General features: G+C 32.9%; 44 protein-coding genes, 2 tRNA genes and 2 pseudogenes (2 of these 48 only partly in view). 29 read left to right on the top strand and 19 right to left on the bottom strand.

What is annotated here, in order from left to right:
* Positions 1 to 330: the 5' portion of a YqgE/AlgH family protein gene (locus tag ACFEL2_RS07565; protein WP_341751635.1), read on the bottom strand. 243 nt of this gene lie to the left of the window's left edge; 330 of the gene's 573 nt are visible here — the first part of the coding sequence; it begins with the start codon at positions 328 to 330; its stop codon lies off the left edge, out of view.
* Between the two features lie 181 nt (positions 331 to 511).
* Between ACFEL2_RS07565 and ACFEL2_RS07560 the strand changes: the two genes are divergently transcribed.
* The 4 genes from ACFEL2_RS07560 to ACFEL2_RS07545 all read left to right on the top strand — a co-directional run bounded on the left by ACFEL2_RS07560 (position 512) and on the right by ACFEL2_RS07545 (position 9,299).
* Positions 512 to 1,204: a CvpA family protein gene (locus ACFEL2_RS07560; protein ID WP_341751636.1), complete on the top strand. Its 693-nt coding sequence runs from the start codon at positions 512 to 514 to the stop codon at positions 1,202 to 1,204.
* Positions 1,197 to 1,319 (top strand): hypothetical protein, encoded by a 123-nt coding sequence (locus ACFEL2_RS07555; RefSeq protein ID WP_375331927.1) that lies wholly within the window; start codon positions 1,197 to 1,199, stop codon positions 1,317 to 1,319. Before ACFEL2_RS07560 ends, ACFEL2_RS07555 begins: the two co-directional genes overlap by 8 nt.
* Before the next feature lie 249 nt (positions 1,320 to 1,568).
* Positions 1,569 to 3,968 carry a hypothetical protein gene (locus ACFEL2_RS07550; protein ID WP_375331926.1) on the top strand — a complete coding sequence of 800 codons (2,400 nt, stop codon included), beginning with the start codon at positions 1,569 to 1,571 and terminating at the stop codon, positions 3,966 to 3,968.
* A 546-nt stretch (positions 3,969 to 4,514) separates the two neighbouring features.
* Positions 4,515 to 9,299: an autotransporter domain-containing protein gene (locus ACFEL2_RS07545; RefSeq protein ID WP_375331925.1), complete on the top strand. Its 4,785-nt coding sequence runs from the start codon at positions 4,515 to 4,517 to the stop codon at positions 9,297 to 9,299.
* Positions 9,300 to 9,964: 665 nt separating this feature from the next.
* Here the strand turns inward: ACFEL2_RS07545 and pheT are convergent.
* Together pheT and pheS are read right to left on the bottom strand one after the other, a co-directional pair.
* Positions 9,965 to 12,346 carry a phenylalanine--tRNA ligase subunit beta gene (gene pheT, locus ACFEL2_RS07540; protein ID WP_375331924.1) on the bottom strand — a complete coding sequence of 794 codons (2,382 nt, stop codon included), beginning with the start codon at positions 12,344 to 12,346 and terminating at the stop codon, positions 9,965 to 9,967.
* Complete coding sequence (gene pheS, locus ACFEL2_RS07535) at positions 12,343 to 13,392, bottom strand: phenylalanine--tRNA ligase subunit alpha (protein ID WP_375331923.1); 1,050 nt, start codon at positions 13,390 to 13,392, stop codon at positions 12,343 to 12,345. The genes pheT and pheS overlap by 4 nt, the downstream gene beginning before the upstream one ends.
* Positions 13,393 to 13,625: 233 nt before the next feature.
* Here pheS and ACFEL2_RS07530 point away from each other — a divergent pair, with 233 nt between their 5' ends.
* The 5 genes from ACFEL2_RS07530 to ACFEL2_RS07510 all read left to right on the top strand — a co-directional run bounded on the left by ACFEL2_RS07530 (position 13,626) and on the right by ACFEL2_RS07510 (position 17,846).
* On the top strand, positions 13,626 to 14,714 hold the full coding sequence (locus ACFEL2_RS07530) for an LptF/LptG family permease (RefSeq protein WP_341747837.1): 1,089 nt from the start codon (positions 13,626 to 13,628) through the stop codon (positions 14,712 to 14,714).
* Between the two features lie 34 nt (positions 14,715 to 14,748).
* Positions 14,749 to 15,789 (top strand): rod shape-determining protein, encoded by a 1,041-nt coding sequence (locus ACFEL2_RS07525; RefSeq protein WP_341751642.1) that lies wholly within the window; start codon positions 14,749 to 14,751, stop codon positions 15,787 to 15,789.
* A 3-nt stretch (positions 15,790 to 15,792) separates the two neighbouring features.
* Positions 15,793 to 16,629 (top strand): rod shape-determining protein MreC, encoded by an 837-nt coding sequence (mreC, locus tag ACFEL2_RS07520; protein ID WP_341751643.1) that lies wholly within the window; start codon positions 15,793 to 15,795, stop codon positions 16,627 to 16,629.
* A 175-nt stretch (positions 16,630 to 16,804) separates the two neighbouring features.
* On the top strand, positions 16,805 to 17,611 hold the full coding sequence (locus ACFEL2_RS07515) for a radical SAM protein (protein WP_375331922.1): 807 nt from the start codon (positions 16,805 to 16,807) through the stop codon (positions 17,609 to 17,611).
* Positions 17,604 to 17,846 carry a palindromic element RPE1 domain-containing protein gene (locus tag ACFEL2_RS07510; RefSeq protein WP_341751645.1) on the top strand — a complete coding sequence of 81 codons (243 nt, stop codon included), beginning with the start codon at positions 17,604 to 17,606 and terminating at the stop codon, positions 17,844 to 17,846. Before ACFEL2_RS07515 ends, ACFEL2_RS07510 begins: the two co-directional genes overlap by 8 nt.
* 20 nt (positions 17,847 to 17,866) lie before the next feature.
* Here ACFEL2_RS07510 and ACFEL2_RS07505 read toward each other — a convergent pair whose 3' ends face one another.
* The 3 genes and pseudogenes from ACFEL2_RS07505 to ACFEL2_RS07495 all read right to left on the bottom strand — a co-directional run bounded on the left by ACFEL2_RS07505 (position 17,867) and on the right by ACFEL2_RS07495 (position 19,257).
* Positions 17,867 to 18,484: a PDDEXK nuclease domain-containing protein gene (locus ACFEL2_RS07505; RefSeq protein WP_375332402.1), complete on the bottom strand. Its 618-nt coding sequence runs from the start codon at positions 18,482 to 18,484 to the stop codon at positions 17,867 to 17,869.
* A pseudogene (locus tag ACFEL2_RS07500) lies at positions 18,482 to 18,922 on the bottom strand (DUF1016 N-terminal domain-containing protein); the annotation flags it as partial. The gene ACFEL2_RS07505 and the pseudogene ACFEL2_RS07500, both read right to left, overlap by 3 nt.
* Before the next feature lie 83 nt (positions 18,923 to 19,005).
* Positions 19,006 to 19,257 carry a PH domain-containing protein gene (locus ACFEL2_RS07495; protein WP_375331921.1) on the bottom strand — a complete coding sequence of 84 codons (252 nt, stop codon included), beginning with the start codon at positions 19,255 to 19,257 and terminating at the stop codon, positions 19,006 to 19,008.
* Between the two features lie 89 nt (positions 19,258 to 19,346).
* Here ACFEL2_RS07495 and ACFEL2_RS07490 point away from each other — a divergent pair.
* Positions 19,347 to 19,739 (top strand): annotated as a pseudogene (locus ACFEL2_RS07490) (transposase family protein); the annotation flags it as partial.
* Between the two features lie 196 nt (positions 19,740 to 19,935).
* Here the strand turns inward: ACFEL2_RS07490 and ACFEL2_RS07485 are convergent.
* Positions 19,936 to 20,025: transfer RNA gene (locus ACFEL2_RS07485), tRNA-Ser, on the bottom strand.
* A gap of 217 nt (positions 20,026 to 20,242) precedes the next feature.
* Here ACFEL2_RS07485 and ACFEL2_RS07480 point away from each other — a divergent pair.
* The gene (locus ACFEL2_RS07480; RefSeq protein ID WP_341751650.1) at positions 20,243 to 20,656 is read left to right on the top strand and encodes a helix-turn-helix domain-containing protein; all 414 of its coding nucleotides are present in this window, start codon (positions 20,243 to 20,245) and stop codon (positions 20,654 to 20,656) included.
* Here ACFEL2_RS07480 and ACFEL2_RS07475 read toward each other — a convergent pair.
* The 6 genes from ACFEL2_RS07475 to ACFEL2_RS07450 all read right to left on the bottom strand — a co-directional run bounded on the left by ACFEL2_RS07475 (position 20,653) and on the right by ACFEL2_RS07450 (position 31,087).
* Positions 20,653 to 21,756: a tetratricopeptide repeat protein gene (locus ACFEL2_RS07475; protein ID WP_375331920.1), complete on the bottom strand. Its 1,104-nt coding sequence runs from the start codon at positions 21,754 to 21,756 to the stop codon at positions 20,653 to 20,655. The two genes, ACFEL2_RS07480 and ACFEL2_RS07475, sit on opposite strands and share 4 nt — an antisense overlap.
* The gene (locus tag ACFEL2_RS07470; RefSeq protein WP_375331919.1) at positions 21,756 to 22,889 is read right to left on the bottom strand and encodes a hypothetical protein; all 1,134 of its coding nucleotides are present in this window, start codon (positions 22,887 to 22,889) and stop codon (positions 21,756 to 21,758) included. Before ACFEL2_RS07470 ends, ACFEL2_RS07475 begins: the two co-directional genes overlap by 1 nt.
* Positions 22,882 to 24,186 (bottom strand): hypothetical protein, encoded by a 1,305-nt coding sequence (locus ACFEL2_RS07465; protein ID WP_341751653.1) that lies wholly within the window; start codon positions 24,184 to 24,186, stop codon positions 22,882 to 22,884. Before ACFEL2_RS07465 ends, ACFEL2_RS07470 begins: the two co-directional genes overlap by 8 nt.
* 682 nt (positions 24,187 to 24,868) lie before the next feature.
* Positions 24,869 to 25,417 (bottom strand): CDP-diacylglycerol--glycerol-3-phosphate 3-phosphatidyltransferase, encoded by a 549-nt coding sequence (gene pgsA / locus ACFEL2_RS07460; protein ID WP_341754986.1) that lies wholly within the window; start codon positions 25,415 to 25,417, stop codon positions 24,869 to 24,871.
* Between the two features lie 139 nt (positions 25,418 to 25,556).
* Positions 25,557 to 28,286 carry an ankyrin repeat domain-containing protein gene (locus tag ACFEL2_RS07455; protein ID WP_375331918.1) on the bottom strand — a complete coding sequence of 910 codons (2,730 nt, stop codon included), beginning with the start codon at positions 28,284 to 28,286 and terminating at the stop codon, positions 25,557 to 25,559.
* Between the two features lie 404 nt (positions 28,287 to 28,690).
* On the bottom strand, positions 28,691 to 31,087 hold the full coding sequence (locus tag ACFEL2_RS07450; RefSeq protein WP_375331917.1) for an AsmA family protein: 2,397 nt from the start codon (positions 31,085 to 31,087) through the stop codon (positions 28,691 to 28,693).
* Positions 31,088 to 31,318: 231 nt separating this feature from the next.
* On the opposite strand from ACFEL2_RS07450, the gene ACFEL2_RS07445 reads away from it, so the two are divergent.
* Complete coding sequence (locus tag ACFEL2_RS07445) at positions 31,319 to 33,016, top strand: ABC transporter ATP-binding protein (protein WP_375331916.1); 1,698 nt, start codon at positions 31,319 to 31,321, stop codon at positions 33,014 to 33,016.
* A 100-nt stretch (positions 33,017 to 33,116) separates the two neighbouring features.
* On the opposite strand, the gene ACFEL2_RS07440 is transcribed toward ACFEL2_RS07445, so the two are convergent.
* Positions 33,117 to 34,046 carry a peptidoglycan DD-metalloendopeptidase family protein gene (locus tag ACFEL2_RS07440; RefSeq protein WP_375331915.1) on the bottom strand — a complete coding sequence of 310 codons (930 nt, stop codon included), beginning with the start codon at positions 34,044 to 34,046 and terminating at the stop codon, positions 33,117 to 33,119.
* A 91-nt stretch (positions 34,047 to 34,137) separates the two neighbouring features.
* Here ACFEL2_RS07440 and rpiB point away from each other — a divergent pair, with 91 nt between their 5' ends.
* Positions 34,138 to 34,572 (top strand): ribose 5-phosphate isomerase B, encoded by a 435-nt coding sequence (gene rpiB / locus ACFEL2_RS07435; protein WP_341747329.1) that lies wholly within the window; start codon positions 34,138 to 34,140, stop codon positions 34,570 to 34,572.
* 254 nt (positions 34,573 to 34,826) lie between these two features.
* Here the strand turns inward: rpiB and ACFEL2_RS07430 are convergent, their stop codons facing one another.
* The 3 genes from ACFEL2_RS07430 to ACFEL2_RS07420 all read right to left on the bottom strand — a co-directional run bounded on the left by ACFEL2_RS07430 (position 34,827) and on the right by ACFEL2_RS07420 (position 38,493).
* Positions 34,827 to 36,260 (bottom strand): ankyrin repeat domain-containing protein, encoded by a 1,434-nt coding sequence (locus tag ACFEL2_RS07430; RefSeq protein WP_375331914.1) that lies wholly within the window; start codon positions 36,258 to 36,260, stop codon positions 34,827 to 34,829.
* Between the two features lie 353 nt (positions 36,261 to 36,613).
* The gene (locus tag ACFEL2_RS07425) at positions 36,614 to 37,144 is read right to left on the bottom strand and encodes a DUF2497 domain-containing protein (RefSeq protein WP_375331913.1); all 531 of its coding nucleotides are present in this window, start codon (positions 37,142 to 37,144) and stop codon (positions 36,614 to 36,616) included.
* Positions 37,144 to 38,493: a TolC family outer membrane protein gene (locus tag ACFEL2_RS07420; RefSeq protein WP_375331912.1), complete on the bottom strand. Its 1,350-nt coding sequence runs from the start codon at positions 38,491 to 38,493 to the stop codon at positions 37,144 to 37,146. The genes ACFEL2_RS07425 and ACFEL2_RS07420 overlap by 1 nt, the downstream gene beginning before the upstream one ends.
* Before the next feature lie 317 nt (positions 38,494 to 38,810).
* On the opposite strand from ACFEL2_RS07420, the gene ACFEL2_RS07415 reads away from it, so the two are divergent.
* The 3 genes from ACFEL2_RS07415 to ACFEL2_RS07405 all read left to right on the top strand — a co-directional run bounded on the left by ACFEL2_RS07415 (position 38,811) and on the right by ACFEL2_RS07405 (position 43,813).
* Positions 38,811 to 40,064 (top strand): hypothetical protein, encoded by a 1,254-nt coding sequence (locus ACFEL2_RS07415; RefSeq protein WP_375331911.1) that lies wholly within the window; start codon positions 38,811 to 38,813, stop codon positions 40,062 to 40,064.
* Between the two features lie 169 nt (positions 40,065 to 40,233).
* Positions 40,234 to 42,663, top strand: coding sequence for a DNA topoisomerase (ATP-hydrolyzing) subunit B (gene gyrB / locus ACFEL2_RS07410; RefSeq protein WP_375331910.1), 2,430 nt, complete (start codon positions 40,234 to 40,236; stop codon positions 42,661 to 42,663).
* Between the two features lie 133 nt (positions 42,664 to 42,796).
* A complete protein-coding gene (locus ACFEL2_RS07405; protein ID WP_375331909.1) occupies positions 42,797 to 43,813 on the top strand; it encodes a DUF2608 domain-containing protein in 1,017 nt (338 codons plus the stop codon).
* A 191-nt stretch (positions 43,814 to 44,004) separates the two neighbouring features.
* Here the strand turns inward: ACFEL2_RS07405 and ACFEL2_RS07400 are convergent, their stop codons facing one another.
* Positions 44,005 to 44,841: a DUF2608 domain-containing protein gene (locus ACFEL2_RS07400; protein ID WP_375331908.1), complete on the bottom strand. Its 837-nt coding sequence runs from the start codon at positions 44,839 to 44,841 to the stop codon at positions 44,005 to 44,007.
* 148 nt (positions 44,842 to 44,989) lie between these two features.
* On the opposite strand from ACFEL2_RS07400, the gene ACFEL2_RS07395 reads away from it, so the two are divergent.
* From ACFEL2_RS07395 to fabG, 3 genes are all read left to right on the top strand, one after another.
* Complete coding sequence (locus tag ACFEL2_RS07395) at positions 44,990 to 47,239, top strand: tetratricopeptide repeat protein (RefSeq protein WP_375331907.1); 2,250 nt, start codon at positions 44,990 to 44,992, stop codon at positions 47,237 to 47,239.
* A 168-nt stretch (positions 47,240 to 47,407) separates the two neighbouring features.
* A complete protein-coding gene (gene recA, locus ACFEL2_RS07390) occupies positions 47,408 to 48,448 on the top strand; it encodes a recombinase RecA (protein WP_341751667.1) in 1,041 nt (346 codons plus the stop codon).
* Positions 48,449 to 48,450: 2 nt separating this feature from the next.
* Entirely contained in the window at positions 48,451 to 49,176 is a 726-nt protein-coding gene (gene fabG, locus ACFEL2_RS07385; protein WP_341747245.1) for a 3-oxoacyl-ACP reductase FabG, read from the top strand.
* A 369-nt stretch (positions 49,177 to 49,545) separates the two neighbouring features.
* Here fabG and ACFEL2_RS07380 read toward each other — a convergent pair whose 3' ends face one another.
* Positions 49,546 to 50,343, bottom strand: coding sequence for a YihY/virulence factor BrkB family protein (locus ACFEL2_RS07380; protein ID WP_375331906.1), 798 nt, complete (start codon positions 50,341 to 50,343; stop codon positions 49,546 to 49,548).
* Between the two features lie 529 nt (positions 50,344 to 50,872).
* Between ACFEL2_RS07380 and ACFEL2_RS07375 the strand changes: the two genes are divergently transcribed.
* From ACFEL2_RS07375 to rplA, 10 genes are all read left to right on the top strand, one after another.
* A complete protein-coding gene (locus ACFEL2_RS07375; RefSeq protein ID WP_341747243.1) occupies positions 50,873 to 51,247 on the top strand; it encodes a helix-turn-helix domain-containing protein in 375 nt (124 codons plus the stop codon).
* A 139-nt stretch (positions 51,248 to 51,386) separates the two neighbouring features.
* Positions 51,387 to 52,076, top strand: a complete 690-nt coding sequence (locus tag ACFEL2_RS07370) for an RNA methyltransferase (RefSeq protein WP_341751669.1) — start codon at positions 51,387 to 51,389, stop codon at positions 52,074 to 52,076.
* 167 nt (positions 52,077 to 52,243) lie between these two features.
* Complete coding sequence (gene rpsL, locus ACFEL2_RS07365) at positions 52,244 to 52,627, top strand: 30S ribosomal protein S12 (protein WP_341747241.1); 384 nt, start codon at positions 52,244 to 52,246, stop codon at positions 52,625 to 52,627.
* A 19-nt stretch (positions 52,628 to 52,646) separates the two neighbouring features.
* The gene (gene rpsG, locus ACFEL2_RS07360) at positions 52,647 to 53,135 is read left to right on the top strand and encodes a 30S ribosomal protein S7 (protein ID WP_341747240.1); all 489 of its coding nucleotides are present in this window, start codon (positions 52,647 to 52,649) and stop codon (positions 53,133 to 53,135) included.
* Positions 53,136 to 53,144: 9 nt separating this feature from the next.
* Entirely contained in the window at positions 53,145 to 55,220 is a 2,076-nt protein-coding gene (gene fusA, locus ACFEL2_RS07355; protein WP_375331905.1) for an elongation factor G, read from the top strand.
* Between the two features lie 162 nt (positions 55,221 to 55,382).
* Positions 55,383 to 55,458: transfer RNA gene (locus ACFEL2_RS07350), tRNA-Trp, on the top strand.
* 21 nt (positions 55,459 to 55,479) lie between these two features.
* Positions 55,480 to 55,680 carry a preprotein translocase subunit SecE gene (gene secE / locus ACFEL2_RS07345; RefSeq protein WP_341748453.1) on the top strand — a complete coding sequence of 67 codons (201 nt, stop codon included), beginning with the start codon at positions 55,480 to 55,482 and terminating at the stop codon, positions 55,678 to 55,680.
* A 19-nt stretch (positions 55,681 to 55,699) separates the two neighbouring features.
* Positions 55,700 to 56,233: a transcription termination/antitermination protein NusG gene (nusG, locus tag ACFEL2_RS07340; protein WP_375332401.1), complete on the top strand. Its 534-nt coding sequence runs from the start codon at positions 55,700 to 55,702 to the stop codon at positions 56,231 to 56,233.
* A gap of 707 nt (positions 56,234 to 56,940) precedes the next feature.
* Positions 56,941 to 57,375, top strand: coding sequence for a 50S ribosomal protein L11 (gene rplK, locus ACFEL2_RS07335; protein WP_341751671.1), 435 nt, complete (start codon positions 56,941 to 56,943; stop codon positions 57,373 to 57,375).
* A gap of 3 nt (positions 57,376 to 57,378) precedes the next feature.
* Positions 57,379 to 57,671, top strand: partial view of a 50S ribosomal protein L1 gene (gene rplA, locus ACFEL2_RS07330; RefSeq protein WP_341751672.1) — the beginning only. It continues 415 nt past the right edge of the window; 293 of the gene's 708 nt are visible here — the first part of the coding sequence; the start codon lies at positions 57,379 to 57,381; the stop codon falls past the right edge of the window.

Here is a 57,671-nt window from a genome sequence, read left to right as displayed (position 1 = left end):
AGAGCTAACTGCTAAATGATTCTGAAACTTCAATAGTAGATTTTCATCATAATCATCAGAATGTAGGAAGAATCCGCGTTCATGCTCAACTGGTCCTCCTAGATATATAGGCATCATAATATTACTATCTACTTGATCATCAGATATTTTAAAAAACGATTTTACCTCTATATGATTCACCAAATTATTGAAAATTAAACCCATTGCTCCTTCTGCTGTATGAGACAGCATATAAATAAGTGATTTATTAAATATACCATCAAGCATGTAAGGAGTAGCGATCAGAACCTTACCAGATAAATTATCAAAAATCTTATCGTTTACACTCATAATGTTTATTGTATTTTAAAATTTATTAACATACTAGCTTTTAGATACATATAATGTTAAATTACTGCTATTCAATAGACCTCTTTTGAAACTTCATCTGAGAGGTTTAAAAAATTTTGAACATGATAGTAAATATAATCAACTTCTGTTCTAAACTTAAAGTAATTTTTTAAAAAGTCTAATGTTTACTTGGTTTGATATAATAATATTGGCAATTATTACTACTTCATCGATGCTCGGGGCATATGGAGGAATAATAAAGCTTACTATTAGCTTACTTGGCTTTATAGTCTCAATTCTTTTTGCCTATTACCTATCTCCATATACTATTTCCATTATTACTCGATATTTTAATAACCACATTGCATTGGTAGTTACCTCTGGGATTATTTCCTATATTATCTCTCTAATCATATGCTCTTTTGTAACCCGTAAATTTCTTTTGATGATCTCTGTTATAAGTGGTGGGGTCATTGACAGATCTCTAGGCTTAGTCGCCGGCATGCTTAGAGGTATGATTATTTGTTTAGGTATCTTCCTAGTCCTAACAATTTTCTTTTCTGACAGTTACTTACAAGCAGAAACCCTAAAAGACGTTATGCAAAATACCACTATTGATAAATATCCAAAATGGCTTAAGGAATCTGTGACTACATCGTATCTAGATAATTTAAGTAAAAATCTTATAAGAACTCTACCACAAGATAGTTTGGAGTTCATTAAATTACCTAAAAAATCAAAGATTATTGGTACTACAAATGTGTTAGAAAAATCACAATCTCAAGAATCTCCCAATAAAGTAAAACAACTCCCTGAAGATCTTATGCAAGAACTTGATGAAGTATTATCAAAAAAAGTAGAGAATCATGACTAGGCTATTAAATAACTATAATAAAAAGAGTTATATTATTGGTAGACATATTCAAGATATAGCTAATCATGAGTTTATTCAAGAGCAAAAATTTGTTGTCAAATATAAGGTAATTTAACCTAAGTTCGATGTAACAAATTATCAGTATTATCTCTGTTAGAGGTGACATCGGGGCTATTAAACCGATGTCTTACATCGAACTCAGATTACATGAATGCTATCTAGACTAAGTTATTTTACAAAAAAGTTCCTAAATATTAAAGACATTGTTATTATTTGCTTGACATTAGTTAACAGATATTATTCTAATAGTATCCTATAGTAAATAAATTTTTAATAATCTGTAATATAACTGGAGAGAAAAAATATGGGACGTATTAATAAGCATAGTAATGGAAATTGGGTTAATCAGCATCGGAAGAGTCAGGGGAAGTTTCTAGAAGAACAAGATATTGAAGCACTCTTATTTAGTAAAAATGGGAATAACATACAAGAAAAGAATACACCAAACATAGATGACTTACCTAATTATGCACTTAATCTTCTAGAGCAGAATAGTATAGACCCTATTAATAGTATAGAGCCTATTAATGGAGCTATACCACATACTCCTATTGGAGCTTTATTGCCTATTCTTACCGCCCTTACCGCCCTTTCTAGCGTCTCTCCTACTACCGTTCCCTTTCAAAAAGCTATCTCGACAGGTACTCCAAATGGCTTATTGAGTGGAGTAACAAGTGCCATTGGGAAGATGCCTATTCTTTTTGATGCTACTCCTGCAACTAGCAAAAACCATGCCCAATCAAAAAAGCTGACAAAACATAGTGATGACTCATCTCTTAGTAGGGGAAAACGTGCAGTAGGTGATGGTCTTATACTACATAATACTGATGGTAATATTATACTAGGTAATAATGGTCAAAAGTTAACTTTCAGCCATCATCTAGACATAGACATACTCAAAGAACAACTCGAAAATAGTAATATTACTGAATTATGTCTATGGGAGGTTCCGACTGTTCGTCAAAAAGCACAAGAGATTGGAAAAATTCTTAGAGGTAGTAATGTTAAAGTATTAAGTATACTACATGGTAGTATAAAAGGAATAGACTTTGGAACAATGCTTACAGGTACTGAAGTTACTAGATTAAATCTAGCATATAATGGAATAGGCGATGAAAAAGCAATAGGTTTTATAGAATCACTTAAAAAAGGCAGCACTAAGGTTAAAGCACTAGATATATCATCTAACAATATGAGTGATGAAGGGGTAAATGATATTATACCAAAACTTGTAGGTACTCAGATTATTGAAATGGACGTAGACAGAGGTATAAAACGTAAGATATTAAAAAAACTCTTAAAGGTACTAAAAGAAAATAGACAAGTTAATAAAGAGTCCACCTCTACAATAAAGTCTAGTACTACTGAGAAAGAGTCTAGTACTGAGGAAGACCATACTACCAACAACAAGCGAGAGAAGCGTGATATTCATACTACTGATGAGACTCTTCCTAAGCAAGAGACTACTGTTCCTACTACAGAGAAGTCTAGTACTAGTACGACAGAGTCTACTACTCCTACTACCGTGAGTACTAGTACGACAGAGTCTACTACTCCTACTACCGTGAGTACTAGTACGACAGAGTCTACTACTCCTACTACCGTGAGTACTAGTACGACAGAGTCTACTACTCCTACTACCGTGAGTACTAGTACGACAGAGTCTACTACTCCTACTACCGTGAGTACTAGTACGACAGAGTCTACTACTCCTACTACCGTGAGTACTAGTACGACAGAGTCTACTACTCCTACTACCGTGAGTACTAGTACGACAGAGTCTACTACCCCTACTACCGTGAGTACTAGTACGACAGAGTCTACTACTCCTACTACCGTGAGTACTAGTACGACAGAGTCTACTACTCCTACTACCGTGAGTACTAGTACGACAGAGTCTACTACTCCTACTACCGTGAGTACTAGTACGACAGAGTCTACTACCCCTACTACCGTGAGTACTAGTACGACAGAGTCTACTACTCCTACTACCGTGAGTACTAGTACGACAGAGTCTACTACTCCTACTACCGTGAGTACTAGTACGACAGAGTCTACTACTCCTACTACCGTGAGTACTAGTACGACAGAGTCTACTACCCCTACTACCGTGAGTACTAGTACGACAGAGTCTACTACTCCTACTACCGTGAGTACTAGTACGACAGAGTCTACTACCCCTACTACCGTGAGTACTAGTACGACAGAGTCTACTACTCCTACTACCGTGAGTACTAGTACGACAGAGTCTACTACCCCTACTACCGTGAGTACTAGTACGACAGAGCCTACTACTAACGTGAAGTCTAGTACTACTACGACAAAGTCTACTGCTTTCTCTGCTGGAAAAACTACTACTCCTAAGAAAAATCTTACTGAGAAACCAGAACCAATCGCTGCTGATGTAGTTGTTGATTCTATTACAGAAAAGCATACTCCTAAGGAATCAAATCCTAATAATCCTGCTAGTAGCACAATGTCAATAGGAGAAATCTCAGGTCTGATATCTTCTATTGTAACTATTATAGGTGTTGGTGGAGGTGTTGCTATATATACTATCAAGAAGTTGTGTGGTGGAGTAAGCCGTTTGGGTCATAACGCATTAGCATTAGCTGACTTAGCAGAATCAGACGATCGTTTAGACAATAATGAAGAGACATCATCTTTAACAGGTGTAATAGTTGAAGATAACGCGGATATCTAAAACTAGGGTAATTTAACCTGAATTCGATGTAACTTGTTACATCGAATTCAGTATTATATGGTTTAAAGAAGGATTCATTTTAGCCTATGCCTTAAGATTGATAAATCACCGCAACAGTTTGTTTATGTTATCACAAATGCACAGCGGTTTGTTTGGTGCTTGGAAGAAAGTTTGGGAGTCAAGTAAGTCAAACTATCATGTATAACAAATTTCTATAGCTGTTTCAAATATAACACAGTTGATAGAAATTTATCAAAAAAATAGTCAAGTAGCTTGTAATTAATTATTTTTACATATATAGTAGCTGCGTGTTTAGATATTTCTAAAAAGGTTTTAAGGTATTATGATTGCGTAGGATCATCCCTGTGCATTCGATGGTTACCCTTGCGAAAGTATGGGTCTAGAAAAGTTTAATATAGTCTGCTAGGCTGTTTTTTTAGATTTCTCTACCTGCACGGGAATGACATCGAGCAGAAATAACTTTTGAAACTAATTGCTCTAAAAAACTGTATTTAGAAAATGAATTAACTTAAATAGGAAAAAATTATGAATAATAAAAGTAAAAAAAGCAGTTTTTTGAAAAACTTGCTAGCGACTGCTTCTATTGCTTCAGTTATAGTCGGTGGAAGTAATACTGCATTTGCTGGTGCTGTTGTTGCACCAATGGGTAGGATTACTAACGATGCTGCTCTCCCTAATAATGCCCCTGTTAGTGCTGCTGCTGCTGCTGATAAATGGCATCAGATAAATAATGATACTACTGCTCGTGTTGATCTTGCTGCTGGACCAACTGATGGTATGGCAATTACGTTTGGGGCTAATAATCATATAGTTAATGTTGATGCTGCTCGGAGTATTCAAGCAATTAATGTTAATGACAAGACTGGTACTCTTGTAACGATCAATGCAGATCTCACTGTTGGTTCTATCGTTGATACTGGTGCTAATGCTAGGGCGGTAAATTTTACTTTTGTTGCTCCTGGTAGTACTCTTACCTTAAACGGTGCAGCTGCCACTGCTAATCAGCATGGTTTTGTTGCTGCTGCTAACACTTATACTGCTTTAGGTAAGGTCGATTTTGCAGTTGCTGGTGCTACCTTGAATATTAGTCCTACTGCTCATACTGACATCGTATTTACGAATTTTAAAGTTCATAACGGTGCAAATGCAACATTGAATATTAACAATGCTGGTGCTAATACAAAATTTCTTCACTCGGAAGTTGCCACAGCCCAGACAATTAACATTTTTGATGGTAGCACTGTTGAATTCAACTCTACTGTAACTGCTGGTGGTGTTGCTGGTACGTTGGACTTACAACAAGGAGCAAATAGTAGAATCAACTTTGGTGCTAATGGTGATGGTACATTGTTGCTTACTTCTAATGGTGCTGCTCATAGTTTTAGAGTTATGAATGGATATCTTGGTGGTAATAATAAAGATGGAGATGGTATAATTCATTTCAATACTACTGGGGAAGCTGGAACTCTTAGTCATACAGTTGCAGGTAAGGCCGTAGTTGGTATAAATAAGGAGAATAGAGCTAAAAAATTCATAGTTACTGCTACTGATGTTCGTGCTGCAACAATTGCAGGAAAAGTATATACTAAAGAGCTTGAATTACGCGGTGGGATTATCAATTTACAAGGTGAAGTTGATGTAGGAGTTCAGGGTAAGACAAACATGATAACAGCAAAGTCAGCTGTAACTCTAAACGAACATAGTAATCTTGGTACAACAGATTTCCATAATATACCTGATAGTACAATTACTGTGGCAGCTGGTAAAAAACTTGAAGGAAACTTTCATGCTGACGTAAACAATAGTGCAGCTCAAGTTGGAACGATAATTTTTACAGGTAATGGTGTATTAAAAGCTGATGTAATAAACAAATTAGTTGCAATTGAAAATACACAACCTGGTCTTCTAGAATTGTCAGGACAGCATACTGTCACTGAACTACGAGGAACTGTGGCTAATACACATTTTAAATTTGCTAAGGATTATAAACTGATCGGTAATATTAATCACACTGCTGCTAAGGTTCATGTTAATGCTGCTTCAAATTTAACGTTTGATGGTGATGCTGAAATTACTGGTGACATTGGTGCTGCTGGTGTTCCAACAATTGGTAATATTATCATCCCTAAGGATAGCACAGTAAAAGTTGGTGGTGCTACGATTAATGCTGCTAGTATCTTTGATAATGCTGATAGTGGAACATTGAAATTAACTAATAACGCAGGTGATGTAACCATTACATCTAAAATGAGTGCTAATAATAGTGGTGGTACTATTGATGCAACTGAAATGAAAAAGGAGAGTACTTTAAATATTACTGGCATTATTGGTACGGATCCTGCTGGTAATGATTCTAAGGCTTTAAAGAAATTATTACTGAACGGACAAAAACCTGCCTTTAACTTGGTACCTGGCAATGAATGGGTTAATATTGCTGGAATTGATTTTGGTGGTGGAGTTTCAACAGTTAAGATGGATGTTGATGCTGCTAAATATGCCTTTGGAGCTTTGACAAATGCAGGGGAAGCTACATTTGAAGTTAGTGAGAATGTTACCTTATATAATACAACAACCTCTAAGGACGAGAGAGTAAAGGAAATCAAGTTTACAGCAAACGATAAGACTCTTACTCTTCATAAAGGTAATGATATTACTGCTAATAGTATAACTGCTTCTGGTGGAAGTGATCTAGTTTTTGCTGGGGATGCTGCTCTAAAAGGCGACATAGGAACATCAACCAGGAAATTTAAAGGTCTCAAAGTAAATGCTGGTGTTAAGGCAACTACATCGGGTCAAGGCTTTTTCAGCGAAAATATAGAATTAGCAGATGACGGATCTACATTAGTTGTAGATGGTGATTATACTACTAAAGCAGTTGTTGGTAATGTTGCTGGTAAGGGAACACTGAAATTTGTTAATGATGCTGGTGTTGGTACTGGTGTAAAATTCACTACTACAGCAGCTGCTAATGCTGGTGCTATTAACGGTATATCTACCTTAGAATTGCATGGTGGTAATGTTGAATTAGTAGGTGATAACGGTCTAAAATTTAGCAATATTAAGTTTGCAACTGCTGCAAGCTTAACTTTAGCTTCAAATATGGAACTTAAAGATATAAATGTTGATAGTACTCTTGATAGTGCGAATTCTAAAGGTGCTAGACCTACAGTTATATTATCAGCTATTGATCACACTATTCGTAAACCTAACCATATTGGTGATAAGGAGCATTTGGTTAATCTACAATTTGCTGGAGATAATACCTTAAATGTTACTACTACAGACTTCTTTACTAGTGTAACAACTACAACTGATAATCAAGGTGCTGTTAACTTTAAGGATGGTTCTGATAAGGTTTATGGTTTAGGTTCTAGCGGACTCAACTTAAAAGCTGTAACTTTTGAAGTAAATACCGAAAACTTTGGTGATACTTATGTCAGTAATGCTATTATTAATGACATATTGAAGTACACAGCTGGTGGAACAGTAGCTGGTGGACTACAAGTTGGTAGTGATAAAGGTGGTTCTGTAGCTGAGTTTAAAGATGGTGTTAAGTTGACAGCTGCTGTAACCAGTAAGGGAGCAGATAATAAGATTAACTTCACAGATAATGCTGGTATTGGTACTAAGCTTGGTACAGAGAATGCTCGTTTTAAGGCTATAACATTTAATGGCAATAAAAAAGTAGGCTTGAAGAATGCTGCTATGTATGCAGAAGTAGTTAACTTCGGTACTGAAAGGATCGTAATTGCTGATAACAACATAATTAGTGGTACTTCACATGTTAATGCCAATATTAATTTGAACTCTGGTAAGTTAATCTTCCAAGATAACAAAAATGACGTAAATTCTACATGGGGTCCTAAGACTTCTATTTCAACTACCTTAACTGCAGATGGAAAACTTGGTTCTATAGAAGTTAATACTCCTATAGAGGTGGCTGCTAGTGTACCAGTTAATCTTATAGTCGTGAAGGATGAAGCTCAATTAGGGGCGGATCAAGAGTACAAGTTGATTAGCAATGGTAAATATCTAATTCTAGGTAATGATGCACGATTTGGTCCTCTAACAGTAGCAAAATCAACAAATCAAGCATATGTAAAGTGGACTGTTTCTACTAAAGATGATAAAGATGTTTACTTGTTGCGTTCAAATGATGCTGCAACTATAGCTCCAGCTGATATGAAACTTGCTGGTGGTGATGATAAAGATCAGGAAAATGCTGCTTTGCTTGGTCGTGAGGCATTAGCTGCTATGACTGATATTGGTACGTTATCACAAGACCCAAAAGTACGTGGTGAAGCACTAAAAAGAATTGTAAACGCTGAGAATTCATTAGTGACTGATGCTGTCGAACATACTAATGCTGGGATTGCTAGTTTAGTGGGAGCAAGACTTGCTCAAGTTGATGAACAACAAAAACCTATAGGTAGTGGTTCTGATGATGTAGCTGGTGAATCAATGGGTGCATGGGTTATGCCATACTATAATCAAGCTGTTCAGAAGGGTGAAGGTAGTGTTGTTGGCTATAAAACGAAATCTGCTGGTGGAATCCTTGGTTTCGATGCTTTAGCAAACGAAAATCTAATGATCGGTGCTGCTGTTAGTATTGTTAGAACTGATATGAAATACAAAGATTATAAAATTGGAGAGAAAACAAACATTAATACTGTGATGCTCTCTATTTATGGATCACAACAACTTGATAAAAATTTCTTTGTACAAGGTTTGGTTTCTCTTGGTTCAAATAAAATTAAGAATAGCGATCCTAGAAAAGTGCCTACTTCTCGTAATGCTAGTGGTCAGCAAATTGCTAAAGCTAGTTATGATTCTCTGTCTTACGGTGGTCAAGTATTATTTGGTTACAATGCTAAAATGTCTGACACAATGTCATTAATACCGATGGCTGGAATTCGTTATACAGGATCTAGCGATGAAGGTTATAAAGAAACTGGTACAGACAACGTAAATAAGGTCGTTGCTAAGAAGACTAACAATAAAGTTGAAGCTGTGCTTGGTACTAGATTTGCAGTTTCTGTAGATACTAGTGGTATTACAGTGATGCCTGAAGCCCATGCTTTTGTTTCTCAAAAGTTATTTGGTAATTTAGGGAAAGTTAGTGCTAAATTAGATGGTATGACTAGTTCGTTTGCTACTAGATCTGACAAAGAGGCAAAAACATTATTTAACCTTGGTTTAGGCGTTACTGCTAAAGCTGGTAATATGGAGTATGGAGCTGGTTACGATGCATATTTAGCTAGTAAATATGTTGGTCACCAAGGTACTTTAAAAGTTCGTGTAAACTTCTAAACTAATCTTTTAAGTTTACTTATCTATTACTTCAAACAAAAGGGTTTTCTTTTAAAAAAGAAAGCCCTTTTTGTTTAATAAGAGTGCTTACGAATTGATTCTTCCTGATAAGCTTATCGTCAGAATTTGCTTTCTCTTCTTGTATAATGGGCTAAAAAATTTAGACAAAAAAGCATGTAGTTTTGTTTCGTAATAAGATAGAATAAAAAATTATACTTAGGATAAACGAATGACAAAGAAACAAAGTAGAAATTTTAGTGCAGAAGCAAAAAACTAAGATATAGTCAATTTACCCCAATTCGGGATAAGAATTTGTCAATTCTTATCCCAAATTCGCGTAATTCAGGAGGATTGGGTAGCAGGAGCGGTGGAGTGAGTATCACAACTGTTGGAAGTTAAAAAATCGTCTATTAGCGAAGTGCTGTTGTAAGGCTTAAACCGTCATTGCGAGGAGTCGATGCAAGCGGCGACGTGGGGCAATCTTGTTGAAGGAGGTCTTGACTATCATGAAGATTGCCACAGTGCTTAACGGCGTTTAGACGATTTTTTTAACTTCCAACAGTTGTGCCTTCATGGAACATCGAGAATGTTAAATCCATATCTCATATCGATGCTTAGGTTACTTTAGCATTTTTTGGATATATATTTAGTCTGAAAGTAGGAGTTTATTCTCTTAACTTACCTTGAAATTTCTCATGAACAATTGTAACAATTTCTTGACTTAATAAATTTAGGTCTGCTTCATTTAACGTCCGATCATCTGCTTGAAATTGCACCTTAATTGCCACCGATTTTTTACCGGAAGGCAGTTTATCTCCCGAGTACACATCAAATAGATCAACAGATTTTATCATTTTTTTATTAGAATTCTTGATATAAGCAATTATCTTGCTAACCGGCTGCTCTAGATCAACTACAAAAGCATAGTCTCTAAAGGTTGGCTGGAAGTCAGAAACAATAAACTCGTCTCTTTTAGCAAATTTTGCTTTAGCAAATGGTATATTGGCAATATCTATTTCAAAGGCAAATATCTGACAGTCAATATCAAAATGTTTTAATATAGAGGGATGAATTTGCCCAAAATAGGCTATAACATTTTTACCAAGTTTTATAAGGCTTGATTTTGTCGGATGGTAATAAGGTAAATCAATAGGAGCAAACTGACACTTATCAATCGGTAGACCTGCATAATTTAAAACATTTTCTAAGTCAGATTTAATATCAAAAACATCTACTAAGCGAGCTGCAGAATGACAATCTTTTTCATTATATAGTCCGCATCTTACTGCAGAAGCAAAAATTAATTCTCCATCTGATGTACAAGAGTTAAAGATTGGTCCCAATTCCATCAAAGCAATTTCTTTAATGGATCTTGTTAAATTCTTTTGAACTAATTTAAGTAATTTAGGCATGATGCTAGGTCGCATATAATTATTATCAACATTAATAGGATTTAGCAAAAATAACTCCTCTTTTATTGGAGCAAATAATTTTGCTATTTCACTATCCATGAATGAATTTGTTACTACCTCATCATACCCGCAAGTGGCTAAAATTCTTTTAATATCAGAAATTCTTCGTTGCTCTTTAGGTATAATCCTTGTTAGCTGCATTTCTGGTAATTTAATCGGGTCTAATTTGTCATAGCCGTAAATACGAACAATTTCTTCAACAATATCTTCTTTAATTGTGATGTCATGCCGCCAAGATGGTATGGTAAGTTTGAGAGTATCGCCTATATCTACTATAATAAAGCCAAGATTTTTTAAAATGTTACAAATCTCTGTTTTGCTTAAGTTTAGACCGGTTATTTTAGCTAGGCAATTTATAGGGAAGTCCAAAGCTTTTTGTACAAAAGCAAACCCTTCATTATACACTATATCAGAAATTTCACCTCCACAAATAGCTAAAATCATTTTACTTGCAATATTTAAGGCTTTTAAGGTAAATTTTTGATCAATATTACGTTCAAAACGATAACGCGAATCAGTATCAACCTGCAGACGCCTGCCGGTTTTAGTAATATATTTAGGAGAGAAATACGCCGCTTCTAGCAGGATATTTTGCGTTCCAAGTTCACAACTACTGTTATCTCCACCTATAATACCAGCAAGAGTAAGTACTTGCCTATCATCTTGAATTACCAAAGATTCTTCATCTAAATCATATTCTTTGCCATTTAAAGCTAGAAATTTAGTTTTTTCTTTAAGTAGTGTAATTTGCAGCTTATCTGATAATTTACTTCTATCATAGGCATGCATTGGTTGCCCGAAACTATACGATATATAGTTAGTGACGTCCACTAGGGCTGAAACCGGTTTTAGCCCAATATTTTGCAATAATTGCTTTAACCAATCAGGGCTTGTCTTGTTTTGTAAATTTCTTATTTCTCGAAAGCAGAATAATGGGCATGCTTCTTTATTCTCTACCTGCAAGGTTAATGTAGATTCAAATTCTCCAGCAATTGATGGCACTTCTAATTCTTTAAGCGTACCAATACCCTTGCTAGCTAGGTCTCTAGCTATACCATAGACGCCAAGAGCATCACCACGATTTGGGGTAACGTTAATATCAAAGATTGGATCACCATACCCATAATATTGTATAAGTGACTCTCCTATCTTAGCATCGGGCATCAGTTCTATTATACCATCAGAATTAGTGCCCACTAATAGTTCTTCTTCAGAACATAACATTCCGCAACTTTTTTCTCCGCGAATTACTGATTCTTTAATTTTAAATTTACCATTAGGGATTTCACAACCAATTTTTGCCAGTACTACTTTAATATTCTCCCTAGCATTACTTGCTCCACAAACTATTTGTAAAATTTCCTCATTAGTTTGGACTTGACATATCTTAAGTTTATCCGCCGATGGATGGGGTTTAGTAGATAATATGTGAGCTACTTCAAAATCTTTTAGCTCCGTCCTTCTATCTATTATTTCTTCCACTTCTAGACCAAGCATGGTCAAACAGTCAGCAATATCTGCAACAGTACTCTCAGTATCTAAGAATTTTTTTAACCATGATAGAGTAAATTTCATCTTGTTAACCCCCCAGCTATAGTTGGTATATCGAAAGCAGAGAAATTATAGTGTTTTAACCATCTTATATCTCCTTCAAAAAACTGCCTGAGATCCTTGATTCCGTATTTTAGCATAGCAAAACGCTCAACACCTAGCCCAAAAGCAAAACCTTGATAATGATCACTATCTATATTAACATTTTTAAGAACGTTTGGATGAACCATACCACAACCAAGCACCTCTAGCCATTTATCGCTACCCTGCATCTTAATATCGACTTCGGCAGATGGCTCAGTAAACGGGAAGAAACTTGGTCTAAAACGCACTTCAATATTTGTTTGTTCAAAAAAATCTTTAATAAAATCCGTGATAAGGTATTTTAAATGTCCCATATTAATATTTTCATCGAGTACTAGACCTTCAATCTGATGGAACATTGGTGTATGTGTCATATCGGAATCAGACCTATAAGTTCTACCAGGAGCAATAAATCTAAAAGGTGGTTTACCATTTTGCATCGTCCTGATTTGTATGGGTGAAGTATGAGTACGTAACAATAGGGGGTGTTCTGCCTCTTTTGCCTTTAGATAGAAAGTATCGTGCATCTGCCTTGCTGGGTGATCTTCATAAAAATTTAGGGCAGTGAAATTATACCAATCGTTCTCAATAGTTGGACCATCCTTAATGGTTAGCCCAAATTTTGTAAATACTTGAATTAATTCTTCAGTAGCTTGGGTAATGGGGTGTATGCTCCCCTTCTTATACTGCCGAGCTGGAATTGTTAAATCTGTCTTTTCTTCAGCAAATCGTTTATTTAATTCAATTTCCTCCAAGGCTGCTTGTTTTGCTTCTAGCAAATTACTAATCTGTTCTTTAAGCAGATTAACTGCCTCGCCTAACTTTTTACGATCATTTTGCTCAAGACTACCAAGCTTTCTCATTTCTTGGTTAAGTAAGCTTTGTTTCCCAAGAAACTCCACCCTAATTTGTTGCAACTCTGATAGAGCTTGAGTTGATTCTATTCTGCTTTGTGCAGATTTTAATATTTGGTTTAGATGATTCATAACAAGTTAATAATAATATCGAGCCATAAATATTAGACTATATTTTATTATATCTCTAGATTAATTAGAAGCAAATGTCAATAACATGTTATTGACAATGACTTAGAAAAAAACTTGATTATCGAGTATTATTACTGATATAGTTATTATATTAGTAATAGTGTTTTATAATAGTTTTTATTTCACTTTTGGTTGTAAAATCATCCACTACGGTCACCAATTTTTATTTTAAAATGATTAATTTTAAAACTCTTTCAATTTACCTACTCAGGCTATATTGTAGCTATTTCATCGGTATATTGCTTCTGCTTATCGGGGTTTTAATTCTTTCAAATATCTTTGACCTTTTGCAAAAATTTAAAGCTGTATATATCCCAACACATTTTTTTTGGAAACTTGTATTATATAAAATACCTTATTTAGTTAATGAAGTAGCTTCTCTTCTTAGCTTCATTGCGATGTTATTTTTTCTAAAAAGACTAACTAAACATAACGAACTAATAACTATTTTATGCAATGGTATCCATATTTGGAGGGTTATTGCTGTTCCAGTTTTTGCAACGGTGATTTTTGGTATAATACTAATAACTATATGCAACCCTATTGGTACATTTGGTTTACAAAAATATGAATCTTTAGAAGCAAAATTGAGTAAAAAGACATCTAATAATTTGATAATATCAAAATCTGGTTTACTATTTTTTGAGAATTATCAAGGCAATAAAAGAATTATTCAGGCTGGGTCTATTGATGTAGTGAACAATAAGTTAAATAAGATTATTATATTATTTTTAGATGACAAAAATAATTTCTTAAAAAGAATTGATGGGGAATATGCTATTTTAGTTGATAATAATTTAAAACTAACTTCTGTAAAAATTTCGGATAACTATAATGTCAAACAATATGAGCATTTTACCGTTCCAACAAATTTATCAATAAGTAACTTACTAAATAGTTTTATAAATCCTGAGATGATTGCTATTTGGGATTTACCAGATACAATTAAACATTTAGTAGAATTTGGTTTACCAATAACTAACTATCAAATTTATTTCTATAAACAATTATTTAAGCCTATAATTATGGCTACCACAGTGATTTTAGCAGCCTGCTTTTTTAGTCTCAAGCAACGTGATAATTCTCAAGAAAAAATCTTAGTAATTGGCTTATTTCTAGGTTTTATTATTTATTTCCTATTAGAGATTTTGTTTAAAATACTCGCATATAATGCAACCCCCCCTTTCTTAGCTATTTTATTGCCAAATATATGTATATTATTTTTCAGTAATTTTGTTATTATGCATTCTCAAGAAACCTGATGCGTTAAAATGATTTGATTTTGGAGAAATAAAAATGCTAACAAACTTTTTCAGGAAATTTGTATGTGATATGGCCATAGATCTTGGTACGGCTAATACTTTAGTGTATGTCAAAGGCAAAGGAATCGTACTTAACGAACCTTCTGTAGTTGCATTGATTAAAGTGGACGGAGCATTTAAGCCATACGCATTTGGTCAGGAAGCAAAAAATATGTTAGGACGTACCCCAACAGACATTGAAGCAAAAAGACCACTAAAAGATGGTGTTATAGCCGACTTTAAGGGAGCTGAAGAAATGATAAAATATTTCATCAGAACAGTACATAATCGTAGATCATTTACTGGTCCAATGATTATAATTTGTGTACCCTCAGGTTCTACACCAGTTGAGCGTAGGGCTATTCAAGAAGCAGCAGAGAGTGCAGGAGGTAGAGATGTATACCTTATAGAAGAACCTATGGCAGCAGCAATTGGTGCCGGCTTACCAGTAACAGAAGCAACTGGTTCAATGATTGTTGATGTAGGTGGAGGGACAACAGAAGTAGCCGTCCTATCATTAGGTGGTATTGTGTATGCTAGATCAGTACGGGTAGGTGGCGATAAAATGGATGAGTCTATTATTTCTTATATTAGAAGGCATTATAATTTACTAATCGGCGAAGCTACAGCAGAAAAAATCAAAAAGCAGATTGGAGCTGCTTACGTAGATGATAGTTTAGAACCAAGAGTAATGGAAATTAAAGGACGAGATTTAATCCATGGTATCCCTAAAGAAATGCTACTAAACGAAAGACAAATTGCTGACAGTCTAATTGAACCAATTAGTCAAATTGTAGAAGCAGTAAAAGTGGCGTTGGAATGCACTCCTCCAGAGCTTTCATCCGATATTGTAGATACAGGAATTGTTATGACTGGTGGTGGGGCATTACTCCGAAACTTAGATCATGTCCTAAAAGAAGCAACTAAACTGCCGGTAATTATTGCTGATCAAGCACTATCATGCGTAGCTCTTGGTACGGGAAAAGTACTAGAAGATTTTCAAAAATTTAAGCATGTGTTATTTAAACAAGATTAACCAATGGCATTACTTGCAAACAGAATAAAGCGTTCTAGTAAAATGGTAGAGTTTGCTAGATTTATACTTGTTACTTTGAGACGTGTTTTCGTTTTATTTTTTGTTATCGCCTCACTTTACTTATTTCTTGCTGCTCCAAAAAGATTTTCTTCCATTTCTCTTGAAGTCGTTGGACATGTTATTTTTGGTGGATTGCTAATTCATGAAAACATATTTAAGCAAATTAATTTAATAACCCAAAATTTTATTTATTTACGAGACTTAGCAAGAGAAAATATCGAACTACAATTAGAAGTGGCAAGACTAAGAAAGTTACAGAGTAATATATATTTGATCCAATCTGAGAATAAAGAACTAAAAAAACTACTATCAGTTGTAGAAGAAGAACAATATAACTATGTCAGTGCTAAATTACTAAGTGTTTCATTAAACCCCTTCAGTAAAACTGCTTTAGTGTCAGCTGGAGTAAGACATGGTGTGGAAGTTGATCAGATAGTTACCAACAGTGAAGGATTAGTTGGGCGAGTAATACAAGTAAGCAACAATTACTCTAAAATAATTTTAGTTAATGACGTAAACTCTCGAATTCCGATCACTACCGTATCTTCAAAAGAGAAAGGTATCATGAGTGGTTATGGTAATGGTAGCAAAATACTCTATTTACCAAAAACTCATCTTGTCCAAAAAGGTGAAAAAGTTATAACATCTGGTTATGGTAATATTTACCCTTACGGCATAACGGTAGGTTACGTAAAAAAAGCAAATGCAGAAAAGGTTCTTGTAAAGCCTGTAGTTGACTTATCAAAAACTGAGTTTGTCAGTATATTGCTTCCTCAATGAATCTAATAATTGGCTTTTATACTGCTATGATTTCAAGAGTTGATAGACGAAGAGGTCAATTTCAAGAAGAGCTATGCAGTAGCAAAGTCGAGCAGCTAGGCGTACATGAGTAACTAGGCAGCTGAAATCTTTAGACACAACGACCTTAATTCTTGAAGTTCTACCTGAGTATATTATGTTTGGACAAAATCCTAAAAGACCAGCAATATTTAATGATGGAACTAATCTAGAAATCAAAAGTATTTTTAAGACTATTCAGGGAGAAGGGCCTTTTGTAGGTATGCCTGCTATTTTTATTAGGCTTGGCGGATGCAATCTTGCTTGTAATTTCTGCGATACCGACTTTGAAGATTTTAATATATTAACTATTAACAATATTATCGAAGAAGTTGAAAAACTGGCAATTAATAGACCTCTTGCAGAATTCGCTTCTGCTAGGGAATTTGCAGGAGTCATGGAATCTCAATCCCCAGCGTATTTAGATCTACGTGAGGGGCAGAGTCCCGGTAGCACGCACAAATTACCAGCAAAAGTAGAATTATGCAAGATATCTAATATCAAATTAGTGGTTATAACTGGTGGTGAGCCTTTTCGTCAACCTATAGAATTATTGTGCTACAAATTATTAGATTTGGATTATATAGTGCAAATTGAAACTAATGGCACATTATATCGTGATCTTCCAGATAAAGTCCATATAGTTTGCTCACCAAAAGCTGGGAAAAATGGTTATGCACTATTGAGAGATGACTTACTATCTCATATTAATGCCCTAAAATTTTTGGTGGCTAAAAATATACCCAAATACTCTAACATACCAGAAGTAGGACAAAGCAAGTATAATATACCAGTATTTATTCAGCCTATGGATCAAAATAATCTGTTGCTAAATAAAGAAAATGAACGGTTAGCTATTGATTTGACCATTAAGTATGGTCATCGCCTTTCCTTACAAACTCATAAGATTTTGGGTATTGAGTGATTATATATTAGATATCTTTGACAAACTCGCTTATGCTGAAGAATTTAAAGAAGCCACGGAATCTCAACCCGCAGCGGACGATGATGTACGTGAGGAGCAGAGTACCGGTAGCACGAATAAATTACCAGCAGAAGTAGCAGCCAAGAATATAACAGCTGATAACCAACTAAGTAGAATAGTTAGGTTCAAACATGCGGAGTTTATGGGCATAAAGTTGATATCCGCTTCCTCTTGATTAATAACATTCATAATTTACTAATGCTTTTTTATTTCTACTGCTTTTTGGTCATATCGATTTTTTGCTTGTAGGACTATTTCCTGAATTTTTTTCTCAAAGACCTTAATAGGTGGCAATTCAGTCCAATATTCTGCTACATGTATGCCACTTGCTGATACATCCAAAAGCTCAATTTGAGCATGTGATTTTTCAGTGCAGAGAATAATGCCAATTGGCGGGTTTTCTCCTTCAAAGGTCTCATACTTCTTAAGCCAATTTATATAAAGCTCCATTTGCCCTTTATATTCTGCCTTAAATTTGCCAGTTTTGAGTTCAATCGCTACTAACCTTTTGAGTTTCCGGTTATACATAAGTAAATCTAAGTAAAAATGCTCATTATCTATGGTCATTCGCCTTTGACGTGCAACAAATGAGAATCCTGTACCAAGCTCTAAAATAAATTGTTCAATTTGCTGCAAAATAGCACTTTCTAGATCACTTTCATAAGGTGCATCCGGCAAATTTAAAAATTCTAATATGTATGGGTCTTTTAACACTAACTCTGGAACTAACTCATTATTTGATTTTAATAACGACAAGATTTGTCCACTATGTTTTTCAGATTTCTTGGATAATTCGCTTCTTTCATAAGTCATCTTATGGATGCTAGTGCGAAGTTGCCGTACACTCCAATTACCTTGTATACACATATATGCGTAAAATTCTCTTTGGTTTTGTTCTTTCAATGGCAATAACTCTATTATATGACTCCAGCTCAATTGGTTCGACAGTGTCGAACTAATCTCTATATTCGAAAAATGATCATAAAATTGGATCATTCTTACAAGTGATATACGAGAAAAACTTTTACCATACTCTAGAGATAAATGTTGTGCTAAAAATTGGACAACTTGCTTTCCATACTATGCTCTTTGATCTTTTAAGATTTCTTCCTTAATTCTCTTACCTACGTGCCAATATACCATAGTCATCTCAGAGTTTGCTACTCTTGCTACTCGGTTCTTGGCTTGAGTGATCAGAAGTTTTATATCCTCTATCAAAGAATTATGGTCATTCGTTATTATTTGGTTCATTTGTTTTTCCTATTATTGCATATGGTTATTTTAATTATGATTTCTTATGCTCAGCTATTCTTGCTTGAATCAACTCGTAAACTTCATGGGGATTTTAAGTTGAAAAAATCAATCCCTGCACCCTCTATACTGGCATTAGTAGTCATTGAAATTATTCCAAGTTCAAACCACCTTTGAATAAAATTTTGCTTTAAAGTGATTTCTTTAATATCTTCGTATTTAATGTTCTTTTGTTTATAATTTATAAAACTATTGATATAAGATATTTTATCTTTGTCAATTATAAATTCATCAAATAAATAAGAAAAACGAAGAGAGCAAATAAAACAAAACACTAGTACACTATAAAAAACAAAAAATAGACTTCTTTCGAAATTAGGCAATGGTGTAGAATGGTGTTATAAATATCTGATTTGAAGTAATAATGAAATTCGAACATATTAAAGAGTTAGAGGATGAAAAATTTCGTCGATTAACAGGAGTAAGGAAGAGAACATTCTCAAAGATGGTGGATATTTTGAGGCAAGCTGATGGTCTTAAGAAATCAAAAGGAGGGCGTAAAAATAAGCTCAATTTGGAGGAACAGTTGCTGATGACCTTAGAATATCTTAGAGAATACCGTACTTATTTCCATATAGGTCAGAACTATGGGATTAGTGAAAGTTCAGCATATAAAGCTGTTAAATGGGTAGAAGACACCCTAGTTAAACACCCAAACTTTGCTCTTCCATGTCGTAAAGCTCTAATGAAGAGTGATATGAATTATGAAGTAGTCTTGATTGATGCTACTGAGAGTCCTATAGAAAGACCTAAAAAAACAAAAATTATACCGCTACAACGCTGATAACTCTAGCATCTGAAGCCTATGAAACTTTTAAGGGTTCTGAAAGCCCTCAAAAACGCAAAATGATAAATTTCGTATTTCAGAACCTTAAACGTCAGGAGCAAAAAACTTGAGACCTCTCTACGTTTCCCTTTCGATATTTTTAAAAAAACGATGACTTGTACCACAGTGGCGGATAGGGTGGGATTCGAACCCACGGTACGGTTGCCCGCACGCTAGTTTTCAAGACTAGATCCTTAAACCACTCGGACACCTATCCAAGGTAATACATATCAGATAGATTAAAAAAATTCAAGTATAAATGTTTATAAGAGGGGTCAGGGTAATTTAAATTTTTTAGTAGATCATTAAAAATTAGTGTTACAAACTCCCATGATCTAAAATAATTAATTATAATTAATTATTTTAGTTATTTACTTTTTGATGGTTATACCTTATTATCTAGAAATATTAATTTTATATATAGAATCTTATCTATGGCAAATTTACAAACCAAACTTAGCTCATTAATGGTGCAAAAAAATATAAATGCTGTAGAGATAGAGAAAAAAACTGGATTAAGTAGAAATACTGTTTATAGCATTTTGTATGGTAGTTCAAAAAACCCTAGTGCTAATAATTTACAATTAATTGCAAAAGCCTTAGATATTAGCCTAGAAGCTCTTGTTGTTGATAACGAAATAAGCCATGAAGTGCTAACTATTGATCAAATGAAAATTTTTAGTAAAGCCACTAGTGCAACAATTAATATGTTAATTGAAAGAAACTTAAACTTTTCATTTACAAATCTTACAGTTCTAATAAAAGAAGTATATGAATATGCACTGAAAAAACAGTCTGTTGATAATACATTTATAGATTGGATGATTGATAAATATCACAAACCTTAATCTTGCTTTACCCATAAATCCATGTCATATTGTTTACAATATTCAAACATGGCAATAGTATTAGGGTGATTTATTCCAAATTCCTTAATTTGTGGTTTACCAAAGAATTTATAATTATATAAATCTTTGTTTTTACAAGCTGCTTTTGCTCCTTTGTTATATAACTCACTTACTTGAACAACATTTTTACTTTTATCCCCATAGAAATAGTGGTATATAGCATAAGCTTTTTTATAAGATTCTATACTTCCTTTAATGTTACCTTGAGCAAGTAAAATATCACCTTGTACTACATAACCTGCTGCTAAATCTGGATCTTCCAAATGATCTATATTCTTAGGATTTCTACGTTCATCTGCTAAAAATATTGTTATAGCTTTATTAATATGATCTAAAGCAATATCTATTTTATTTAATCCTAATTCACTTTTTGCCATTTGTGTATAAATATAACCTAATGCCTCTTGGTTTACAGATTTATGCATATTATATACTTGTTGAGTTTGAACATAAGCTTCTTGATATTTGCCAATAGAGCTTAATATTGCTGCCCTAAGTAAATAATCTCTAGTAAAACCTAGATCATTAGGATCTAACGTCTTCCATACCTCGATGCCTTTATTGACGTATTCTAAAGCTTCATTATATTTACCTTGAATAAAAAATATTCTAGCTTTTACATGATATAATATAAATATATCTCCTCCATCTATCCTATGTTTAAATAGCTTCTCCATTTCGTTAATAATTTCTTCAGCAGTTTTTATATTACCTAAATATACATGAGTTAGAGCAATGTTTAAGCTACAGTTAAATTTAGAATAAATATAATCATAATCATCACCTAGGGTATCTAAAACTTTAAGTGCTTTAGTTAAATAAGAAATAGTTTTTTGATAATTTATCGATGTTATTCTATTGTAAAGCCCTACTCCTACTAAATATCTAGCGTAACAGAATTTTTGATAAGTAGACATTTGCCAAAATTTAAACTGTTCGTCGTGTTCTTTTTGCTCAAACCAGTTAACCATTGGCTTTGATTTGTATAGATTCCAGGCATTCATATATGAGGCAAATAATTGCAATCTTAAGTTAAGCATTAAATATATGTTAATATTATATTTTCAGCATTTTGAAAAATAATCTCTAAATTTTCGGATATAGTCTTAGTAGCTCTCCATACATGGGCAGAATGCACTCCTTTGAGTTTAGGTAATTTTAGAATAATATCCTCTAAACATATTTTATTGTTTTTATCCCCATTTATCTCCATTATTTTGTTGCTAACTACATCATTCATTTCAAAAATAGGATTATCCTGATTAGAATCAATATTGCTAATCAACATAAACTTAGATAATTGGTATATATCATCATCGAGAGTATTCTTGTTATCAGTAATTATAGCAAGTAATTGTTTTGAGAAACTTTGGTTATTTATCAAAGCTATTTTATTAAGTAACTTTACCGCACTAGGCTTTAATTCCTTTATAGCCATACTAATATTTGTTGCTATTTTATCAGTTGATTGATAAATTTTCTTTTTATATTCTTCTTTATCTAGACCTTTAATTTTATTTAGTAATTGGATTCCTTGAACTATAAGTATTGGATAACCACTAAAAGATTGCGTTAAAAATTCGATACTATTTTTATCTTTATTATCCAATAAAGTATTAGCCAAAGTTACGATAGTAGGTTTATCAAATAAGGTCATTAATATAACATTAGGTAATCTTTCGTTATTTTGAGAACAAAACACGACCTGACCATTATGTTCCCAATCAATAAAGTTTTGCACTTTTTTATTTTCATTAACTTTTAAATTATCAAACACCAATAACCATTTACTAGTAGAAGTTAAATATGACATTACTTCTTTTTTGGCTAGAGTTAATGCCTCAGATATATTAGTTTGTTTGACCATATTGAGTTGTTGGGCTAATTTAACAAATTGTTCATTCAGGTCTAGGTTACAATCAAACAACCAGATTAGATCATAATTATTTTTATTCTCATAAGTATACATCCTAATTAACTGAGTTTTACCTATACCACTTGTACCAACTATACTTGCTTGTCTATATTTACCTAAATGTTTCTCAAGCATTTTAATTTGTTGCTCATGATTAATAAAATAGCTAACTGGAGTGATCAAATTAGATATTTGTGTATGGGCAAATGAATTATTGACTATAAATAATACCATAAGTGGTAATAAATATTTATTCATTTTTCTTCCTCGTTAAAGAAGCTAGTATAATCACATTATTTTCTGTTTTTATTGGTTGTTGGTTACTTTTATTTTCCTGTCTTATGCTTGAATCATTTGGATAGATTTCTATAATATTGCTTTGGTTATAACTTATTTTATAGTTGAATCCATCAGCTCTTAATATATTAAATACTTGACTTAAATTAAGTAAAAAAGGGTTAGCATGCGTTTTGAAAAAATGATTTGATGTTTTGAGCAGTTCTTCTGCTGTCATTATAGGATAACCGTCATATTCAAAACGTAGCTCTATTTTTTGTTTTATATCATCAATAGTTAATCTAATATTGTGTTTGGTAGTAGAAGATTGTTTTTTTAACAAAAAAAATAGATAGTTAATAACACTATAAATGATTTGGTACAACGCTGCATTAGAAGCAAAATATAATACTTTTGCTTTGCTTGAAATTTCAACCGATATATTTTCGTCTTCCTGATTAAATCTATCAGTAAATAAGTCAACTAATTTACTGGCATTAATTTCTTCTATTTTATTTTCTTGATACAGAAGTATAGAGCAAGGTACTTTATCACCAAAGTTTTTTAACCTATAATCCTTGATCATATCTTCTTGATTGTTAGAACTCTTATCAAGCAAGGATATTTGATTAGCTTCCTGAGCAAATAAACAATTAATTTCTAAATCTTTTTGTTTATTGAAATCATTATTCCAAATTTTTCTCATTAAAGAGGTCTTGCAATTTTTTAATTCCTGCTGATAATTAAACTTAAGCTGTTCTAATTCTGTAGCATGTTTGTCTTGATAATGTAATGCATACGATTTATTGAAACTCTTAAATAAGCTTTTAAAGAGAAAATATAACAATAGAAGATTAGCAGTAATAAATGCAGTTAATATCCAAAATGGTCTTTTAATATCTGCTTTTACTTTATGCCAATATGTACTATTAATTGCCAAACTAATATTAAGTTGGTTAGAAGCGTTGATAGGATATATTTTATCTATTTGATAATTTTGAGTTTTGATATTTGAATAAAGAAATTTTTTATTGAGTTCTATTTTGTAATAAATGAATTCCGGAATATGCTGATTCAATAATGCTCCAAAATTAAAAAGATTATAGTTTATACATTTTTCTGCCTCATTACATATCTCAAGTTCACTACCATTACTATTGATTGTAACATTTTTTTCCTGAATATTGCTAGATAAATGATACGCTAGAGAAGAGATTTTATTCATACTTACTGCTAGTATTTTATTATACTGGTTTTGTAGAATTTGTGTTTTTTCCATTTCAACTTTAGCATTATAATATTTATACAATGAAGCTATGATTGTACTATAAACTATAAAAATTAAGATAAATATCTGGAATAAATTTTGCTTTAATTTATCTAAATATGGTGAATTTTGCTCCTTCATAACCCAATAAACTAATAGTTAGAGATTCACAGCTATTCTTTTGTTTGAAACGTAAGTTGGCTGCTTATAATAGTTGCGTAATGTATACTGCTCGTAAATGAAGAATTGATAGACGATAGAATCAAAATCATGATAGTAGCAGGAATTACCAAGTCGAGGTGCTAGGCGTACATATAGTACGTGAGCACCGCAGATATTAGACTTACTGCATAAGTCAATCTAGTTGGTGATTTTGTCGTCGAAACTCGCCTCCGCTCCTCACGTACGTCTGTGTACGCGAAGGTAGCCGGCTTCGTTTCTCCTAAGAATCCCGAAAGCTTCTTTGATTTATGCAGCAAGTCTATTGGATAATGACGACGCCAATTCTTGATTTTCATCGAGTATATCTAAAACATTTAGGATTAATACCTATTATTTAATTATATATCATACTTTTTATGCTACACTAAGTTACTATTATATCAATAATTTTATTTTTTATTATAATAAATAATTGCTCTTAGATGGTACAATTTAAATCAATAGTGATATTTTGGCTTAGGGACTAATTTGCTCAAAAATATTTACTACAGGCCTTCAAATATGAATATCCGGTTACTACAGTTAAAAGTGCAGCAATCCATAAAGCTATTTGGCCTATTAAATCCATATAAATTATACCTGAACCTTTAGAACCAAGAATTAACGCTGACAAAGCAAACATTTGGGTAAATGTTTTAATCTTAGCTAATCTAGACACAGGAATACTTACTTGAATTAAAGCTAGAAATTCACGTAGTCCAGCCACTAAAAATTCACGAGCTAAAATTAATAAGCACGGTATCTCTCCCGCTGCTCCTTTTTTTACCAACATTATAATTACACAACCTACTAATAATTTATCAGCTATTGGATCAAACATTTTACCAAACCCTGATACTAAATCAAATTTTCTAGCAAGATAACCGTCAAAAAAATCAGTAATACTAGCTATAATAAATAATAACGCTGCAATTCTATGAGCGAGTTTGGAGTTATCTAGATAAAAGGTTATTACAATAATTGGAATAACCACAATACGAGCTATCGTCAGATAATTTGGTATATTTTTATCAATATTCATTTATTATATATTTTTACTTCTTGATTTCTTGAGGAAATGACAACGACGGATTATGACCTAAATCCAAGAAAATAGGAACAAATTTTTATAGAATAACTTAAAAGAACTAACCTAGGTTGCCGTAACTTAAATGCTAGTATCAATCATCATTAACGCCTAATACTTTCATCTCCTCATGTTCTTGTAAACTCATTGCTAAAATCAAGTCTAAATCTAACTCTTGTGTACTAGTACTACACTCAGACTCTTTAGGAAGAGAAGCTAAATAAGATGTTTTACCATCTACGTAAATAATTTTTAATTTGCTTTCTCTTGCCGCCTTCTTTGTCTCCTTATGATTACCTTGTTTGTTAAAACAAATTAAGTAGTTACCTTGAGGATCTTTATATATCTGATCTGTATACAATCGCTCATCGTCTCCAAAAATTTTAGCTTCCATAAATTTGTTAGGTACAATTTTTATCCCAGTACTATCATATTTACTAATTAATCCTTTTGATATGGCAGCCTCAAATTTCTTGAGTAGTGGATGATCCAATTTACCCGCTAGCTTTCGATCGATCGTCACATAAAAATTTGGTTTATCTTCTATAGGATAAACATCTTGTTGATTAGAGGTATAAGTATCTTTACCTATACACCAAATAGATGGTTGCTCTTTAACAGCAGTATCTACTGACTTTTTAAGTAAAGCTTGTTTCTGTTGTTGGAAATAGGCATGAATTGCCTTTGGATCGAGATTAGCAATAAAATCATTTAACTCATCGGGCTCTTTTATCAAATCGATTGAAACAATATTACCTTCTTCTGTAGTGTCTGCGATAGCAGACTGGACTAGGAGTATTTCTTTTTGCAGTGCTTGAAGCCTTTCTATTAGTAAAATAAATATCTTTGATATCCCTATAGTTGACAAATCTAAACTAGTTGAATTCTGTAAATAAGAACGTGCTTGGTCAAAATTGCCTTTTTCTACATCTATATAAAAAGCAAACTCATTAGCATAAGACAGTAATAGAGCTGGCTTGTCACCTAAATGAGCATTAGTTTTTAGAAAATTTAAGCAGGCTTCAGATTCTTCTTCCATCTCATGTTGTTTATAAAATACAAATTCTAGATATTTAAGAGGAAGAAAACCATGATGTTGTAAAATTTCGTTATGTTTTTGGTACTTCTCTTCAATAAATTTTAACCCTTTGTCCCAAAGCCCAGCTTCTTTACAAATTTCCAATATTTTAAATAGCTGAGTTGGTACATTATGTTCCTCCATACAAATATTGATTTCATCGCAACACTCAATGGCTTTGCCAAATTCCTTCTTTTGTAGAAAGAATCTTACCCATATTTCTTTATAAATCTCTAGGTAGGATTCCAAACCTTCAAGTGTATTGTTCTGGAAAAACGTACTTAATAATTGCGAGAGGGAAGCATCTGGTTTAGAGGCAAATTCAAGCATTATATTAGATAAATTTTTAAGCATTGGATTTTTGACCTCCTGTGCATGACTTTTTAATAATGTTATGCTAGAAGCATCTGGGGTAAAATCAATAATTTTAAACCTTGTTTTAACATTGTTAAGCATTATTTCATATAAATCTCTAAGATCACTATCGTTAATTTTCCCTATTTGCTTTGAAGCATTGTCAATATCAACAAGAGTAAGATAATGTTTTAATTTCTCTATTATTGCGTCCTGATCACTTGGCTTTGTTTCCTCTGCTTGGGCAAAATAGTCTAAAGACTTTGTTGTATCAAGATGTTTCCACGCTAATCCTAGATTAAATAAGATTTCATATAACGATCCCTTATAGGTCTCAGTTTGTAATTTTTCGGAACTATTAAGCAAAGAATTATGGGCATATTCAGCATATTTAATAGCATTATGGTAATCTGCTGCTCTTAAATGCTCTACACACATTACATTGTATAATACTATTGAGATAGTAGGTAACTCATGGGCTACAGCTTTATCTATGATATATTTTTGCAATTCAGCACTATCTTCATATTTATAGTACTGATATAATTTAACTAACAACTCTAAGCTCCTATTGATAGGTTCTATTTTTTTAGGAGAGTTGGGTAATTGGTTAATGAAGCTTTTTATATCATCGATAGCACTCGCAAAATATTCTTCTTTATTTCCCTCTGATAAAACAGCTCTATAAAAACTTGTTATTCCTTTATAAAATTCTAAATCTTCGTCTATCTCAGGTGGTGGTGGTGCTTTTATATCAAGTTTTGCCTTTCCTGTTACCACTAATTTATGAAGAGTGGAATAATTGTACCCTGCTTTATTCTTTATGTGTTCTTGTGCTCCATGGAATTTTAATTTCTGTACTATTGGATGGAACTTTAGTAAAGTTGCTAAGTGAAGAGGGGTATTGCCATCCGTCCTATCTTGAATATTTACTATTGCCCCCCCATTAATGATTAGAGAAATAATATCTAGACTATTAGCCATTACTGCCTTATGTAATGAAGTTTGTCCGTTATTGTCTTTATTATTAGGATCAAGTCCTACTGTAAGGAGAAAAGCAACAATGCCTTCGGCTCTATACCGGGTAGCTATATCAAGTAAAGTCTCTTGAGTTTCTGGAATTTTTTGTTGTTTTAACTCATGTAATTTCAGTTTATCAACTATCAGTTCTAATATACCTAAATTTTTATCATCTATGACTAATGCAAGTAATTCCCCAAACAAGTCTATTTGTTTTATATCAAGACAAGACTTTAAGTCAGTTGACTTAAATAATAATTCAAGTGCCGTAACGTCCCGAGCTCTAACAGCGGCTATAAAAGCCCGATTTAGAAAGACTTTATTTGATTTGCAAAAATCTAATTCTTCTTCTGTTATTATAACTCTTCCCATAAAAAAACTCTTTAATATTAATCACATGGATAATATAGCATAAAATTTAGTGCCACTAATAACAAAAGATATTTTTTTTAGAAAATTATTTGAGTATACTAACCCATAGCTACATTTTTTGTGTAATCGTCATATACTCAGGTAGAACTTCAAGAATTGGCGTTCCCGCGACTAAAGATCGAAGCTGCCTAGTTACTCATGTACGCTACGCCGCTCGACTTTGCTACTGCCTAGCTCTTCTTGAAGTTATACTATCGTCTACCAACTCTTCATTTACGAGCAGTATAATCGTCATTGCGAGATACTTTTAGTGTCGTGGCGATCTAGTGAAGTGGAGGCGTAATACTGCAAAAGATTGCCACGTCGCTGCTGTCGCAGCTCCTCGCAATGACGGTTCAGGATGACTATTTAAATAACCCTTTCAACCCTTTCTCAATGGTAGATTTTACTTTGTTGACAGGAACATTATTAGAAGGTTCTACATGTTGATCGTTTTGTGTTCCTTCTCCTTCAGATTGTTTATTTTTTCTTCCTCCAATAATATTTTTTAATATATCTTCAGGTTTCGTACCTTTCTTAACGCCATCAACCACACTATTTACTAAATTTTTCGTAAGATATTCTTTCAATGCCTTAGTATCAAGTTTATGCTGTGGATTATTTAGATTGCCATACAGGCGAACTTTCAATGGTGGTATCGAATTTATATTTACATTAATAACACTATCTATATCAAGTGTATATTTAGGCAGGTTAACATTTCCAGTAACTGTTATCTCTGACGAGGCAACATCTAATTTACCGTTTGTTATATTAACTATGCCTTGTGTTATTTCAGTATCTACAGCAAGTTTTTGAAATTTTGTTTCACCACCTGCAAAGAAACCATCGAGCATTTTTAAAATAGTTTGAAGGTCTCTAATATTTTTAAGGCTATCTAATACTTTTTGCAGATCGAATCCACTAACTTTACCGTTGGACGCCGTTAATGTTGCTTTACCAAATAAGTTACTTACATATTGCAATTGGCTCTGACCTTTTGTTTTTATATCGACTACAAAATTAACAAGTCCTTGTGTAACGTTAATTTTATCTCCTTGTGGTACTATATTTTTTAACTCGGCATCTTTAAGACTAGCTTTAAAACCAACAGGTTGATTAACTTGTGAAGAAATTTGTCCAGTAGCGGTTAAACTTCCCCCAAATAAATTACCATTTAAAGATTTAATATCCAGCACACCACCTGCAAGTAACATAGTAGTTTTGACATTATCAAAGATCAGGCTTCCTTTAATGATCTTTTGTATAGTTAAAGTTAAGTCTCCATCAAGCTTATTTAAAAATGATAAATCTATAATGTCTTTAGACCAAGGCACAGAATTATTTACACTTTGCCCAGAACTAGTAGATAAGCTATTAGATGGCACATCAGTGAAATCATCTAAATTTAGGGAAGCTATCATTATATCTGATAAAATTTTTGGTTTAGCAGATGCTAAATTGATAGTTACTGCTCCACTGAAGTTTATAGGCTTCTTTCTAAACTCAAGAGTAAATTTATTTATATTAGTTTTAAGAACTTTTTGTTGTTTAATAGTCTCACCCTTTAGCCATATATCTCCAAGACTAGTCGGTAGAGTCTTACCAAATAAACTAGCAATGGTGGGTATCTCACTAATTTTTACATTATAAGAAACCACTAGCTCTTTATCCCAATCCTTAACCCCAACATTGCCTGTTAAATTAGCTTTATCTGCAGTAAAATTAATGTCATTTAGAGATAAATTTTGATCTAAATAGGCAAAGCTTGTTGCTAGAGAAAATGTCTTATCTAATAATTTAACTCTTAAATCTACCTTATTATCTGCAAAATGGAAATTAGCGTTACCCTTAGCTAATATCTTACCTGCAGTAAAATCAATGTCACTAATTTTTAATAATTTCTTATCACTATTAATATTAAAAGTTAGCTTATGATCTAAATCGTGTAAGATAGGTATATCAGGAAAAATACTTTGCAGATTCTTAGCAGCTCCTTCCAATTTTAACTGTCCAGCAAAAGTCATATTGTCGTAAGCAAAGTTACCTGAGAAATTAACCTTTTCTTGTAGGGCATTTAAATCTACTGTTAAAGCTATGACACCTTGCCTGTCTTGTATATTACCTTTGACATCATAATTCTTACCGGAAGAATAAAACTGACAAGCTAAATCAGATGGACCGTGCAGCTCTTTGATTTCTAATCTATCAATATCTATTGTTGTTGGGATAGCATTATTACCCTTAGTCTTATCAGCAAAATCAACATAATTTAACTTAGCATCAACGATTTTAATTAAGTTGATATATAAAGAAAACGGTGCCTTGTTATCATTTATTTCACCCGTTGAAGTTTTACTAACATTGCCTGGTATTTTGGCAAATTCCCAAGAAGCCGCACCATTACGCATCCGTTCTAAATTAATTACTGGTTTGTTAATTTCAATCGTTGAAATGTCTATCTTTCCTTTAAGTAAGGATAATATAGAAAGAGAAGCAGATACTTCCTTAACTTCCAACAGAGAAGGATAATGAGCATTAGGTAGAGAAGTAAGAGTTACATCCTTAATGGTAATAGTCGGAGTGGGCAGCAAAGAGATGGTGATATCTCCATTAATTTGCAGCTCTCGACCAGTTATTTCTTTGACTTTATCAGCAGCTAGTCTTTTATATGATTCTAAGGAAATAAATAGAGGTGTTATTAGCAGTATAACAATTATTACAATGAGTAACGCTACTGAATATTTTAGAAATTTTTGCACTACAATTCTCTTTTAATTATGTAAAGAATTCATTATAGCAGGTTATAACCTTACCACTAATAAAAAAAATACTGAAGATAGTACTTAGTGGAGATATTGTAACCTGCTATAATAAAGTGCATTTTTGCATAATCTAGAAGAAATATTTTTATGGGCTCAAACTACCAACTAAAATCGTATTTATACTGCTTGGCTTACAAATACCGCATATACCTAGCTAGCATTATGCTTATGTCCATTGGTGCTTCACTGTTTAATATGTTCGTTAACTATCAAATTAAAGAGATTATTGATACTATTGCCAAAGATCCAAAAATAGATGTTACTCTACTTCTTTGGTTGTTTGCATTATATAAAATGATGAATCACGGTACGTTTTTTATCGTTAGGCTCTTTGATATTAAATACAAGCCAGCGATGCTTGCAGAAATCGTCAAAAGCACTTACAGCAAGACTATGAAACATTCTTTACATTGGTTTGATTCCCATTTATCAGGAGAAATTGCCAGTAAAATCACTGATTTTCAAGATGGTATTATAACCATAATTACTGTTCTCAATCGTTCTTTGGTACAGCTTACAACTATGGTAAGTGGCATAATATTTTTGTTCATGATGAATTATAAAATAGCAGGGGTTGTAATTGCTTTTCTTGTTGTATATGTACCAATAATGTCAGTTTTATTAAAAAAACAAGGGCAGCTGCAAGAAGAATATGTTAAGGCACGACAAGAAGCAGTAGGCATTATCAACGACTCTATTGCCAACATTTTTGGTATTAAAATTATTGGCAATGTTTGGACAGAGATGAAATTAAAGCTCCTACCTGCCATTGATAAGTGGAAAGGTTGGGATCGAAAAACTCGGGTGTATGATGCTTATTATGTAGATCTGACCGATTCCATATTACTTACTATACTAGCAGCAGCCCAAATATGGGTACTGGCATATTTATACCAAACCGAACAAATCACCGCTGGTGAATTTGCAGTTACTATAGCGGTTACTTTTAACATTGAATGGGCGATTGATCAGTTATTAGACAATATAATATTTTCCATCAACCCCAAAATTGCTGCCATCAAATCTTCATATAACTTTATTAATACTATCTCAGATGTTACTGATGCAGAAAATGCTAAGCTGCTTCCTCCTATCAAAGGGGATATTAAATATCAAGATGTCACCTTCAACTATGGTAGTGGTGGAGATAATATATTTGACAATCTTACATTGCATATCAAAGCTGGAGAAAGGATCGGAATAGTTGGTACATCAGGGGCTGGAAAAACTACCTTGATCAAATGTTTACTCCGATATTTCAATTTGCAAAGCGGAGCTATTTTAGTTGATGGATATGATATCTCACAGGTAACGGAAGAGTCGCTAAGAAGCAATATTTCAGTAATCCCGCAAGATATTACGATGTTTCATCGTTCTATTCTAGAAAATTTACAGCTAGCTAAATATGATGCTACTTTACCAGAGATTGAAGAAGCATGTAAAAAAGCTAGAATACATGATGATATTCTACGAATGCCCAATGGTTACCATTCAATAGTTGGTGAACGAGGGGTAAAAGTAAGTGGCGGACAACGGCAACGGATTGCAATCGCTAGGGCTATTTTAAAAAATGCACCAATCCTTATTTTAGATGAAGCAACATCGGCACTTGATTCACCAACCGAGTCTCTAATTCAAAAATCTATTGATGAAGTTTTGGAAACCAGTAATGCTACAACTATAGTCGTTGCTCACCGTTTATCAACATTGCTGCATATGGATCGTATTTTAGTATTCAAGCGTGGCAAAATTGTGGAAGACGGTACTCATGCTATATTAATCGCTAAAGGAGGGCTATATAAAACTCTTTGGGATGCACAATATAGAGGATTTTTGCCAAATACCCCAATTAGGGATAAGAATTGACAAATTCTTATCCCTAATTTGCGTTAGATGATAAAAATAAGAAAGCATGAAAATATAGAGTAAAACTTGATGGTATTGAAGTTTAAAGTTGTACCTAACTTTAATAATTTACATATTTCAGCGGATCAACAGCTATCTTTCCCTCGCGAATAGCAAAATGTAGCTGAGGATATTTAGCATCTCCAGTACTCCCTACATGTCCTATTATCTTGCCTTGTGAAATTGTTGCTCCTTTTTGAATAAGTAGGTCTTGCAAATGAGCATAAGCAACATAAAGGTCGCTATTATCTAACTTTATTATTAATAAATTACCAAACTTTGTATCATTACCTGCAAACACTACTTGACCTGTTGCAATAGATTCTACAGCAGTTCCTTCGTCTGCAGCAATATTAATCCCCTTGCTTTTTCCCTTAGATGTTTGCTCACCAAATTTGATAGTAATTTTACCATCGATTGGTTTGATAAATTTGGGGGTATTAATTGGTACAGCATTTTCTGCTTCTCTTATAGCACTTTTTCTTATGGATATTTCTTGGTTTTTTTTATTTAATAGCTCAGTACTAACTTTTATCATGATAATTTGAGATTTGTTAAGATGATATGGTTCAGACATGTTATTTAGCTCAGCTAATTGTTCCGCCGTTTGACCATACTCATTGGCTATCGATTCTAACGTTTCCCCTGGTTGCACCTCACGGTAGATTATCTTATTATCATCTAGCTTTACTTTTGGGACTATTATTACATCGTCTCGATTTTCAGTTTCTATGGCATTACGATCTTTTAAGAAACCAGTTGGGGCATCAAACTCTTTTTCTTTCTCATCAATTTCTCTACTTATTATTTCATCTTCATCGCTTTCTAATATGTTCTTATTCTCGGAATATGCTGTAGTTGGTGAATTGATGGTTGTAGACTTTTTGGTAAAATCCTTTCCATGATTATACTCAATAGGGGCTGGAGGTTGTGTGCTACATCCAGAAATCAAAAAGACTATAAAATAGACAAAAACTATATTACTCTTCATAACTTACCAAAAAATTTACAATTTTATTATGCAATAAACTAACTTTAATATAGAATCAAGTCTAGTATTTTTTTATCAAAATTAAGTAATTATGAAAACTTACGATCTTATAATAGCCAGTGATCACTCTGGATTTCTACTCAAGAGCAAAATTATCAGTTATTTACACGATAAAAATATATCTATTCTTGATTGTGGTACTTACAATCAAGAAATAGTGGATTATCCAGATTATTCTAAAAAAGTTGTTGATGGGATTTTAGAAAATGTAGCTCCTTTGGGAATTTTAATTTGTGGAACTGGCATAGGTATGTCAATTGCCGCAAATCGTACGTCTGAAATAAGGGCAGCTTTATGTTTTGACTTATTTATGGCAGAAAGATCAAGGGCTCATAATGATGCTAATATAATAGTGTTAGGAGCTAAAATACCTAATGAGGAACTAGCTTGTAAAATGATCGATAAATTTTTAACGACTAAATTTGAAGGTGGAAGGCATAGTGCTAGATTAGCAAAAATAAACTAACTCACCTTACGCATGGCATTTAAAAGTTATAGGGAAAATAGCCTAGAGTCATTGCTAGGAGTCACTTTGGTTGGCGACGAAGCAATACAATAAATGTGGATTGCCACTACACTTACGTGGTCTCGCAATGACGTCTTGTACTTTTCTGCAATTTTTGAATTGCCATAGGGGTTATGCGTAAGGTGAGTAAACTAATTTTTTTTGAATCCATTATTTACCTGAATTATAACAAGTGATATTAGAGCATTTCCAAACTAATTTGCTGTTGCTTTCATTATCAAACAGCCCACATTATTATTTTGTTCATCAGAGATGTCCAATGCCGTTCTACAATGATAATTAGTAGCCTTAATGTTTATACCACGCATAATTAACAATTTTGCTATATAGTAATTATTAGTTTCTGCAGCTTCATGTAAAAGAGTATAATTATCATTCCCCCTTCTTTGGATGATTGGATAATTATCCAAAAGAACCCTAAGAACAAATAAATTATTTTTTCTAACTGCCTCAAATGCTCTATCCGTTGCATCACTTACTATAGTAGTATGGAAATCACTATCATAATTATCAATAAAATTATCTATCATCTTTCTTTGCTGCTTTCTATTGTCACTATCATAAATTTTCTTAAACATTTGAATAAATGAATACATATCCATTTGCTCTAATCTTGCCTCTTCTGTAAGCTCTCCCAATACGACATCATCATTTGGTAAAAGTAACATTTGTGCTTCATCTTGTACAAATTCAGTTATTTTAGGAGATGTTTCTTTGATGGTGCTAGCTTTATCTCTTGTAATTGTAGATTGATTAGGTTGATGCTTATTTACTTCTTGCACTTCTTTGGTTACATTACTATCTTTCTCTAGGACAGTTTTATTAGAGTCATCTAGTTGCTTATCCTTTTTTACAAATACTGGTATAGGAGTTTGAGGCTTAGTCATTTTAGATTCAGTATTTTCCTTAGGTGATACTATCGGTACGATAGGAGCAGTTATTTGTGGTTCAGTAGGTTTTTTTTCTTGCGAAGAAGGCAATATATCTAGATTAGGAGCAACAACTTCTTTATTATCTGCATTACTTGGCTGTTGTAATATTACTGGATCTTTCTCTTTATCAGGTATAGTTACAGAAGGTACGATAGGAGTAATAGCTTGTGGCTCAGACTTATTACTACTCGGAATATCTATTTGAGGTTCAGACTGGGCAGATGAATCAAGTGGCTTAATAGGTACAGCATCTTTAACCTCAGTTGCTGGAAGAGTAGGAGAATCTTTGTTGGTATTACTGTCATTCTTACTAGGTGGATCTAAATCAATTTTTTGGTACGGATGTTTATATAATTGATCCAATTCTTTTGTATTTTCTAAGGTTGGTAATTTATTATTTCCTAAGTCAATAAAAGAATCTGTCTCACCTTCTTCATTATTAGTATCTTGCGGTGTGGATGCTGGTTTGCTTGATCCTGATACTTCATTATCAATTTTCTTAGAATGCATAAATTGCTGTATTTTTTCCAGCAAAGAATCTGCCTCTTCTTTCTGTTGATGTACTTTATCACTTTCTAATTGTGGCAATGCTGGGGGAAGAGGTGGTGGAGCAGCATCAGCCTTATCCATAAACAAAAAGATAGTTATTAGGACTATAAAAAATTTGTTACCTAAGATAATCTTCTTACTTTCCATGTTAAAGTACATTTATAATTATTCTCACGTTAAATTTACCCAACTCTTAAAATCATAGCAGTATACTGCTCGTAAATGAAGAGTTGGTAGACGATAGTATAACTTCAAGAAGAGCTAGGCAGTAGCAAAGTCGAGCAGCGTAGCGTACATGAGTAACGGAGCAGCTTCGATCTTTAGACACGACAACGCCAATCCTTGAAGTTCTACCTGAGTATATACAACTTATTTATCAAAGCTTATAGCTAGACTTTTAAATTACCCTGTTAACCTCAATTTTGGATTAAAATTTTTAATTTTAATCTAAAACTGAGGTTGTTAAAATAAGACTAACACAAATGATATCCTCCACTAAGTCATTTTTTATCATTTGGTATTAATTTTTGAATTTCTTTTTCTACCAATTGTTTTACTAATAAAGGCAAGTTTGTATTTAACCATTGACTCAATTGTGGTCGTAACATTTCAATAATTATATCCTCTAATGTTTTGACCGTAGGGTTCGAAGCATTTGCACTAATCTCCTGAGCTGTTTTAGAGAAATGCTGAAAAATCTTAGTAGTTTCTGCTGCAGATTTATCGGATACCAAGGATGTCTGCAATAGTTCCTCTTCTAGTTTACTATGCCTATTATTTTCTAACTTATTTTCTTCATCCTCTACTATATTTGTCAATTCTAGTATTTCATCATCGTTAGATTGGCTATTACTATAGTTAATTGAGGAGAAGTCGGTAGAGTCATCTTTATATGTAGGCGGTGTCGCTCCATCGCTCCTATTATCCAATCCTCCTGCATTGATTGTAGTACGACTATCAATCACTCCTTTAATTGATTTCAATATCTCTTCAACTGACATGTCTTGGTTTTTTCTATGATCTTTACTCATTAAAAACCTATAATAAGTTTCTTTTTAAGTCCTTTAAACTCATCTTCAGGAGTAAAATATTTAACTTTCAAATTTAAGCTTTTTGCTGTCAATTCCCCAATTAAAGATTTCATTTGGTAAGCTGCTAAAATAGAGTCTCTGTGTGCATCAACTTTTGACACCCTAGCACTATGTAATTTTTCTTCAGCAGTTAAAACGTCTAAGATTGTTTTAGAACCAACAATTTCTTCCTGTATTGTGCCATTATAAGCTATTTGAGCGGCTTCTACACCTTGTGATGTGGCAATAATTTTAGACTTTGCTGCTTCAAATCCTTCCCAACTACCAATAGCACTTGCTCGAATTTGTTTTATTGTATCATCAAGTTGAATAGCTGCACTCCTAGTACTATTTTTAGCTTTCCTAATTCTTGAATATTCGCTACCCCCGTGAGAATAAATAGGTATATTAATTGATAATGTAGATGTAGTACTTCTATTGTTGGTATTATATGGACTTTCTGGAGTGTAATGGGTTTTACCAGATTGAACTTTAAAGCTTACCTTAGGTAAAAGTTCAGCTTTTGCTGCCAGTTCACTAGCTTTATAACTTTTAACACTATGTCTTGTACTATCTATGTTAGGATTAACATTTATCGCTCTTTGCATTAAATCCTCTAATGAAGTAGGTAAATTATCAGGTATAGGAGGCATATCAATATCATTTGCTTCTATACCGAACATTCGAATGAAGCTTGCTTTTGTTGCTTGATAATTAGCATATGCGGTTAACTTCTCAGTTTCAGCTTTTGCAAGACCAGCCTTGGCACTAGCTAAATCTATTGATGTTGCCTCACCTAATTCTAGTTTTTCTTCAATGGTTTCTAATTGCTGTTTGTTAGCTTTTACACTAGTTTCAGAAATCTCATATTTTTCTTTTGTTTCATAACAATCGAGATAAGTTTTTATTAGGTTAAGAAGAATTTTTTGTTCTTCTGCATAATATTTAGCACGTGATGCCCTAAAAGCTGATTGGGCGGCTTTCAAATTTGCAACACTACTCCCACCACTGAATAGAGGCTGCTCTATTACTAAAGCTCCCTGTTGTGATTTCAGCTCTTTTTTATTAGAAGGAGCATATTGACTATTTGGTTTATTCGTATTAATAGCAGAATCAATATTATAAGACGCACTGGGCATAAAACCTGAAAAAGCTGCAGAGAACTGTTCAATTTCATTTAAAAAAGTCTGCCTATTGATTTGTAACTCACCATTATTATTATACGCACTAGTTAGAGCATCAGACAAGTTAATAGCATAAACTGAATAGTTTAATAAAATGATAGCGGCGAAGTATATGAATTTATGCATAATTGGTTTTCTAAAAATATGTTTATGTTAAAAAATTTTGCTAGCTTATGCAAGAAGTTAAAGGTATTCTTGATCTAAAACTTGATTTGTTGTGATAAAGCTAGCACGTATAGCTAACCACAAAATATTTAATCAGATCAAATCAAGTAGCCACAATTTGGGATAAGAATTAACTAATTCTTATCCCAAATTCGCGTAAGTAGCTATAACATATCAAAAACTAACTGTCAGAGCAATATAACAGTTTTAAAGTGTAGTTTTTATTTGTATTATTTGAGTAATAATTTAAAAATTTTAATATAATTCAATTATCTATTATGTCTAATATATACTCTTTCCTTTCAAAAGTCGCTTTACCCACTATCTTATCAAATGCTTCTATTGCTAGTGCTATAGAACAGTTAAAGTTCGATTCTATGAAAACGCTAAAAACGTTTCCTAGGAACTTAAGGGCTATTAAAAAAAGAGTTGACTATATATATAAGATATTTCTAGATTCAGAAGATCAACAAAGGGAGCAAGAAATAGCTGAATCATTCAGAGAAACAGTAGGTAATTCCTTAGATGAATTAGAAAAGTACATTGATGAACAGCAACAGGTAAAGGAAGAGATATTATTCTTTGAAGATGCTTTTATTGAGCTAATAATAAAAGTTCTTGAAAGTATTTTGGAATTTCAAAATAGACTAGATAACTTGTATCCTGGAGCGTCAAAAGATATAGTTGATTATTTAGGTAATTTATTAATTGGTATAATAGCTGTGCAAATGCCTGTAGTTGGTTTAATACTCAAGGGAAGTGGCTTATTAGAATCAGTAAAATCTTTTCTCAGTACTGAAAATTTAACGAAGACAGTAGAGAATTGGCAAGAAAAACTAGAAATAGTTAGAGAAAAACGAGCCGAAATAGAAAAAAGTACAAACCTTAAAGAAAAATATTCCAAAGCTACGCAGATTGTTGAAATCGCAGAAATAGCAGGAGTATCACCTGTAGCTGTAGCAGAATTAGGGTTAGATATTGACTCTTTGAAGAAAGTTAATAAATTGGTTGTACAAGATCCAAAAGAAAAAAAATCTTTTAAAAAACTTATTGACTTATCTGAAGAAATCCCTCATACTAAAGATGGTATAATGGGAGGTGTTGACCTTCTACGTAAAGGTATGGCTAAAATCCTTGGAAATATACCTAATCAAGGAAAAGATCTAAAAAAATTAATTGAAACCGAATTATCTCACATAAAAGAAAACCTCATTGCTGCATTAGATCCCAATAAAAGCATTCTTGAGAAGTTAGGATATTGCCAAAAAGCAGCCAAAAATATATTGATTATTGAATCAAAAATACAAGAAACAGTCAAATTAATACCTGACAGGGAAAAAATCACCAAATCTTTTATAAATTTAGTTAAGGATAAGACAAAAAATATTCTGCCAGCTTATTTTTTAAAAAACCTTACATCGTTAAGCACCCCGTTAAAATCGTTGCCTGAATTACTACAAATAGGAAATGCTATGAAAGTAGTCCTTGAAAATAATAGTAGTAAAACCCAAGGTGTAGTACGAAAAAGGTAATATTTAGTATATATAGTCAATTGATAAGAATTTGGTGACGTCGTCACTCGTCGCTCCTACTAACCACTTCTCCTAAATGGACTATAATTTTAGTAAACTACTTGAAAACTATACACTTGCTGTAATTTTGGTGTATAGTTATTCTTTATCTTTCATTTTATGTATAAATATGTCAACTAATCAACAGCAATCAATAGCAGAAGTAGAATATGGAGCTGACTCCATCAAAGTTTTAAAAGGTCTTGAGGCAGTTAAGAAAAGGCCTGGTATGTATATTGGTGATACTGACGATGGTTCAGGATTACATCATATGATTTACGAAGTCGTTGATAACGCCATAGATGAAGCTTTAGCTGGTCACTGTGACCTAATTAAAGTAATCCTAAATGCTAACGGATCTGTAACAGTACGTGATAATGGACGTGGGATACCTGTTGATATTCACGAAGAAGAAGGTATATCAGCAGCTGAAGTTATTATGACCCAATTACATGCTGGTGGTAAGTTTGATCAAAATTCTTATAAAATATCTGGTGGATTGCATGGTGTTGGTGTATCTGTGGTAAATGCTCTGTCAGAATGGTTAGAACTTAGAATTTGGCGGGATAATAAGGAATATTTTATAAAATTTAGAGATGGGGCGGCTGAAACGCCACTTGTACTAAAAGGAGAGTCCGTAGAAAAAAAAGGCACTGAGATTACTTTCCTTCCATCTATTACCACTTTTAGCTCAATTGAATTTAATCTTGCTACTGTAGAGCATAGGCTTAGAGAACTAGCCTTTTTGAATTCTGGTGTAAGGATATTATTAAAGGATCATCGTTTTGCTGAACAACAAGAAGTAGAGTTTTGTTTTACTGGTGGTGTAGAAGCTTATGTCAAATATATAGATAAAGCTAAAACTTCATTACATAAATGTATATCACTTAATACTAATAATCAGGCAACAGGGATTACTTTTGAATTGGCAATGAATTGGAATGATTCATATCATGAGAATATTTTGTGTTTTACTAATAATATAAGACAACGTGATGGCGGTACGCACCTTATTGCCTTTAAAGCTGCTCTTACTAGAGTTATTACCACTTATACCGAGAATACTCAGCTTAACAAAAAAAATAAAGTAAATTTCACTGGTGATGATACGAGAGAAGGTCTCTCATGTATTTTATCAGTAAAAGTACCAGACCCTAAGTTTTCTTCACAAACTAAAGATAAATTAGTTAGTTCTGAGGTTCGACCTATCGTAGAAGGTGCCGTATATACTAAGATTTTAGAATGGTTTGAAGAACATCCTAGTGACGCAAAAATAATTATTAATAAAATTATTGAAGCTGCAACTGCTAGAGAAGCAGCAAAAAGAGCAAGGGAATTAACTCGTCGGAAATCGGCTCTTGAAATTTCTAACTTACCTGGGAAACTTGCCGATTGTCAAGAGAAAGACCCTGCTCTTTCAGAGTTATTTATTGTGGAAGGAGACTCTGCCGGTGGTACAGCAAAGCAGGGTAGAGATAGGAAATTTCAAGCAATTTTGCCACTGCGAGGTAAAATCTTAAACGTTGAAAGAGCTAGATTTGATAAAATGTTAAATTCTGAGCAAGTAGGGACTCTAATAACAGCTCTTGGCACTGCTATTGGTAATGAAGACTTTTCTTTGGATAAGTTAAGATATCATAAAATAATTATTATGACTGATGCTGATGTTGATGGTTCGCACATCAGAACCTTATTACTTACTTTCTTTTACCGGCATATGCGTCAATTAATTGATAAAGGATATCTATATATAGCTCAGCCGCCTTTATATAAAGTAAAAAAAGGTAATAACGAGCTTTACTTAAAAAATGAACAAGCTCTGCAAGATTATTTAGTCAAATCTACTATTAGTGATGCAACAATTATGTTGTATAATGGACGAGAGATCAGTGGTCATGATCTTGAGGATACGATCAAAAAGACTATCCGGTTTGTTGCATTACTTGATCAAGTTAGCAAAAAGTTTAACCGGCAAATTGCAGAATGTTTAGCTATCAAAGGTTTATTAGGTAATCAAATATTTGATCAAGATAAAACAAATGAAATAAATCATGCTTTGAATATTTTAAATCTTGGAGATATATCACCTGATAAAACAGATTGGCAATTTGTAGTGAGTACAAATAAAATAGAATTTTTCCGTTTTGTTCGTGGGCAAAAAGAAAGTAAAGTTTTATCAACAGAACAACTTGAATCTTTTGAATTTACTCAACTTGCTAAATCATTTACTCCTCTTGTAGATTTATTTATTGAGCCAACAAAGTTACTAATTAAAAACCAAGAATATATTATTACACTGCCTAGTATGTTGCTAAATTATATATTAGAAAGCGGCAAGAAAGGTATAGCTATTCAACGTTTTAAAGGTCTTGGAGAAATGAATTCTGAGCAGTTAGGAGAGACAACATTAGATCCTAAAAGAAGGACTTTACTACAAGTTAAAGTACATGAACAAGATAGTGCCGAAGTAATTTTTTCAACATTAATGGGAGATGTTGTTGAACCTAGAAGACAATTTATTCAAGCAAATGCCTTGAATGTAATTAATCTAGATGTTTAAAACTCATAGGTGCTACCGTTAACTAAGTGGCGCTACCGTTAACTAAGTTGTTATAGCAAAAAGTAGAAGTGTATTGGGATACCATTCATCCAAATGGCGACTAAAAATAGATATCATCAAGATAGGTTGTATAATGATGAAAAATTACTTGAACCAGATTAAATTGGGTATACTCTTCTGCTTTAAAGAATTGGCTTTTGCAAATACTTGCGGAGAATTCGCATACGAGCAACGGTTTACTACGCCTAGTCCTCTCACCCCTTGTTTTACGCTCCAATTCTCCAAATCATTTGAGTATATTAAGATTGTATTCATGGTGTTCATGGGTTTTTTCGCTTTTGAAGCAAATGCTCAAATTGTACAAGCATCTTCGGTTAACGAGATTAAAACATATGCTTCTCAATTTGATGGCGAAAACACTCTTATTTTATTTGACCTCGATTATGTGCTGTTTGTACCACGGGATAGCGTGTTGAGATATGCGGGCGAAAAAGACAATTATCGCTCAAAACACCTCAAAGCCATCTTTAAAGATTTCCAAGGAAAAGAGATTGCACTTAATGGGCGTAAAGTACCGATGGCTGAGTATTTAACTAGTCAGATTTTGTCTTCTATTAAGGTTGAATTGCTTTCTCTAGACATGCCAAATTTTGTTAACGAACTTGATGCTCAAAAAATGACTATTGTTGGGTTTACGGCCAACAGCAGTGGGAACTATGGTATCGTTCAGAATGAAGCACAACTTCATTTATCACGCTTAAAGTCTCTTGGATATCATTTTAAAGATAATGGTGATTTATTAAAGGAGGACTTTCCTAAATGTATCTCTCGTGTTATATTCACGAACAAAATAGATAAAGGAAAAGTGCTTTTAGGTTTCTTGGAGCAATTAAATAAAAATTACAAAAATATCATTTTTGTCGATGACCACTTGAAAAATCTAATTTCAGTGCAAAATGTACTTAAAGATAAATATCCTCAAATTAATTATCTAGGTATTCATTATACTGAACTCAAAGATAAAAATGAGGTATTAAATCAGGATATAGCAGATAAACAGTTTCAAGTATTATCCCAAGATCATATATGGCTGAGTGACGATGAGGCACAAGCTCGACTGAAGATGAGGTCCATCCGAAATTCTGATTAAAAGGGATCAAATTTCAATTCTAGTTAACCACCTCTCTCTTACTCAAGGCATTTTGTACAATATCTATGTTCTCTGATAGTGATTTTTTGTCCGAAAATTACACTATCACATCTTCCGATTTTTTGCTCCTACTTAGAAATGTTCACAAAGGCTAATTTTATAATTCACATTTAACCTAATTTTTCTTTACATTATTCAACTTTGGCTTTATTCCTCATTTGTAATAAAACTGAGGCTTGTTTATCACTTAACCAAATAGATTGAGTTTTAAGAAAATTTTGCTGCAAAGTAGAAATATTGTTTGTAAATTTTTGTTCTACAAATTTATCATAGCTATATTCTACTAGCACTATTTTACCAATCTGATTTTCTAGGTGTTTTTCAATAGAATCTAAATTTTGAGGTTTATCGTCTATCACCACTATCTTGCTATAGGCAGTATGTTGTTGATCAAGGTATGCCTTGAGAACTAATCCCTTTTCATATCCTCTTGCAAAAATAACTCCCTCAATGGCTTTTGGCTGGGGTCTTTTTTGTTTATCAATTTTTATTTGACCGTGATATCTTTTATCAAACAATAATCCTTTATCTTTAAGCATATCAACACGATCTTGTTCCTGATCAAAATATGGATTATTTGGTCCCATTGATGTTAAGGCAATAACGTCATAACCATTGAACTTTAGAAACCAAAAGTGTTTCATTAAGCTTGGTTCAATTAGCTTATATTCCATCTGAGCAGCTATAAGTGCATATATATTTTTTCTCTGAGCTATACCTTGTGATTTTTCAATGTCATCAAGAAATTTATGACGTACTTCACGATTATTATGGCTTAAATAGCTGTCCTTAGGACAAAGAATAACTCCATCAATATCAAATACAATTAGCGTATCTTTAGCTTTTATTGGGTCATTTTTAATTTGATCAACTAAATTATCAAAAGAATGTAGCTTTATTCTTTCAATACTTGCAAATGCTTCTATTACGATAAATTGCAAAATTAGAATTATTAAAGTTTTTCTCATAAAAATTCTCTATTCATATTTTTAATGATGATTATTATTAATATTCACACTTAAGTTGAGTTATTTTTGCTTATACTTTATAGTTATGCGTATAATATGTTTTATACGTACCGTTAGGGCATAATTTATTTTTTAACAGTTTCATTATATGAAAAATTTTCTACTATCAATCATATTATTAATCATTAATACTAGAACTTTTGCTCAAGAACAAGTATCTAATTTAATCACCCCAGTTAGTTATTTTGTCAATCATGAGCAACAACTTAAAATCCTTGATGAATATTTAAGTAAATATAGACAAGCAAGTATAGTTGGTACTAGTGGTATAGGTAAAACTCAACTGATTAGGATGTATAGTTATGAGAAAAAAAATAATTATGATCTAATTTGGTTTTTTGATTGTAACCTTGATTTTGATGAACAATTTGTTAAATTAGCCAAACAACTTAATAAGGTTAAACAAACTAATATATCTGAAGAAGTTGCTTTAGCAAAAAAAGAAGTAATGTCATATTTAACTTCTACTAATAAATGGTTATTATTGTTTGATAATTTAAAAGTTAATGAAAATAAAAAAGTACAAGATTTAGTTGAATGGGAACATAATGGTAATGTGGTGTTTTGTTCGCAAGATAATGAAAAGTTACCTAATATTATAGCAATGCCCATATTTGATAAGCCTACTATTATAGCTTTAGCTAATAACTTATTGAACAATAAGGATAATAATAGTATCGAATTTTTAACGCAATCTTTTAGTGGTTATCCAATGTTGATAGTGCAAGGAGCTCAATTACTTAACAGAGTTAAAGGTTTGGATAAAGAGGAATATAAAAAGAGAATTTATCAATCGACTGATAAAATAGCAACAAATATTAGCATGGCTATTCAACAATTAAATCCTAGTGCAGTAAAGTTACTTAATAAAATAGCTTTGCTAAATAACCAAAGCTTTTCGAAGCAGCTTCTTAGCACTATTACTGATCATAAAGATACTTTAGATGATGATATATATCAATTATCTAAATTTATGCTAATCAGTAATATTAGTTCTAGCGAAGATAACCCTATTTTTGAAATGCATGATATAGTTAGTAATAAAATAATGGAACTAAATGGTGATAATAATAAAATATATTTAGAAAATATTATTGCTAAGATACCTAAGCCGAAAGGAACTCACTCAGGATATTTGTGGAGGAGTGCTCAAACTGTATTAGAAAACCTAGAAATTATTCTTATAAATTCTGAGAAATATAATGTTAACATATATGCAATGCTTACCTTAAGAAGTGAATTATTGTCTCTATATATAAACGTTTATAATAATAAAGCACAACAAATGGTTAATTGGTTTAATTGGAAAGATAAAAACAAAAAATTTAAATTGTGGCAAATGTCTGAATATCAAAAATTTTATTACGCTAGATATTTGGGAGCAATAGGAGTGTATAATAAAATAATATTAAGAAATTTTGAAACAGCGATTTCTTATTTTACTAAATCATTAAAGATTTTAGGTAAACTTGATGATGATGAATCTATTTATTCTCTCAAATTTAATTGTATATCTCATATATCTGGATCTTATATGTTTTTAGGAGAGATAAAACTTGCTGAAGAATTTCTTAAAAAGATAGAAAAATTAGTAAAACAAAGAATAATACAAGAAGCTGATGTATCTATAATATATTCTTTAAAAAGTACATTATTTAATATGCAAGGAAAATATCATGAGGCTTTAGAATATGTAGATAAAATTATTGAGCTGTTTATAAAAAATGGATCGCATATTAATGACCCATACTTTACTGGGGTTTACATACCTAGAGCAAAGATATTGAATTCCCTTGGTAGATATCAAGAAGCTTATGCTCAAGCTCAACAGTTATATTATATACATAAGCCCATAAAGAATGAAGATAATGAAATATTTGCAAATATTTATACAGAAATGGCGAGAAGTATATTAGGTTTAAATAAAGTAGATCAAGCTTATGAATATATTAAAAAAGCTATTTCCATATTTTTAGCAAGTGAAAATAGCAATTCGAAGCAAACAAATTATTCTAATAATTTCAGCTTGGCATCTAGTTATATAGTACAAGGGGATATTCTATTTACCCAAAATAAGCTAAAGCAGGCTATAGAATCTTATAAAAAAGCATTTATTATATACCATTATTTATATAGAGATAGAAGTAAAAATATTGCTCAAGTAAGTGATTTATATAATCATGCAGCAAAAGCAGCTTGTAAAATCAAAGATTTATATAATTATAAATTCTTTGGTAAACCGCAAGTTAAAGAATTTGGCATACATCACCCTAATACAGTTGATATGTTTGAATATTGCAAACAATATAACATGGATTTGTGGAGCAAGAACAATTAAACATTAAGGTTGCTGTTGACAGATCATCTTTAGGGTAAAGAATAGATTTTTAATTTTTAGTTGTAATTTTTAAATCACTATGATATTAATATTTGTAATTATTTTACTGGATTTTCCTCGTATGTTACTTTATAAATTTAATTTGATTTTATTAAGCTGATTCTAGAAATGAACGTTATAGACAAAGAAAGAGCATTGCTTGCTGCAGTTAGCCAAATTGAAAAAAGTTACGGCAAAGGTTCTGTCATGAAACTCGGTCAACGTCCTGCTGTAGATGTTGAGGCAATACCAACAGGATCGCTAGGGCTTGACTTGGCACTCGGTATAGGTGGGTTACCCAAGGGAAGAATTATTGAAATTTTTGGACCGGAAAGTTCGGGAAAGACCACTTTAACTTTACATATGATTGCTGAAGCACAGAAGAAAGGTGGTACTTGTGCTTTTATTGATGCAGAACATGCTTTAGACCCAGCATATGCCAGAAAACTTGGCATAAATATTGACGAGCTTATTATTTCTCAACCAGATACTGGAGAGCAGGCACTTGAAATAACTGATACTCTAGTACGTTCTGGAGCTATTGATATGGTTGTTATAGATAGTGTCGCTGCTCTTGTGCCTAAAGCAGAGATTGAAGGGGAAATGGGTGACTCTCATATGGGGTTACAAGCTAGATTAATGAGCCAAGCACTTAGAAAACTCACTGCATCAATTTCAAGAACTAATTGTATAATTATTTTTATTAACCAAATTAGAATGAAAATAGGTGTCATGTTTGGTAGTCCAGAAACTACCACAGGTGGTAATGCTTTAAAATTTTATGCCTCAGTAAGGCTAGATATTAGAAGAGTTTCAACAATCAAGGATAAAGAAGATATAGTAGGAAGCCAAACTAAGATTAAAGTTGTTAAAAACAAAGTCTCTCCACCGTTTAAAACGGCAGAATTTGATATAACGTATGGTAGTGGTATTTCTAGAGAAAGCGAGATAATTGATCTTGGTGTTAAATTTGAAATAATAGAAAAATCGGGGTCTTGGTTTTCATATAATGACACTCGTATAGGTCAAGGTAGAGAAAATGTTAAACATTACCTAAGAGAACACCCTGCTATCTGCTCTGAAATAGAACAACTAATTCGTCAAAAATCTTCTCATAATACTAGTGTTACTTTTGATAGCAAAACGATAACTATAGAAGAGGAAGAATAGAAATGATAGATTTAACTGCTAAAAAATCTCTAATTACTGGAGCATCTGGGACAATTGGTGGTAGCATTGCTAAGCTATTCCACTCTCTTGGTAGTCATGTGATAATTAGTGGTAGTAACCAAGAGAAACTACAAGAACTTGCAAATAACTTAAAAGATAATTATACGATAGTACCATGTAATCTAGCAAATATTGATGAATGTACTAACTTGGTGTCTAGTCTTGAGCAAATCGACATTTTAGTTTGTAATGCCGGAATCACTAAAGATATGCTGGCAATAAAAATGTCCAATGAAATGTTTGATCAAGTTATAGATATAAACTTAAAAGCTAGCTTTATTCTAAATCGTGAAGCGATAAAGAAAATGATGAAAACTCGTTATGGTAGAATAATTAACATATCATCTGTGGTTGCAGTTTCCGGCAATCCAGGACAGGCAAATTATTGTGCTTCCAAAGCTGGTTTGATCGGTATGACAAAGTCTCTAGCAATTGAGGTAGCAAGTAGGGGTATCACAATTAATGCAGTTTCTCCTGGTTTTATTAAATCAAACATGACCGATAAATTAAACGAAGCTCAAAAAGAGGCTATAATGCAAAAAATTCCTCTTAGAACTTTCGGAGAAGCCGAAGATGTTGCAAACGTAGTAGCTTTCCTAGCAAGCGACAAAGCTTCCTACATCACCGGTCAAACTATCCATGTTAATGGTGGAATGTTGATGATATAATTGAAGAAGTGAAATTATTAAATGGAGCGACGCCTATTGTAATAGGCGAGCGAAGACGATGCTACCTACTTCTCATCAGTTGACTATAGTAACCTCAACCTCAGTTCGATATAAGAATTATTAATTCTTATATCGATACTTGCTTTGTTATAAGGAAAAATGCACTCTTGAAGCGGCTGACGCAAGTGCATTTTAACAATCAGGTGGGGCAGCCGCTTCAAACCTGATTGTTTCTATATATAACACTGAATTCGATGTAACTTGTTACATCGAATTCAGTGTTATAGTAGTAAATTATTGTTCGTGCATGCACACCTCAAAGTTTTGCGATAGCTTTTCTTGAAAGCGGAAGAGTATACTCTTCTGCTTTCAAGGATATTCTCTTAGTAGGTAATTAAATTCTGCACCATATATAAAAATCATGTTAATAATATAAAAAAATATTAAAGTCACTATTATACTACCAAGTGAACCATATATTATACTTAATTGGTTATAATATATTATATAGGTAGATAATAAATATCCACTTATCACCCATAAAATTACCGTTAATAAAGCTCCAGGAACTACGTCTGTAAAATTTAATTTTGCATTAGGGATTATATAATATAGTGATGAGGAGGTAATAAATAATGAGCAGAAAATGATAACATATCGAAAAAGGGTTAAAGTGTGCTTATGTTCTTCTATCATTTGTAAAATTATTGGTACTATAATAAGAATAAGCATGGCAAAGGTAATGAATATACTGATTACTAAAAACTGTGCTATGCTAAGTAATCTTCGCCTTATATAGGTGGGAGGAGATTTTATCTCATATACCCTATTTAAAATTGTTCTTAAACATTCAACAAAAGATGAAGCAGTCCAAATACTTCCCATTATTGCTAAGGTCATTAGGCTCTGAGGAGGAGTTTTCCCAAGTTCATTTATCCTAGTTTTTATTGAGTCAGTAGCCAGTTCTGGCATACTTTCAAGAAGAATAGTGATAAAATTCTTTCCAAGTTCTGATGCTCCAACAAAACTTGTTAGTGCTAACAAAAAAACTAAAAAAGGAAAGATCGTTAGGAGTACCATAAATGACATATACCCTGAATGTTCAACACCATCGTGTTCAATTGTTCTAAAGGCTGCCTGATATAGGCATTTTATAATTCTTTGCATCAAGTAACTTTCTTTTGTTTTATATAATCATTCAAGTATATATATAAAATTCAACATTATCACTTATTTATATTAAGTATATTTTTTAAACCTCAATAGAACCTAAATTATTCTAGCCAGTTTTGTATTAAAATTTTTAATTTTAATACAAAGCTGAAGTTTTAACATTCTGCAATAATTCTTTAAAAATCATAGTTAATTCTATGACTTTAATTTTTTAGTCTTATTCTATCTAGAATAGTAAAAAAAGGTTAAAAAAATACGATAAAAATGAAATTATAATTTACAAGGTTGCTAAGTATCTATAAGATCAGTATAATTATATAATAGTTAAAAAATATTAAGTACTACTTGTACATAAACAAAAAATATAATCAATATTTACTGATAGTAGACAGTTTACATGTGGGTATTCCTATGTGAATTGTTGGCTTTCTAGGTTATATAATATATGACAGTAATCTTTTTATTTGTTAATAATCTATTATATTCTTAAAATTTAATAGTTCATGCATACAAGGAGTTAATTATGGTACGAAGAAATGACTACATACAAAAAGTTGATCAATTTATAGGTGGGAAAATCTATTCTTTAAGGCTTGCCAAAGGCTTGTCACGTCAACAACTTGCAGAGGTAATAGAGGTAACACATCAGCAGTTACAAAAATATGAGAAGGGTATTAATAGAATATCAATAGGTAGGTTGGTTCTTATTGCTAAAGCATTAGATAAAAATATCGATTATTTCTATCAAGGTTTAGAAGATGCTGACAATGTCGAGCCTGTGCTTACTCAACATCAGCGTATGTGTATAGAAGTATCAAGGAATTTTATGAAAATTCGTAACTCAGAACATCAGCAAGCAGTTAATGCATTGATACGTTCTTTGATTAAAGAAGATTAGGTAAAATGAAAAAATCATTGGTTCGTTATGAAACTAATAGTTGACAGAGATAAAAGAGTATAGTAATTGGATACGAGTAGTTAATAGGAATTAAGTAGCTATTTAAAAGAAAATAATTACATATTAATCAAAGATGTTTATGCCAATTATTATTTTAGTAGCACCTCAAATGGGTGAGAATATTGGTGCTACTGCTAGAGCAATGAAAAATTTTGATGTTTCAGAGTTGAGAATCGTTTCACCTAGAGATGGTTGGCCGAATGAACAGGCACGTAGTATGGCGGTATCAGCAGTAAATATCATAGATAATGCTAAGATTTATGATAGTTTGGAAGCAAGTATAGAGGATATTGATTATTTATATGCAACAAGTTCAGCAACACGTAATATCAATAAAAACTATGTTCTATCAGAGAATTTAAGTCAGGATTATCCTACAGGTCTTAAAGTCGCTATCATGTTTGGTCGTGAAAATTGTGGTTTGCGAAATAGAGAAATTACTTATGCCCATAAAATTATTAACATTAATACAGGGGGTTTTAGTTCTCTTAACATTGCACAGTCAGTAATTATTATATGTTATGAGCTATTTCGTAATAAACAGCTGAGAATAAATGTTAATAATGAACAGGACGTAGCATCAAAAGGAGAATTAGGATATTTCTTTGAACATTTGTTTACTGAATTAAACAAAAAGAATTTCTTTAAAGTGCCTGAGAAAAAATTACACATGACTCAAAATATTATGAATATTTTTACTCGTATAGATAAATTATCTAGTACAGAACTACAAACTTTAAGGGGGATAATTACAACCTTAAGTTCATAAAAGTAACTAATCTAGTCAATGTTGTTAAAAACTCGTTGCTTTTATAAAAAAAATAGCTATAGTTCCACTTGTTGCCGCTTAATAGTGAAAGTGGTATAGTATATAGTTTTCCCTATAGCTTTAAGGGTTGATAGATAAATATCAAAAGGAAAAATTTGGAGTATTGAATGCCAACAAACAATCAGTTAGTACGTTTTGGAAGACAGTCGAAGATTCGTAGGACAAAATCCCCAGCTTTGGAATCTAATCCATTTTTGAAAGGTGTTTGTGTAATAGTGAAAACTGTTACTCCTAAGAAACCTAATTCTGCTCTTCGTAAAATGGCACGTGTTCGCTTAAGTAATGGGCAGTACGTGAATGCTTACATACCTGGTGAAGGGCATAATTTACAAGAACACTCTACGGTGTTGGTAAGAGGCGGAAGGGTTCCTGATCTTCCAGGTGTTAAGTACCATATAGTACGTGGTGCTTATGATACTCAGGGTGTAAAAAATCGTAAGCAAGGACGCTCACGTTATGGTACATCAGCGAAGCAAGCTGTAAAAAAATAATTTGAAATAGAGAGATAAGATGTCACGTCGTCATGCCGCAGAGAAAAGGGTTATCTTGCCTGATATGAAATATAATAGTCCTCTGCTTGCTAGGTTTATTAATAATATCATGAAGGAAGGGAAAAAAGCTCTAGCCGAAAAGATAGTATATTCTGCTTTTAGTAAAATAGAAAAAAAACATAGGGTAGATCCTTATGAAACTTTCAATAATGCTATGAATAATGTAAAGCCATATCTTGAGGTTACCTCAGTGCGTGTGGGAGGTGCAAATTATCAGGTCCCTTCCCCTGTTGATGAAAGAAGAGGGTATGCACTTGCGTCACGTTGGATTATCAATGCAGCAAATAAGCGTTCTGAAAAAATGATGATTGATAAGTTGGCGGAGGAATTATTTGAAGCATCAAATAATAGAGGGGTTGCTATTAAAAAAAGAGAGGACACTCATAAAATGGCTGAAGCTAACAAAGCTTTCGCTCATTTTAGTCCCAAAAAATCGCAACCAAGGTAATTAAATCATATGGCGATTACAGAATTTTCTCTTGCTAATACTCGTAATATAGGTATTTGTGCTCATATTGACGCTGGTAAAACTACTACAACCGAGCGTATTCTCTTTTATACAGGAAAATCACATAAAATTGGTGAAGTTCATGAAGGTGGTGCCACTATGGATTGGATGGCACAAGAGCAGGAACGTGGTATCACCATTACTTCTGCTGCTACTACCTGTTACTGGAAAAATATAAGGATTAACATTATTGATACTCCAGGTCACGTAGATTTTACTATAGAAGTAGAAAGGTCTTTACGTGTTTTAGATGGAGCGGTGGCGGTATTTGATGGTGTGGCCGGTGTTGAACCTCAGTCAGAAATAGTTTGGAGACAAGCTGATAAATATAAAGTACCTAGAATGTGCTTTGTCAATAAAATGGACAGAATGGGTGCTAATTTCTACAAATGTGTAGAAATGATTAAAGATCGTCTTGGTGCAAAACCTCTAGTAATTCAGTTGCCAGTTGGTATTGAAGAGAATTTCAAAGGAGTTATTGATTTAATCAAGATGCAGGCAATAATTTGGAAGGATGAATCTCTTGGAGCTGAATATTCGTACCAAGAAATCCCTGCTGATATGTTAGAAAAGGCTGAAGAATATCGTGCTTTGCTAATTGAAATGGTTGCTGAGGCTGATGATCATTTGATGGAGAAATATTTATCAGGTGAAGAATTTACTGAGGAAGAAATTCAAGTAGTAATAAGGAAAGGAACGATTGACCGAGTCTTTTTTCCTGTGTTATGTGGTAGTGCCTTTAAAAATAAAGGTGTGCAACCTTTGCTAGATGCGGTTGTTGACTATTTACCTTCACCAATCGATATTGGAATAGTCAAGGGAATAGATATTAATTTTGGAGAAGAAAAAGATTTTAAAATATCAGCATCTGAACCTTTCTCTGCTTTAGCTTTTAAGGTAATGACCGATCCATTTGTGGGATCTCTTACATTTATCAGGATTTACTCTGGTAAGATTAGTTCAGGTGCTACTGTCATTAATACGGTAAAAGACCAAAAAGAACGAGTAGGTAGGATGCTTCTTATGCATGCTAATGAAAGAGAAGATATTAAAGAAGCTTTTGCAGGAGATATTGTTGCTCTAGCTGGTCTTAAAAATACCACTACTGGTGATACTTTGTGTGATCCGGATAAGCAGGTTATTTTGGAGAGAATGGAATTTCCTGAACCGGTTATTGAATTAGCTGTAGAGCCAAAATCAACTGCCGATCAAGAAAAAATGGGAATGGCATTGTCTAGGTTAGCTGCTGAAGATCCATCTTTTAGAGTATCAACTGATCAGGAAAGCGGTCAAACTGTTATTAAAGGTATGGGTGAACTGCATCTAGAGATTATGGTTGATCGTATGAAACGTGAGTTTAAAGTTGAGGCTAACATTGGAGCGCCACAAGTAGCCTATCGAGAAACAATTACCAAGCCTTGTGAAATTGATTATACTCATAAAAAGCAATCTGGTGGAGCTGGGCAATTTGCACGGGTTAAAATAATATTTGAACCTCAAGAAGCTGGAACAGGATTTGCTTTTGAAAGCAAAATTGTTGGAGGATCTATACCCAAAGAATTTATTCCTGGTGTTGAAAAGGGTCTAAATAATATAAAAGATACAGGTGTAGTTGCCGGCTATCCAATGATTGATTTTAAAGCAACCTTGATAGATGGAGCGTTCCACGATGTAGATTCAAGTGTACTTGCATTTGAGATTGCTGCAAAAGCTGCTTTTAGAGAAGGTATGCCAAAAGGTAATCCAAAATTACTTGAACCAATTATGAAAGTTGAAGTAATTACTCCTAATGAGTATATGGGGGATATTATTGGTGATCTAAACAGTCGTAGAGGGCAAATGCAAAGTATGGATCCAAGAGGTAATGCACAAGTTATAACTGCAAATGTGCCATTGGCCGAGATGTTTGGGTATGTTAGTACTTTGAGATCTTTATCACAAGGTAGATCTCAATATAGTATGGTTTTTTCTCATTATGAGCAAGTACCATTACAGGTGGCCGAAACTATTAAAGCTAAGAAATAAAAAAAATTATTAAGATAGCTTAGTGTATCATGTATAATATGATATTATATATGACATCAAAAATGAGAAGTGACTTTTAAATTGCCTTGGCTAATGGCATCATTCGAATAAGTAAGAATTTTATTGAAATTAAAACACTTGACTTTTTGATAAAAATATGATAGGAGTGTAGCTCAATTGGTAGAGCGTCGGTCTCCAAAACCGAAGGTTGCGGGTTCGATTCCTGTCGCTCCTGCCAACTATAATGAGTTCGTATAATATGTTAAAGGAAAATAGAGTCTACAAATTTTACGAGCAAGTAAAGCAAGAAGTTTATAAAATTGTTTGGCTTGGTAAGAAAGAGTTGATAACTTCAACTCTTATAGTAGTGGTGGCTGTATTTATTTTTAGTATAATTTGTTTGGTGTTAGACTATGGTATACATAGCATAATGCAAGTTTTACTTAATATTGGGAAGTAAAGAATAGGTTTAGGGAAAAATTGTGGTGCAGTGGTACGTTATTCATACATTATCAGGCTCAGAAAAGCGTGTAAAGCAAATGATTCTCGATCAAATTGCTAAACAGGGTATGTCGGAGTTTTTTGAGGATATCGTTGTTCCGGTTATTGAAGTACCTGAAGTTAAACGTGGTAAAAACGTTAAGACAGAAAAGAAATTTATGCCTGGTTATATTCTGATTAAAATGAATATGACAGATGATTCTTGGCATTTGGTAAAAAGTGTAACTAAGGTTACAGGTTTTTTAGGTGGTAAAAGTACACCACAAGCCCTTAGCGAAAAAGAAATACAAAATATTTTTAGTAAACTGGAAGCTGAAACCAAAGATGCTAGGGTTTCGAAATTATATGAAATTGGTGAGTCAGTAATTGTTACTGACGGTCCGTTTGAGACTTTTACAGGGGTTATAGAAGAAATTGATTATGACAAAAATAGATTGCGTGTGTCTATATCTATTTTTGGTAAAGCAACTCCTATAGAACTAAATTTTACGCAGGTTAAGAAAAATAATTAGGGTTTGTTTAGGGTAGGGTGTGTACTCAAATGATCCTACGAATTGGATTTGAAAATGAATGGTGAGCAGGCGTAGCGTACATCTAGTATAGTTACGCATGCGAATCCATGATATTTTCAAAAAACAATTCGTAGGAGCAGAAGAGTATGCAGTTTATTGTCCCTAGCATCCTAGCTAAAGGTGCATGAGTGTCAACTTAAGCAAACTCTATGTCATCCCAGCGTAAGCTGGTATCTAAAAAGAGCCTTCTAGGTTGTTTAGACTTTTTTAGACCTCTGCCTACGCGGGGTGACATTAGCACTAATAGGGATGATACTAAGCCTAGTATTAATTTGTTATCGAACTGAGGTTAAGCTGAATTCGATATAATATTACCGTGTGATGTAATCCTAACGTAAGCTGGGGTCTAATAGTCTTTTAGGCTGCTTTTTTAGATTCTTGCCTACGTGGGAATGCTTTGCTAGCGTGGATCAAAAACGGTAACGTTAGTATGGTACTTACAAGGTCAAAAACGATATCATTCCTAGCTAAAAGCGGGAATCCAAAAAATAGCCTGCAAAGGCTATTAGATATTATGGATTCCTTACCGAAGCGGGAATGACATACTAATGATTCATGCGGGCAATGCTTTTAGCTAGGAACGAGAGTGTATTGACAAGGCTCACTTGAATAAAGCTATTAATTAAATAAGTAAGGATAAGATTATAATGGCAAAAAAAATAACCTCTTATATTAAGTTAACTGTGCCAGCAGGTAAGGCTAATCCATCCCCACCTATTGGTCCTGCACTTGGTCAGAAGAAACTTAATATTATGGAGTTTTGTAAGGCGTTTAACGCTGCGACGATAGCTATTGAACCAGGGACTCCTATCCCAGTCGTGATTACTGCTTATGAAGATAATAGTTTTACTTTTGTAACTAAGACTTCTCCAGCATCGTATTACTTAAAACAATTTGCTAAAATTCCTAAAGGTTCCAGTGCTACTAAAAAAGAAGCATTTGTTGGTAAGGTTACCATGTCAGATTGCATTGAAATTGCAAAAATTAAAATGGTAGATCTTAATACTGATAATTTAATAGCTGCCGCTAAAATTATTCGTGGTACTGCTGAATCTATGGGTCTTGAAGTGGTAGGAGATTAATGTATGTTAGTTGATAAAAAATTAGTTGGTGGCAAAAAGATTAGAGAAGCAAGAAAAAAAGTAGCTCTAGTTGGCAACCGCACTTTAGCAGAAGGAATAGAGCTACTCAAGTCTGTGTCTTATACTAAATTTGACTCTACTTTGGAAATGGTGATGAAATTAGGGGTAGATCCTAAGCACTCGGATCAAATGGTGCGTGGTGTTGTGGCACTACCCGCTGGTACCGGTAAAGTTAGTAGAGTTGCAGTGATTTGTAAGGATGAGCAGATAGAAGAAGCTAAAGCGGCTGGAGCAGA

Origin of the sequence: Candidatus Tisiphia endosymbiont of Temnostethus pusillus (genome assembly GCF_964264675.1) — a bacterium.
Classification (GTDB): Bacteria; Pseudomonadota; Alphaproteobacteria; order Rickettsiales; family Rickettsiaceae; genus Tisiphia.
The sequence above is the reverse complement of the archived record's forward strand: the minus strand, read 5'-3'. Positions and strand labels throughout refer to the sequence as shown.

Excerpts from the sequence above, each read along its gene's own strand:
- ACFEL2_RS07530 (WP_341747837.1), top strand. The coding sequence starts at position 13,626 with ATGATTAATTTTAAAACTCTTTCAATTTACCTACTCAGGCTATATTGT.
- ACFEL2_RS07420 (WP_375331912.1), bottom strand. The coding sequence starts at position 38,493 with ATGCATAAATTCATATACTTCGCCGCTATCATTTTATTAAACTATTCA.
- ACFEL2_RS07480 (WP_341751650.1), top strand. The coding sequence starts at position 20,243 with ATGGCAAATTTACAAACCAAACTTAGCTCATTAATGGTGCAAAAAAAT.
- rpsL (WP_341747241.1), top strand. The coding sequence starts at position 52,244 with ATGCCAACAAACAATCAGTTAGTACGTTTTGGAAGACAGTCGAAGATT.
- pheT (WP_375331924.1), bottom strand. The coding sequence starts at position 12,346 with ATGAAATTTACTCTATCATGGTTAAAAAAATTCTTAGATACTGAGAGT.
- secE (WP_341748453.1), top strand. The coding sequence starts at position 55,480 with ATGTTAAAGGAAAATAGAGTCTACAAATTTTACGAGCAAGTAAAGCAA.
- ACFEL2_RS07555 (WP_375331927.1), top strand. The coding sequence starts at position 1,197 with ATGACTAGGCTATTAAATAACTATAATAAAAAGAGTTATATTATTGGT.
- ACFEL2_RS07445 (WP_375331916.1), top strand. The coding sequence starts at position 31,319 with ATGTCCATTGGTGCTTCACTGTTTAATATGTTCGTTAACTATCAAATT.
- ACFEL2_RS07455 (WP_375331918.1), bottom strand. The coding sequence starts at position 28,286 with ATGGGAAGAGTTATAATAACAGAAGAAGAATTAGATTTTTGCAAATCA.
- fabG (WP_341747245.1), top strand. The coding sequence starts at position 48,451 with ATGATAGATTTAACTGCTAAAAAATCTCTAATTACTGGAGCATCTGGG.
- ACFEL2_RS07405 (WP_375331909.1), top strand. The coding sequence starts at position 42,797 with ATGATGAAAAATTACTTGAACCAGATTAAATTGGGTATACTCTTCTGC.
- ACFEL2_RS07425 (WP_375331913.1), bottom strand. The coding sequence starts at position 37,144 with ATGAGTAAAGATCATAGAAAAAACCAAGACATGTCAGTTGAAGAGATA.
- ACFEL2_RS07380 (WP_375331906.1), bottom strand. The coding sequence starts at position 50,343 with ATGCAAAGAATTATAAAATGCCTATATCAGGCAGCCTTTAGAACAATT.
- ACFEL2_RS07545 (WP_375331925.1), top strand. The coding sequence starts at position 4,515 with ATGAATAATAAAAGTAAAAAAAGCAGTTTTTTGAAAAACTTGCTAGCG.
- pgsA (WP_341754986.1), bottom strand. The coding sequence starts at position 25,417 with ATGAATATTGATAAAAATATACCAAATTATCTGACGATAGCTCGTATT.
- ACFEL2_RS07370 (WP_341751669.1), top strand. The coding sequence starts at position 51,387 with ATGCCAATTATTATTTTAGTAGCACCTCAAATGGGTGAGAATATTGGT.
- mreC (WP_341751643.1), top strand. The coding sequence starts at position 15,793 with ATGGCATTACTTGCAAACAGAATAAAGCGTTCTAGTAAAATGGTAGAG.
- rplK (WP_341751671.1), top strand. The coding sequence starts at position 56,941 with ATGGCAAAAAAAATAACCTCTTATATTAAGTTAACTGTGCCAGCAGGT.
- ACFEL2_RS07560 (WP_341751636.1), top strand. The coding sequence starts at position 512 with ATGTTTACTTGGTTTGATATAATAATATTGGCAATTATTACTACTTCA.
- pheS (WP_375331923.1), bottom strand. The coding sequence starts at position 13,392 with ATGAATCATCTAAACCAAATATTAAAATCTGCACAAAGCAGAATAGAA.
- fusA (WP_375331905.1), top strand. The coding sequence starts at position 53,145 with ATGGCGATTACAGAATTTTCTCTTGCTAATACTCGTAATATAGGTATT.
- ACFEL2_RS07440 (WP_375331915.1), bottom strand. The coding sequence starts at position 34,046 with ATGAAGAGTAATATAGTTTTTGTCTATTTTATAGTCTTTTTGATTTCT.
- rpiB (WP_341747329.1), top strand. The coding sequence starts at position 34,138 with ATGAAAACTTACGATCTTATAATAGCCAGTGATCACTCTGGATTTCTA.
- gyrB (WP_375331910.1), top strand. The coding sequence starts at position 40,234 with ATGTCAACTAATCAACAGCAATCAATAGCAGAAGTAGAATATGGAGCT.
- ACFEL2_RS07550 (WP_375331926.1), top strand. The coding sequence starts at position 1,569 with ATGGGACGTATTAATAAGCATAGTAATGGAAATTGGGTTAATCAGCAT.
- ACFEL2_RS07505 (WP_375332402.1), bottom strand. The coding sequence starts at position 18,484 with ATGACTTATGAAAGAAGCGAATTATCCAAGAAATCTGAAAAACATAGT.
- ACFEL2_RS07515 (WP_375331922.1), top strand. The coding sequence starts at position 16,805 with ATGTTTGGACAAAATCCTAAAAGACCAGCAATATTTAATGATGGAACT.
- rpsG (WP_341747240.1), top strand. The coding sequence starts at position 52,647 with ATGTCACGTCGTCATGCCGCAGAGAAAAGGGTTATCTTGCCTGATATG.
- recA (WP_341751667.1), top strand. The coding sequence starts at position 47,408 with ATGAACGTTATAGACAAAGAAAGAGCATTGCTTGCTGCAGTTAGCCAA.
- ACFEL2_RS07475 (WP_375331920.1), bottom strand. The coding sequence starts at position 21,756 with ATGCTTAACTTAAGATTGCAATTATTTGCCTCATATATGAATGCCTGG.
- ACFEL2_RS07400 (WP_375331908.1), bottom strand. The coding sequence starts at position 44,841 with ATGAGAAAAACTTTAATAATTCTAATTTTGCAATTTATCGTAATAGAA.
- ACFEL2_RS07470 (WP_375331919.1), bottom strand. The coding sequence starts at position 22,889 with ATGAATAAATATTTATTACCACTTATGGTATTATTTATAGTCAATAAT.
- ACFEL2_RS07525 (WP_341751642.1), top strand. The coding sequence starts at position 14,749 with ATGCTAACAAACTTTTTCAGGAAATTTGTATGTGATATGGCCATAGAT.
- ACFEL2_RS07375 (WP_341747243.1), top strand. The coding sequence starts at position 50,873 with ATGGTACGAAGAAATGACTACATACAAAAAGTTGATCAATTTATAGGT.
- ACFEL2_RS07430 (WP_375331914.1), bottom strand. The coding sequence starts at position 36,260 with ATGGAAAGTAAGAAGATTATCTTAGGTAACAAATTTTTTATAGTCCTA.
- ACFEL2_RS07415 (WP_375331911.1), top strand. The coding sequence starts at position 38,811 with ATGTCTAATATATACTCTTTCCTTTCAAAAGTCGCTTTACCCACTATC.
- ACFEL2_RS07465 (WP_341751653.1), bottom strand. The coding sequence starts at position 24,186 with ATGGAAAAAACACAAATTCTACAAAACCAGTATAATAAAATACTAGCA.
- ACFEL2_RS07395 (WP_375331907.1), top strand. The coding sequence starts at position 44,990 with ATGAAAAATTTTCTACTATCAATCATATTATTAATCATTAATACTAGA.